Origin of the sequence: Fundidesulfovibrio magnetotacticus (assembly GCF_013019105.1) — a bacterium.
Taxonomy (GTDB): Bacteria; Desulfobacterota; Desulfovibrionia; order Desulfovibrionales; family Desulfovibrionaceae; genus Fundidesulfovibrio; species Fundidesulfovibrio magnetotacticus.
Genome location: NZ_BLTE01000020.1, coordinates 1 through 52,051 on the forward strand (window position 1 = coordinate 1; position 52,051 = coordinate 52,051).

67 protein-coding genes and 1 pseudogene (1 of these 68 cut by a window edge) are annotated in these 52,051 nt (G+C 66.9%); 57 read left to right on the plus strand and 11 right to left on the minus strand.

All coding sequences use genetic code 11. The features are described 5' to 3' along the window. From NNJEOMEG_RS17560 to NNJEOMEG_RS17725, 34 genes are all read left to right on the plus strand, one after another. A partial coding sequence (locus NNJEOMEG_RS17560) for an EF-Tu C-terminal domain-related protein (protein WP_173086772.1) occupies positions 1-99 on the plus strand: 99 nt, incomplete at its 5' end. A gap of 7 nt (positions 100-106) precedes the next feature. Beyond that, positions 107-415 carry a 30S ribosomal protein S10 gene (rpsJ, locus tag NNJEOMEG_RS17565; RefSeq protein WP_173086773.1) on the plus strand — a complete coding sequence of 103 codons (309 nt, stop codon included), beginning with the start codon at positions 107-109 and terminating at the stop codon, positions 413-415. 18 nt (positions 416-433) lie between these two features. Then, positions 434-1,069, plus strand: coding sequence for a 50S ribosomal protein L3 (rplC, locus tag NNJEOMEG_RS17570; protein ID WP_173086774.1), 636 nt, complete (start codon positions 434-436; stop codon positions 1,067-1,069). Positions 1,070-1,072: 3 nt separating this feature from the next. Beyond that, the gene (gene rplD, locus NNJEOMEG_RS17575) at positions 1,073-1,693 is read left to right on the plus strand and encodes a 50S ribosomal protein L4 (RefSeq protein ID WP_173086775.1); all 621 of its coding nucleotides are present in this window, start codon (positions 1,073-1,075) and stop codon (positions 1,691-1,693) included. Between the two features lie 4 nt (positions 1,694-1,697). Beyond that, on the plus strand, positions 1,698-1,988 hold the full coding sequence (gene rplW, locus NNJEOMEG_RS17580) for a 50S ribosomal protein L23 (protein WP_173086776.1): 291 nt from the start codon (positions 1,698-1,700) through the stop codon (positions 1,986-1,988). Between the two features lie 3 nt (positions 1,989-1,991). After that, on the plus strand, positions 1,992-2,822 hold the full coding sequence (rplB, locus tag NNJEOMEG_RS17585; RefSeq protein WP_173086777.1) for a 50S ribosomal protein L2: 831 nt from the start codon (positions 1,992-1,994) through the stop codon (positions 2,820-2,822). A 10-nt stretch (positions 2,823-2,832) separates the two neighbouring features. Further along, positions 2,833-3,117: a 30S ribosomal protein S19 gene (rpsS, locus tag NNJEOMEG_RS17590; RefSeq protein WP_173086778.1), complete on the plus strand. Its 285-nt coding sequence runs from the start codon at positions 2,833-2,835 to the stop codon at positions 3,115-3,117. Positions 3,118-3,128: 11 nt separating this feature from the next. Beyond that, positions 3,129-3,464 carry a 50S ribosomal protein L22 gene (gene rplV / locus NNJEOMEG_RS17595; protein ID WP_173086779.1) on the plus strand — a complete coding sequence of 112 codons (336 nt, stop codon included), beginning with the start codon at positions 3,129-3,131 and terminating at the stop codon, positions 3,462-3,464. 5 nt (positions 3,465-3,469) lie between these two features. After that, positions 3,470-4,111 carry a 30S ribosomal protein S3 gene (gene rpsC / locus NNJEOMEG_RS17600; protein WP_173086780.1) on the plus strand — a complete coding sequence of 214 codons (642 nt, stop codon included), beginning with the start codon at positions 3,470-3,472 and terminating at the stop codon, positions 4,109-4,111. After that, complete coding sequence (gene rplP, locus NNJEOMEG_RS17605; RefSeq protein ID WP_173086781.1) at positions 4,111-4,524, plus strand: 50S ribosomal protein L16; 414 nt, start codon at positions 4,111-4,113, stop codon at positions 4,522-4,524. Before rpsC ends, rplP begins: the two co-directional genes overlap by 1 nt. Before the next feature lie 2 nt (positions 4,525-4,526). Next, positions 4,527-4,724: a 50S ribosomal protein L29 gene (gene rpmC, locus NNJEOMEG_RS17610; protein WP_173086782.1), complete on the plus strand. Its 198-nt coding sequence runs from the start codon at positions 4,527-4,529 to the stop codon at positions 4,722-4,724. A gap of 6 nt (positions 4,725-4,730) precedes the next feature. Further along, on the plus strand, positions 4,731-4,991 hold the full coding sequence (gene rpsQ / locus NNJEOMEG_RS17615) for a 30S ribosomal protein S17 (RefSeq protein WP_173086783.1): 261 nt from the start codon (positions 4,731-4,733) through the stop codon (positions 4,989-4,991). Then, positions 4,988-5,356 carry a 50S ribosomal protein L14 gene (rplN, locus tag NNJEOMEG_RS17620; RefSeq protein ID WP_173086784.1) on the plus strand — a complete coding sequence of 123 codons (369 nt, stop codon included), beginning with the start codon at positions 4,988-4,990 and terminating at the stop codon, positions 5,354-5,356. The genes rpsQ and rplN overlap by 4 nt, the downstream gene beginning before the upstream one ends. Before the next feature lie 20 nt (positions 5,357-5,376). Continuing rightward, positions 5,377-5,700 carry a 50S ribosomal protein L24 gene (rplX, locus tag NNJEOMEG_RS17625; protein ID WP_173086785.1) on the plus strand — a complete coding sequence of 108 codons (324 nt, stop codon included), beginning with the start codon at positions 5,377-5,379 and terminating at the stop codon, positions 5,698-5,700. A 13-nt stretch (positions 5,701-5,713) separates the two neighbouring features. Then, complete coding sequence (gene rplE / locus NNJEOMEG_RS17630) at positions 5,714-6,253, plus strand: 50S ribosomal protein L5 (protein WP_173086786.1); 540 nt, start codon at positions 5,714-5,716, stop codon at positions 6,251-6,253. A gap of 12 nt (positions 6,254-6,265) precedes the next feature. Beyond that, complete coding sequence (locus NNJEOMEG_RS17635; RefSeq protein ID WP_173086787.1) at positions 6,266-6,451, plus strand: type Z 30S ribosomal protein S14; 186 nt, start codon at positions 6,266-6,268, stop codon at positions 6,449-6,451. A gap of 11 nt (positions 6,452-6,462) precedes the next feature. Continuing rightward, complete coding sequence (rpsH, locus tag NNJEOMEG_RS17640) at positions 6,463-6,846, plus strand: 30S ribosomal protein S8 (RefSeq protein WP_173086788.1); 384 nt, start codon at positions 6,463-6,465, stop codon at positions 6,844-6,846. Positions 6,847-6,859: 13 nt separating this feature from the next. Then, a complete protein-coding gene (gene rplF / locus NNJEOMEG_RS17645; protein ID WP_173086789.1) occupies positions 6,860-7,399 on the plus strand; it encodes a 50S ribosomal protein L6 in 540 nt (179 codons plus the stop codon). 11 nt (positions 7,400-7,410) lie between these two features. Beyond that, positions 7,411-7,770, plus strand: a complete 360-nt coding sequence (gene rplR / locus NNJEOMEG_RS17650; protein ID WP_173086790.1) for a 50S ribosomal protein L18 — start codon at positions 7,411-7,413, stop codon at positions 7,768-7,770. An 11-nt stretch (positions 7,771-7,781) separates the two neighbouring features. Beyond that, complete coding sequence (gene rpsE, locus NNJEOMEG_RS17655) at positions 7,782-8,273, plus strand: 30S ribosomal protein S5 (RefSeq protein WP_173086791.1); 492 nt, start codon at positions 7,782-7,784, stop codon at positions 8,271-8,273. Between the two features lie 4 nt (positions 8,274-8,277). Continuing rightward, positions 8,278-8,466, plus strand: coding sequence for a 50S ribosomal protein L30 (gene rpmD, locus NNJEOMEG_RS17660; protein ID WP_173086792.1), 189 nt, complete (start codon positions 8,278-8,280; stop codon positions 8,464-8,466). Next, on the plus strand, positions 8,456-8,914 hold the full coding sequence (gene rplO, locus NNJEOMEG_RS17665) for a 50S ribosomal protein L15 (RefSeq protein WP_173086793.1): 459 nt from the start codon (positions 8,456-8,458) through the stop codon (positions 8,912-8,914). The genes rpmD and rplO overlap by 11 nt, the downstream gene beginning before the upstream one ends. A 1-nt stretch (position 8,915) precedes the next feature. Next, positions 8,916-10,229: a preprotein translocase subunit SecY gene (gene secY / locus NNJEOMEG_RS17670; protein WP_173086794.1), complete on the plus strand. Its 1,314-nt coding sequence runs from the start codon at positions 8,916-8,918 to the stop codon at positions 10,227-10,229. Position 10,230: 1 nt separating this feature from the next. Further along, positions 10,231-11,004, plus strand: coding sequence for a type I methionyl aminopeptidase (map, locus tag NNJEOMEG_RS17675; protein ID WP_173086795.1), 774 nt, complete (start codon positions 10,231-10,233; stop codon positions 11,002-11,004). Positions 11,005-11,032: 28 nt separating this feature from the next. Then, positions 11,033-11,146, plus strand: coding sequence for a 50S ribosomal protein L36 (rpmJ, locus tag NNJEOMEG_RS17680; RefSeq protein ID WP_084502162.1), 114 nt, complete (start codon positions 11,033-11,035; stop codon positions 11,144-11,146). 27 nt (positions 11,147-11,173) lie between these two features. Continuing rightward, a complete protein-coding gene (rpsM, locus tag NNJEOMEG_RS17685) occupies positions 11,174-11,545 on the plus strand; it encodes a 30S ribosomal protein S13 (protein WP_173086796.1) in 372 nt (123 codons plus the stop codon). Between the two features lie 33 nt (positions 11,546-11,578). Continuing rightward, a complete protein-coding gene (gene rpsK, locus NNJEOMEG_RS17690; RefSeq protein WP_173086797.1) occupies positions 11,579-11,968 on the plus strand; it encodes a 30S ribosomal protein S11 in 390 nt (129 codons plus the stop codon). 18 nt (positions 11,969-11,986) lie between these two features. Further along, positions 11,987-12,613 (plus strand): 30S ribosomal protein S4, encoded by a 627-nt coding sequence (gene rpsD / locus NNJEOMEG_RS17695; RefSeq protein WP_173086798.1) that lies wholly within the window; start codon positions 11,987-11,989, stop codon positions 12,611-12,613. 9 nt (positions 12,614-12,622) lie between these two features. Continuing rightward, the gene (locus tag NNJEOMEG_RS17700; protein WP_173086799.1) at positions 12,623-13,666 is read left to right on the plus strand and encodes a DNA-directed RNA polymerase subunit alpha; all 1,044 of its coding nucleotides are present in this window, start codon (positions 12,623-12,625) and stop codon (positions 13,664-13,666) included. Continuing rightward, a complete protein-coding gene (gene rplQ / locus NNJEOMEG_RS17705; protein ID WP_173086800.1) occupies positions 13,656-14,057 on the plus strand; it encodes a 50S ribosomal protein L17 in 402 nt (133 codons plus the stop codon). The genes NNJEOMEG_RS17700 and rplQ overlap by 11 nt, the downstream gene beginning before the upstream one ends. A gap of 427 nt (positions 14,058-14,484) precedes the next feature. Further along, complete coding sequence (locus NNJEOMEG_RS17710) at positions 14,485-15,399, plus strand: selenium metabolism-associated LysR family transcriptional regulator (protein ID WP_173086801.1); 915 nt, start codon at positions 14,485-14,487, stop codon at positions 15,397-15,399. 3 nt (positions 15,400-15,402) lie between these two features. Next, a complete protein-coding gene (gene selD, locus NNJEOMEG_RS17715; RefSeq protein WP_173086802.1) occupies positions 15,403-16,452 on the plus strand; it encodes a selenide, water dikinase SelD in 1,050 nt (349 codons plus the stop codon). 192 nt (positions 16,453-16,644) lie between these two features. Further along, positions 16,645-17,058, plus strand: a complete 414-nt coding sequence (locus NNJEOMEG_RS17720) for a hypothetical protein (RefSeq protein ID WP_173086803.1) — start codon at positions 16,645-16,647, stop codon at positions 17,056-17,058. Between the two features lie 214 nt (positions 17,059-17,272). Next, positions 17,273-19,300, plus strand: coding sequence for a methyl-accepting chemotaxis protein (locus NNJEOMEG_RS17725; protein ID WP_173086804.1), 2,028 nt, complete (start codon positions 17,273-17,275; stop codon positions 19,298-19,300). Between the two features lie 317 nt (positions 19,301-19,617). On the opposite strand, the gene mobA is transcribed toward NNJEOMEG_RS17725, so the two are convergent. Beyond that, positions 19,618-20,232, minus strand: a complete 615-nt coding sequence (gene mobA, locus NNJEOMEG_RS17730) for a molybdenum cofactor guanylyltransferase (RefSeq protein ID WP_235957022.1) — start codon at positions 20,230-20,232, stop codon at positions 19,618-19,620. An 82-nt stretch (positions 20,233-20,314) separates the two neighbouring features. Further along, the gene (locus tag NNJEOMEG_RS17735) at positions 20,315-21,028 is read right to left on the minus strand and encodes a formate dehydrogenase accessory sulfurtransferase FdhD (RefSeq protein ID WP_173086806.1); all 714 of its coding nucleotides are present in this window, start codon (positions 21,026-21,028) and stop codon (positions 20,315-20,317) included. Between the two features lie 123 nt (positions 21,029-21,151). On the opposite strand from NNJEOMEG_RS17735, the gene NNJEOMEG_RS17740 reads away from it, so the two are divergent. The 6 genes from NNJEOMEG_RS17740 to NNJEOMEG_RS17765 all read left to right on the plus strand — a co-directional run bounded on the left by NNJEOMEG_RS17740 (position 21,152) and on the right by NNJEOMEG_RS17765 (position 26,045). Further along, positions 21,152-21,916 (plus strand): ABC transporter substrate-binding protein, encoded by a 765-nt coding sequence (locus tag NNJEOMEG_RS17740; RefSeq protein WP_173086846.1) that lies wholly within the window; start codon positions 21,152-21,154, stop codon positions 21,914-21,916. Positions 21,917-21,964: 48 nt separating this feature from the next. Continuing rightward, on the plus strand, positions 21,965-22,663 hold the full coding sequence (locus NNJEOMEG_RS17745; protein ID WP_173086807.1) for an ABC transporter permease: 699 nt from the start codon (positions 21,965-21,967) through the stop codon (positions 22,661-22,663). Beyond that, positions 22,660-23,337 (plus strand): ABC transporter ATP-binding protein, encoded by a 678-nt coding sequence (locus NNJEOMEG_RS17750; protein ID WP_173086808.1) that lies wholly within the window; start codon positions 22,660-22,662, stop codon positions 23,335-23,337. The genes NNJEOMEG_RS17745 and NNJEOMEG_RS17750 overlap by 4 nt, the downstream gene beginning before the upstream one ends. Beyond that, complete coding sequence (locus tag NNJEOMEG_RS17755; protein WP_173086809.1) at positions 23,325-24,038, plus strand: molybdopterin-guanine dinucleotide biosynthesis protein MobB; 714 nt, start codon at positions 23,325-23,327, stop codon at positions 24,036-24,038. Before NNJEOMEG_RS17750 ends, NNJEOMEG_RS17755 begins: the two co-directional genes overlap by 13 nt. 111 nt (positions 24,039-24,149) lie before the next feature. After that, complete coding sequence (locus tag NNJEOMEG_RS17760) at positions 24,150-25,577, plus strand: sensor histidine kinase (RefSeq protein ID WP_173086810.1); 1,428 nt, start codon at positions 24,150-24,152, stop codon at positions 25,575-25,577. Between the two features lie 45 nt (positions 25,578-25,622). Next, complete coding sequence (locus NNJEOMEG_RS17765) at positions 25,623-26,045, plus strand: PaaI family thioesterase (RefSeq protein WP_173086811.1); 423 nt, start codon at positions 25,623-25,625, stop codon at positions 26,043-26,045. Positions 26,046-26,118: 73 nt separating this feature from the next. Here NNJEOMEG_RS17765 and NNJEOMEG_RS17770 read toward each other — a convergent pair whose 3' ends face one another. Next, positions 26,119-26,589 carry a universal stress protein gene (locus NNJEOMEG_RS17770; protein ID WP_173086812.1) on the minus strand — a complete coding sequence of 157 codons (471 nt, stop codon included), beginning with the start codon at positions 26,587-26,589 and terminating at the stop codon, positions 26,119-26,121. An 83-nt stretch (positions 26,590-26,672) separates the two neighbouring features. Then, entirely contained in the window at positions 26,673-27,203 is a 531-nt protein-coding gene (aroL, locus tag NNJEOMEG_RS17775) for a shikimate kinase AroL (RefSeq protein ID WP_173086813.1), read from the minus strand. 84 nt (positions 27,204-27,287) lie between these two features. Between aroL and NNJEOMEG_RS17780 the strand changes: the two genes are divergently transcribed. Then, positions 27,288-28,064, plus strand: a complete 777-nt coding sequence (locus NNJEOMEG_RS17780; RefSeq protein WP_173086814.1) for an RNA methyltransferase — start codon at positions 27,288-27,290, stop codon at positions 28,062-28,064. Here NNJEOMEG_RS17780 and NNJEOMEG_RS17785 read toward each other — a convergent pair. From NNJEOMEG_RS17785 to NNJEOMEG_RS17795, 3 genes are all read right to left on the minus strand, one after another. Beyond that, entirely contained in the window at positions 28,061-29,227 is a 1,167-nt protein-coding gene (locus tag NNJEOMEG_RS17785) for a class II aldolase/adducin family protein (RefSeq protein ID WP_173086815.1), read from the minus strand. The genes NNJEOMEG_RS17780 and NNJEOMEG_RS17785 overlap by 4 nt on opposite strands. Before the next feature lie 39 nt (positions 29,228-29,266). Beyond that, complete coding sequence (locus NNJEOMEG_RS17790; protein WP_173086816.1) at positions 29,267-30,658, minus strand: GGDEF domain-containing protein; 1,392 nt, start codon at positions 30,656-30,658, stop codon at positions 29,267-29,269. Positions 30,659-30,741: 83 nt separating this feature from the next. Beyond that, positions 30,742-32,514 carry an aldehyde ferredoxin oxidoreductase family protein gene (locus NNJEOMEG_RS17795; RefSeq protein ID WP_235957023.1) on the minus strand — a complete coding sequence of 591 codons (1,773 nt, stop codon included), beginning with the start codon at positions 32,512-32,514 and terminating at the stop codon, positions 30,742-30,744. Positions 32,515-32,645: 131 nt separating this feature from the next. Between NNJEOMEG_RS17795 and NNJEOMEG_RS17800 the strand changes: the two genes are divergently transcribed. Then, a complete protein-coding gene (locus NNJEOMEG_RS17800) occupies positions 32,646-33,425 on the plus strand; it encodes a hypothetical protein (RefSeq protein ID WP_173086818.1) in 780 nt (259 codons plus the stop codon). Positions 33,426-33,568: 143 nt separating this feature from the next. Then, on the plus strand, positions 33,569-34,750 hold the full coding sequence (locus tag NNJEOMEG_RS17805; RefSeq protein ID WP_173086819.1) for a tetratricopeptide repeat protein: 1,182 nt from the start codon (positions 33,569-33,571) through the stop codon (positions 34,748-34,750). Between the two features lie 190 nt (positions 34,751-34,940). Here the strand turns inward: NNJEOMEG_RS17805 and NNJEOMEG_RS17810 are convergent, their stop codons facing one another. The 3 genes from NNJEOMEG_RS17810 to NNJEOMEG_RS17820 all read right to left on the minus strand — a co-directional run bounded on the left by NNJEOMEG_RS17810 (position 34,941) and on the right by NNJEOMEG_RS17820 (position 38,547). Then, positions 34,941-35,696 carry a substrate-binding periplasmic protein gene (locus NNJEOMEG_RS17810; RefSeq protein WP_217270598.1) on the minus strand — a complete coding sequence of 252 codons (756 nt, stop codon included), beginning with the start codon at positions 35,694-35,696 and terminating at the stop codon, positions 34,941-34,943. Between the two features lie 144 nt (positions 35,697-35,840). Continuing rightward, complete coding sequence (locus tag NNJEOMEG_RS17815; RefSeq protein ID WP_173086821.1) at positions 35,841-37,175, minus strand: efflux RND transporter periplasmic adaptor subunit; 1,335 nt, start codon at positions 37,173-37,175, stop codon at positions 35,841-35,843. A 4-nt stretch (positions 37,176-37,179) separates the two neighbouring features. Next, on the minus strand, positions 37,180-38,547 hold the full coding sequence (locus NNJEOMEG_RS17820) for a phosphomannomutase/phosphoglucomutase (RefSeq protein ID WP_173086822.1): 1,368 nt from the start codon (positions 38,545-38,547) through the stop codon (positions 37,180-37,182). 38 nt (positions 38,548-38,585) lie between these two features. Between NNJEOMEG_RS17820 and hflK the strand changes: the two genes are divergently transcribed. From hflK to NNJEOMEG_RS17870, 10 genes and pseudogenes are all read left to right on the plus strand, one after another. Next, on the plus strand, positions 38,586-39,656 hold the full coding sequence (hflK, locus tag NNJEOMEG_RS17825) for an FtsH protease activity modulator HflK (RefSeq protein WP_173086823.1): 1,071 nt from the start codon (positions 38,586-38,588) through the stop codon (positions 39,654-39,656). Positions 39,657-39,658: 2 nt separating this feature from the next. Further along, a complete protein-coding gene (gene hflC / locus NNJEOMEG_RS17830; protein WP_173086824.1) occupies positions 39,659-40,504 on the plus strand; it encodes a protease modulator HflC in 846 nt (281 codons plus the stop codon). 282 nt (positions 40,505-40,786) lie between these two features. Beyond that, a complete protein-coding gene (locus tag NNJEOMEG_RS17835) occupies positions 40,787-41,134 on the plus strand; it encodes a hypothetical protein (RefSeq protein WP_173086825.1) in 348 nt (115 codons plus the stop codon). Between the two features lie 157 nt (positions 41,135-41,291). Continuing rightward, entirely contained in the window at positions 41,292-42,383 is a 1,092-nt protein-coding gene (gene secF, locus NNJEOMEG_RS17840; RefSeq protein WP_173086826.1) for a protein translocase subunit SecF, read from the plus strand. Positions 42,384-42,418: 35 nt separating this feature from the next. Next, positions 42,419-43,168: pseudogene (gene tatC / locus NNJEOMEG_RS17845) on the plus strand (twin-arginine translocase subunit TatC); the annotation flags it as partial. 397 nt (positions 43,169-43,565) lie between these two features. Further along, a complete protein-coding gene (locus tag NNJEOMEG_RS17850) occupies positions 43,566-44,240 on the plus strand; it encodes an ABC transporter ATP-binding protein (protein ID WP_173086827.1) in 675 nt (224 codons plus the stop codon). After that, complete coding sequence (locus tag NNJEOMEG_RS17855; protein ID WP_173086828.1) at positions 44,197-45,483, plus strand: ABC transporter permease; 1,287 nt, start codon at positions 44,197-44,199, stop codon at positions 45,481-45,483. The genes NNJEOMEG_RS17850 and NNJEOMEG_RS17855 overlap by 44 nt, the downstream gene beginning before the upstream one ends. Before the next feature lie 218 nt (positions 45,484-45,701). Next, positions 45,702-46,829, plus strand: a complete 1,128-nt coding sequence (locus NNJEOMEG_RS17860; RefSeq protein WP_173086829.1) for a metallophosphoesterase — start codon at positions 45,702-45,704, stop codon at positions 46,827-46,829. After that, a complete protein-coding gene (locus NNJEOMEG_RS17865; RefSeq protein ID WP_173086830.1) occupies positions 46,826-47,710 on the plus strand; it encodes a hypothetical protein in 885 nt (294 codons plus the stop codon). Before NNJEOMEG_RS17860 ends, NNJEOMEG_RS17865 begins: the two co-directional genes overlap by 4 nt. Next, positions 47,691-48,086 carry a PqqD family protein gene (locus NNJEOMEG_RS17870; RefSeq protein WP_173086831.1) on the plus strand — a complete coding sequence of 132 codons (396 nt, stop codon included), beginning with the start codon at positions 47,691-47,693 and terminating at the stop codon, positions 48,084-48,086. The genes NNJEOMEG_RS17865 and NNJEOMEG_RS17870 overlap by 20 nt, the downstream gene beginning before the upstream one ends. A 151-nt stretch (positions 48,087-48,237) precedes the next feature. Here NNJEOMEG_RS17870 and NNJEOMEG_RS17875 read toward each other — a convergent pair whose 3' ends face one another. Next, positions 48,238-49,080, minus strand: a complete 843-nt coding sequence (locus tag NNJEOMEG_RS17875; protein ID WP_173086832.1) for a purine-nucleoside phosphorylase — start codon at positions 49,078-49,080, stop codon at positions 48,238-48,240. A 47-nt stretch (positions 49,081-49,127) separates the two neighbouring features. On the opposite strand from NNJEOMEG_RS17875, the gene NNJEOMEG_RS17880 reads away from it, so the two are divergent. The 4 genes in view from NNJEOMEG_RS17880 to NNJEOMEG_RS17895 are tightly spaced (each overlapping or abutting the next) and all read left to right on the plus strand, a layout consistent with a single transcriptional unit that may run on beyond the window. After that, a complete protein-coding gene (locus NNJEOMEG_RS17880; protein WP_173086833.1) occupies positions 49,128-49,883 on the plus strand; it encodes a motility protein A in 756 nt (251 codons plus the stop codon). Continuing rightward, the gene (locus NNJEOMEG_RS17885; protein ID WP_173086834.1) at positions 49,873-50,610 is read left to right on the plus strand and encodes an OmpA/MotB family protein; all 738 of its coding nucleotides are present in this window, start codon (positions 49,873-49,875) and stop codon (positions 50,608-50,610) included. The genes NNJEOMEG_RS17880 and NNJEOMEG_RS17885 overlap by 11 nt, the downstream gene beginning before the upstream one ends. Continuing rightward, complete coding sequence (locus NNJEOMEG_RS17890) at positions 50,607-51,008, plus strand: PilZ domain-containing protein (protein ID WP_173086835.1); 402 nt, start codon at positions 50,607-50,609, stop codon at positions 51,006-51,008. The genes NNJEOMEG_RS17885 and NNJEOMEG_RS17890 overlap by 4 nt, the downstream gene beginning before the upstream one ends. Next, positions 50,986-52,051, plus strand: partial view of an ATP-binding protein gene (locus tag NNJEOMEG_RS17895; RefSeq protein WP_173086836.1) — the 5' portion only. Its footprint extends 347 nt past the window's final position; 1,066 of the gene's 1,413 nt are visible here — the first part of the coding sequence; the start codon lies at positions 50,986-50,988; the stop codon falls past the right edge of the window. Before NNJEOMEG_RS17890 ends, NNJEOMEG_RS17895 begins: the two co-directional genes overlap by 23 nt.

Sequence of the window (52,051 nt, forward strand, 5' to 3'; positions counted from 1 at the left end):
CTGATCGCCCCCATCGCCATGGAGACCGGCCTGCGCTTCGCCATCCGCGAAGGCGGCCGTACCGTCGGCGCCGGTGTCGTGACCGAGATCATGGAGTAGAAAGACAATGAACAGCGACCGCATCAGGATCAAGCTCAAGGCCTACGACTACCGTATCCTGGACAAGGCCGTGGCCGAGATCGTCGATACCGCGCGCAACACCGGCGCGGGCATTGCCGGGCCCATCCCGCTGCCCACCAACATCCACAAGACCACCGTGAACCGTTCCGTGCACGTGGACAAGAAGTCCCGCGAGCAGTTCGAGATGCGCGTTCACAAGCGTCTGCTGGACATTCTGGAACCCACCCAGCAGACCGTCGATGCCCTGGGCAAGCTCTCGCTGCCCGCTGGCGTTGACGTCGAAATCAAGCTTTAAGGAAAGGGGAAACGTATCATGGCCAAGAAAACCCTTGGCATCATCGGCCGCAAGCTGGGCATGACCCGCGTCTTCAGCGATGACGGCACGGTGGTCCCGGTAACGGTCATCGCCGCGGGCCCCTGTCCGGTGATGCAGATCAGGACCCAGGAGACGGACGGCTACACCGCCCTTCAGCTGGCCTTTGACGAGCGCGAGGAGAAGGAGCTCAACAAGCCCGAGCGCGGCCATCAGGCCAAGGTCGGAAAGGGCTTCTTCCGTCAGCTTCGCGAAATCCGCCTCGACAACGTGGAAGGCTACGAACTGGGCCAGGAGATCACGGTCTCCATCTTTGCCCAGGGCGACAAGGTGAAAGTCACCGGTACTTCCATCGGCAAAGGCTTCCAGGGTCCCATGAAGCGTTACGGCTTCGGCGGCCTCAAGGCCACCCACGGCACCGAAAAGGCCCACCGCTCCGGTGGCTCCATCGGCCATAACACCGAGCCCGGAAAAGTCATGAAGGGCAAGAAAATGGCCGGACATATGGGCGCGCGCACCGTGACCTCCATCAATCTGGAGATCTACGACGTCAGGCCCGAGAACAACATCATCCTGGTCAAAGGCCAGGTCCCCGGCCACCGCAACGGCCTGGTGATGATCCGCAAGCAGGGGTAGGGCATGGCCACCGTCAAAGTATTCGATCAGACGAACAAGGAAGTCGGGCAGCTGGAACTGGCGCCCGAGGTGTTCGAAGTCGCCGTGCGGCCCGAACTGCTGCATCTGGTGGTCCGCTCCCAGCTGGCCGCCAAGCGCGCAGGCACCCACTCGGTTAAGACGCGCTCCTTCGTTTCCGGCTCGGGCTCCAAGCCCTGGCGGCAGAAGGGCACCGGACGCGCCCGCTCCGGCGCCAAGCGCTCCCCCATCTGGAAGGGCGGCGCCGTTGTGCACGGCCCGCAGCCGCGCAGCTACGAATTCAAGGTGAACAAGAAGATCAAAGCTCTCGCGCTCAAGATGGCGCTCTCCACCAAGGTGGCCGAAGAGAGCCTGATCCTCGTGGACAAGCTCGACCTGCCCGAAGTGAAGACCAAGCTCTTCGCCGGGGTGGCCGGAGCGTTCGGGCTGAAAAAGGCCTTGATCGTTCTGCCCGAGTCGAATAACACTATCGAGCTTTCCGCCCGGAATCTTCCCGGCATCAAGGTCGTTCGGCAGGACATGCTGAACGTTTACGATTTGCTCAAGCACCCTCAGCTGGTGATGGTGCAAGGCGCGGCGCAGGCCGTCCAGGAAAGGTTGAGGTAGAGCCATGAGCTTCGCGAACATTCTCATCAAGCCGCTGATCTCCGAAAAGGCGACCAAGGCCAAGGAAGATTCCAACCAGGTGATCTTCTACGTTGCCCCCGACGCCAACAAGATCGAGATCAAGGCGGCCGTCGAGGAAGCCTTCAAGGTGAAGGTCGACGAGGTCAACGTGGTGCGTCGCCGGCCGCTTAAGCGCCTTCGCGGCGGCCGCAAGGTCAGCCACGTGCCGGGCTACAAGAAGGCCTACGTGACCCTGGCCTCCGGCGAAAAGATCGAATTCTTCGAGGGAGTCTAAGCCATGGCCGTGCGCACGCTCAAACCCACCTCGGCCGGACGCCGCTTCCAGACCGTGTCCGACTTCGCCGAGGTCACCGCTTCCAAGCCGGAGCGGTCCCTCACCGAGGGCCTGAACAAGAAGTCCGGCCGCAACAACCAGGGCCGCATCACCTCGCGTCGCCGCGGTGCGGGCAACAAGACCCGTTACCGCATCATCGACTTCCGCCGCGACAAGGTGGGCATCCCGGCCAAGGTCGCCACCATCGAGTACGATCCCAACCGTTCCGCCCGTATCGCCCTTTTGCACTATGCAGACGGTGAAAAGCGTTACATTCTCGCGCCGGTTGGCATCAATGTCGGTGACACCCTGCTGGCTGGCGAAGGCGCGGACATCAAGCCCGGCAACGCCATGGCCATGCAGAAGATGCCCGTGGGCACCCTGCTGCACAACATCGAGATGACCCCCGGCCGCGGCGGCCAGCTCTGCCGCGCCGCCGGCACCTACGCCCAGCTCATTGCCAAGGAAGGCAAGTACGCGCTGCTGCGCCTGCCCTCCGGCGAAGTGCGCAACGTGCTGGCCGCCTGCATCGCCACCGTGGGCCAGGTGGGCAACGTGACCCATGAGAACGTGTCCATCGGCAAGGCCGGCCGCAACCGCTGGCTGGGCAAGCGTCCCAAGGTGCGCGGCGTGGCCATGAACCCCGTCGACCACCCGCTGGGCGGCGGCGAGGGCAAGAGCTCCGGCGGTCGTCACCCCGTTTCGCCCTGGGGCAAGCCTGCCAAGGGCCAGAAGACCAGAAATCGCAAGAAGGCCTCGTCGCGGCTCATCGTGAAACGCCGCAACGAGAAGTAGGAGCGCGCACATGCCTCGTTCGCTCAAGAAAGGCCCCTTTGTCGACGGTCACCTGACCGGCAAAGTCGAAAAGGCCAACGAAACTCAGGATCGCCGGGTCATCAAGACCTGGTCGCGCCGCTCCACCATCCTTCCCGAGATGGTCGGGCTGACCTTCGCCGTGCACAACGGACGCAAGTTCATCCCGGTGTTCGTTTCCGAGAACATGGTCGGCCACAAGCTGGGCGAGTTCGCCCCCACCCGCACCTTCCACGGCCACGCCGCGGACAAGAAAGCCGCCAAGGGCAAGAAGTAGGGGAGCCGGACATGGAAGCCAGAGCCATCGCCAAATTCGTCCGGGTGAGCCCTCAGAAAGCCCGCCTGGTCGCAGCCACCGTCAAGGGCAGGGGCGTCGAGGAAGCCATGAACATCCTCAAGTTCACGCCCAAGAAGGCCGCCTTCCTCATCGGCAAGGTGCTGCACTCGGCCCTGTCCAACGCCGAACAGATGTCCGCCGACGTGGACACCCTGAAGGTGAAGGACGTCATCGTGAACCAGGGCCCCACCTGGAAGCGCATCATGCCGCGCTCCATGGGCCGGGCCAACCGCATCCTCAAGCGCACCAGCCACATCACCGTGGTTGTTGAAGAAGAGAAGGAGTAGGGGCCATGGGTCAGAAAGTCCACCCGTACGGCTTCCGCCTGGGCTACAACAAGAACTGGAATTCCCGCTGGTTCGCCAAGAAGGAATACCCCGGCTTCGTCTACGAGGACAACCGCATCCGCAAGTTTGTGAAGTCCTCGCTGTTCCATGCCGGCATTTCCAGGATCGAGATCGAGCGCGCCGGCGGAAAGATCAAGCTGATCATCCACACTGCCCGCCCGGGTATCGTCATCGGCCGCAAGGGCACCGAGATCGAGAAGGTTCGCGCCGATCTCAAGAAGCGCTTCGGCCGTGAGTTCGCCGTCGAGGTCAACGAGATCCGCCGTCCCGAAACCGACGCCCAGCTGGTGGCCGAAAACATCGCCCTCCAGCTTGAGCGCCGCGTGGCCTTCCGCCGCGCCATGAAGCGCACGGTGGGCCTGGCCCGCAAGTTCGGCGCCGAGGGCATCAAGGTGTTCTGCGCTGGCCGCCTGGCCGGCGCCGAGATCGCCCGCTCCGAATGGTACCGCGACGGCCGCGTGCCCCTGCACACCCTGCGCGCCGACATCGACTACGGCTTGGCCACCGCCAAGACCACCTACGGCGTCATCGGCGTCAAGGTGTGGATCTTCAAGGGCGAGATTCTCGTCAACGAGGTCGAACAGTAATGCTCTCCCCCAACAGAACCAAATTCCGCAAGCGTCAGAAAGGCCGTCTGGACGGCCCCGCTACCGGCGGGACCGAGGTCTCTTTCGGCGACGTGGCCATCAAGGCCGTGGAGCACGGAAAGCTGACCAGCCAGCAGATCGAGGCTGCCCGCGTGGCCATCATGCGCCACATCAAGCGCGGCGGCAAAGTTTGGATCCGCATCTTCCCCGACTTCCCGGTGACCTCCAAGCCCGCTGAAGTGCGGATGGGTTCCGGTAAGGGCTCCCCGGTGGGTTGGTGCGCTCCCGTTAAGCCCGGCCGCGTGCTCTACGAGGTGAAGGGCGTCGAGATGGAAGTGATGGTCGAGGCCCTCAAGCGCGCCCAGCACAAGCTGCCCATCAAGACCAAGATCGTGACCAAGGAACTGGTGTAGCCATGGTTACCGCCAAGGAACTGCGCGAATTCGACGAGGCCAAGCTTGCCGAGCAGCTTACGCAGACCCAGGAAGAGCTCTTCAAGCTGCGCTTCCAGCACGCCACCGCTCAGCTGGAAAAAACGCACCGCCTGAACGAACTGAAGACCGACATCGCGCGCATCAAAACCGTGATGTCCCAAAAGAAAAGCGGCAGGTAGGAAACCATGGAAGAGCACAAGAGCAACCGCCGGGTGCTGACCGGCATCGTGGTCTCGGACAAGTGCGACAAGACCATCGTCGTGCGCGTTGAGACGCTGGTGAAGCACCCCCTGGTGAAGAAGTACATCCGCCGCCGCAAGAAGTTCATGGCCCACGACCCGATGAACGAGTGCGGCATGGGCGACAAGGTGCAGATCATCGAGCACCGCCCGCTGTCGGCCCGCAAGCGCTGGCATCTGGTGAAGATCATGGAGAAGGCGAAATGATCCAGGTTGAATCCGTACTCGACGTCGCCGACAACTCCGGCGCCAAGAAAGTGGCCTGCATCAAGGTGCTGGGCGGTTCCCGCCGGCGCTACGCCTCCGTGGGCGACATCATCGTGGTCTCCGTCAAGGAAGCCATGCCCCATTCCAAGGTGAAGAAGGGGCAGGTGATGAAGGCCGTCATTGTTCGCACGAAGAAGGAAGTGGGTCGCCCGGATGGCACCTACATCAAGTTCGACAACAACTCTGCCGTGCTGCTCTCCGCGCAGCTCGAGCCAGTGGGAACCCGTATCTTCGGACCCGTGGCCCGCGAACTTCGCCTGAAGAATTTCATGAAGATCGTGTCGCTGGCCCCTGAAGTCCTGTAGATAGGAAGCCCGAGGACGCCATGAAAACGTATCGTATCCGCAAAGACGACAAGGTGATGGTCATTGCGGGGAAGGACAAGGGCAAGATCGGAAAGGTCTTGAAGATCCTCCCCAAGAGCGACCGGATCCTGGTGGAGAAGGTGAACCTGGTGAAGCGTCACCGCAAAGGCAACCCCTACGCCGGCCAGGCCGGCGGCATCGAGGAGAAGGAGGCCGCCCTGGCCATCTCCAACGTTGCCCTCATGTGCGACGCGTGCGCCAAGCCCACCCGCGTGGGCTACAAGTACACCGAGGACGGCAAGAAACTCCGCTTCTGCAAGAAGTGCAATGAAGTCATCAGCTAAAGGGAATCACACCATGACTCGCCTCGAACAAATCTACTCCGAAAAGGTCGTGCCGGCCTTGCAGAAGGAGTTCGGGTACAAGTCTTCCATGCAGATTCCCAAGTTCAAGTTCATCTCCCTGAACATCGGACTTGGCGAAGCCTCCCAGAACTCCAAACTGATCGACGAGGCCGTCAACGAGTTGACCGCCATCGCCGGGCAGAAGGCCGTGGTCACCCGGGCCAAGAAGTCCATCGCGGCCTTCAAGCTGCGCGAGAATCAGCCTGTGGGCTGCCGGGTGACGCTTCGCCACGACCGCATGTGGGACTTCTACGACAAGCTGGTGAACTTCGCGCTGCCTCGCGTGCGCGACTTCCGGGGTGTCCCCGACCGCGGGTTCGATGGTCGCGGCAACTTCACCCTGGGCATCAAGGAACACACCATTTTCCCCGAGATCAATATCGACCGGGTCGAACGTGTGAAGGGCATGAACATCACCATCGTGACCAGCGCCGTCAGCGACAAGGAAGGCAAAGTCCTCCTCGACCTGCTCGGCATGCCCTTCAAGAAGTAGGAGGATACGACCGTGGCACGCACTGCCCTCATGGTTAAGGCCCGGCGCAAGCCCAAATTTTCGGCCCGGGCGTACAATCGTTGCCCCATCTGCGGCCGTTCCCGGGCGTTCCTTCGCAGATATGGCATTTGCCGCATCTGCTTCCGCAACATGGCCCTGGCCGGAGAACTTCCCGGCGTCAGGAAATCGAGCTGGTAGGAGGCCCGAACATGTCCGTGACCGATCCAATCGCCGACATGCTGGCCCGCATCCGCAACGCGTACCACGCGCTGCACAAGAAGGTCGCCATGCCGCACTCCAAGATGAAGGAGTCCATGGCTGGGATTCTGAAGGATCAGGGCTACATTGAGGAATTCGCCGTGGATGGACGTGATCTTGTGATCACGCTCAAGTATGCAAAGGGCCGCCCGCTTATCGCAGGCCTCAAACGCGTGAGCAAGCCCGGCCGTCGCATCTATGTCGGGGCGCACGACATCCCGCGCGTCCAGAACGGACTTGGCATCTGCATTCTCTCCACCTCCCGTGGCATCATGGACGGCCTGGCCGCCCGGAGCGCCAACGTGGGCGGCGAGCTGCTTTGCGAAGTCTGGTAAGAGGATTCAAGCCATGTCCCGCATAGGCAAGAAAGAAATTGAGATCCCCAAGGGGGTCGAGGTAAAGGTCGCCGGGGAGGCCTTGAACGTGAAGGGGCCCAAAGGGGCCCTGGAAACGCCCGCTCATCCCAAGCTCACCTACGAAATCGACGGTTCCGTGGTCCGCGTGGGCCGCACAGACGACTCGCGTCTGGCCCGTGCCCAGCACGGCCTGCGCCGCACGCTCCTGGCCAACTGCATCGAAGGCGTCACCAAGGGTTTCTCCAAGACCCTGGAAGTCATCGGCGTGGGTTACAAGGTCCAGGTTGCAGGCAAAGCCGTTGTCCTGAACGTGGGCTTCTCCCATCCCGTCGAGTTCCCGCTGCCTGCCGGCATCGAAGCCAAGGCCGAGGGCAACAAGCTCACGATCTCGGGCATCGACAAGCAGCTCGTGGGCGAAACCGCCGCGCAGATCCGGCGCGTGCGCCCGCCTGAACCCTTCAAGGGCAAGGGCATCAAGTACGACAACGAGCAGATTCGCCGCAAGGCCGGCAAATCCGGCGGCAAGAAGTAGGGGGCCTGGACATGAAGCTCAGCAAGCAAGCCGCGCGTATGCGCCGCAAGGTGCGCATCCGCAAGAAGATCTCCGGCAGCCCGGAGAGGCCCAGGCTGGTGGTCTACCGCTCCAACCTGCACGTCTACTGCCAGATCGTGGACGACGAGACCGGCCAGACCCTGGTCTCCTCCTCGTCGCTCGCGCTCTCCAAGGGCGGCGAGTCGCTCAAGCCCAACAAGGACACCGCCGTCAAGGTGGGCCGCGACGTTGCGGCCAAGGCCAAGGAAAAGGACATCGCCAGCGTGGTCTTCGACCGCAACGGCTACCTCTACCACGGCTGCATCAAGGCCTTGGCTGACGGCGCCCGTGAGGGCGGGCTGCAATTCTAACGGGGACCACCATGGAACAGTCTGAACTGACCCAAATCGAGAAGATCGTTTCGCTCAACCGCGTGGCCAAGGTCGTGAAAGGCGGCCGCCGGTTCAGCTTCAGCGCGCTGGTCGTCGTGGGCGACGGAAAGGGCTCCGTGGGCTTCGGCCTGGGCAAGGCCAACGAAGTCCCCGAAGCCATCCGCAAGGCCACGGACCAGGCCAAGAAGTCCATGATCAAGGTCCCCCTCCTGGACGGCACGCTGCCTTACCAGGTGATGGGACGCTTCGGCGCCGGCCGCGTGGTGCTTATCCCCGCCTCCAAGGGCACCGGGATCATCGCGGGCGGCCCGGTGCGCGCCGTCATGGAGGCCGCCGGGGTGCACGACATCCTTACCAAGGCCATCGGCACCAACAATCCGCACAACGTGCTCAGGGCCGCCGTGGCGGGCCTGGCATCGCTGCGCAGCGCCGAGCAGGTTTCCGAACTGCGCGGTAAAACCGTGGAAACTCCGAGGAAGTAGCACCATGAGCGGGCAAGTGACCATCACGCTCCTCAAGAGCAAGATCGGGTGCACCCCCAACCAGAAGGCCACTTTGGAGGCTTTGGGGTTGCGCAAGATCCGTCAGGCCAAAACCCTGCCGGACACTCCGGCCGTGCGGGGTATGATCTACAAAGTCAATCACCTGGTTGAGGTGAAAGAACATGCTGCTTAACGAACTCACTCCCTTCCCCGAGGAGCGCAAGGACCGCAAGCGCATTGGGCGCGGACGCGGCACCGGCCAGGGCTGCACAGCCGGCAAGGGCAACAAGGGCCAGAATGCTCGTGCTGGAGTCAGCTCCAGGCCCTGGTTCGAAGGCGGCCAGATGCCTCTGGCCCGCCGTCTGCCCAAGCGCGGCTTCAAGAATCCTTTCAAGGTTTCCTACAGCCCCATCAATCTCGATCGCCTCGTGGAATCCTTCCCCGAGACCGCCGAGATTACACTCGACCTCATCTACGAGCGCGGCCTTGCCCCCAAGGGCGCCCCGGTGAAGATCCTCGGCAACGGGGACCTCACCAAGGCCATCACCGTGGAAGCCCACAAGTTCAGCGCCTCTGCCCTGGAGAAGCTCGCCAAGGCCGGCGGCGCCGCCAAGCCCCTGGAAAACGTGACGGAAGGCTAACGTGGCACTGCAAGGCGTGGAGAATCTGGCTCGTCTGCCGGAGCTGAAAAAGAAGATCCTTTGGACCTTCCTGCTTCTGGCCGTCTACCGTGTGGGCATCCATGTGCCCGTTCCCGGCGTGGACACCCTGGCGCTGGCGGATTTCTTCCACAGCGCCAAGAACACGCTGTTCGGGCTTTTCGACATGTTCTCCGGCGGCGGCCTGAACAAGCTCTCCATCTTCACCCTGGGCATCATGCCCTACATCTCCGCCTCCATCGTCATGCAGCTGCTCACCGTGGTGAGCCCGGAACTCAACCGGCTGCAGAAAGAGGAAGGAGCGCAGGGACGCAAGAAGATCACCCAATACACCCGCTACGGCACGGTGCTCATCACCCTGGTTCAGGGTCTGGGCATCGCCGTTGGCCTTGAGAGCATGACCAGCCCCACCGGGGCGCCCATCGTGCTCCATGCTGGCCTGGGGTTCAAGTTCATGACCGTGATGACCCTCACGGCCGGAACCGTGTTCCTCATGTGGCTGGGTGAGCAGATCACCGAAAAGGGGATCGGCAACGGCATCTCGCTGATCATCTTCGCGGGCATCGTGGCCGGTCTTCCGCGCGCGCTCATCAACACCTTCCAGCTGGTGGGCCAGGGCGAAATGAGCCTCATGGTGCTCATCCTGCTGGTCGGTGTGATGGCGGGCGTGTTGGTGGCCATCGTCTTCATGGAACGCGGCCAGCGCCGCATTCCCATACAGTACGCAAAGCGTATGGTGGGCCGTAAGATGTACGGCGGCCAGACCACGCATCTGCCGTTGCGCATCAACACGGCAGGCGTGATTCCGCCCATCTTCGCCTCGTCCATCCTGCTCTTCCCGGCGACCATCGCCAACTTCTATCAGGCAGACTGGGTGCAGATGGTGGCTTCGTGGTTCAACCCGAGCTCCATTGTGTACAACTTCCTGTTTATTGGCATGATCGTCTTCTTCTGCTACTTCTACACGGCGATCATCTTCGATCCGAAGCAGATCGCCGAGAACATCCGCAAGCAGGGCGGCTTCGTGCCGGGCATCCGTCCCGGCCAGAAGACGAAGGAGTACCTGGACCGCGTCCTGGCGCGCCTCACCCTGTGGGGGTCCATGTACATCTCTGCCGTGTGCGTGCTGCCCATGTTCCTGATCGCCCAGTTCAACGTCCCGTTCTACTTCGGCGGCACGAGCGTGCTCATCGTCGTCGGCGTGGCCATGGACTTCATGGGGCAGATCGAGTCTTACATGATCAGCCGCCAGTACGAGGGACTCCTGGCCAAGGGCCGCATCAAGGGCAGGGCCTAGGTTGAAGAAGTTTCGCGGCATTTACGTCAAGAACGACGCTGAAATCTCCGTCATGCGCCAGGCGGGGGGCATAGTGGCCTCCATCCTGGATGAACTGGAGAAGGCAGTCCGGCCCGGCGTCAAAACGATGCTCTTTGAAGAGATGGCCCTGGGGCTTTGCGACCAGTACGGCGTGAAGCCGGCTTTCAAGGGCTACCTGGGCTACCCGTTCGCCTTGTGTTGTTCGGTGAACGAGGAGGTTGTTCACGGATTTCCGTCCCAGCGCGAGCTGTGCGAGGGAGACATCGTGAGCTTCGACATGGGCGTGATCCTCAGCGGGTTTTACGGCGACTCCGCGCGCACGGTACCCGTCGGGGAGATCAGTGAGGAGGCTAAGAAACTCCTCGCGGTCACGGAAGAGTCGCTGCGCCTGGGCATTGACCAGGTGCAGGCGGAGGGAAACCTCTACGACGTGTCCCTGGCCATACAAAAACATGTTGAAAGCCAGGGGTACTCTGTTGTAAGACGGTTCGTTGGGCACGGCATCGGCAGGAATCTCCATGAGAAACCGGAGGTTCCTAATTTTGTCCCCAAGGGGGCAAACCCTGTCGTGCTCAAGCCGGGCATGACCCTGGCCATCGAGCCGATGGTCACCATGGGGGGTCCCGAGGTGGAAATCCTCGCGGACAAGTGGACGGCGGTCACCAAGGACCGCAGCCTCGCCGCTCATTGCGAGCACACCGTGGTGGTTACGGCCGACGGACCGAAAATACTGAGCCAGCGCCTCGAGGCGTAGGCCATACCCGTTTCTGGGGAGAAAGATTATGAAAGTGCGGCCTTCGGTGAAGAAGCTCTGTCCGAAATGTAAGATCATCCGCCGTCACGGCGTGCTCAGGGTGGTCTGCGAAAATCCCCGGCACAAGCAGCGCCAGGGATAAAGTTAAGAATCTAGCGAGGTATCGAACGTGGCCCGTATTGCTGGAGTCGACCTGCCCAGGAACAAGCGCATGGACATCGCCCTGACCTATATCTATGGGATCGGGCACACCACCGCTTTGAACATCCTGGATGCCACCGGCGTGGAGTGGACCAAGAAGACCGACGACCTGACTTCCGAAGAAGTCAACACCATCCGTAAAGAGATCGAAGCTAACCACAAGGTTGAGGGCGATCTCCGGCGCGAGGTCACGGCCAACATCAAGCGGCTGATGGACATCGGCTGCTACCGGGGGCTTCGTCACCGCAAGGGCCTTCCCGTCCACGGACAGCGCACGCACACCAACGCCCGCACCCGTAAGGGACCGCGCCGCGCCGTGATGGCCAAAAAGAAGAAATAACCGCTCGGCGCGTCATTCAATAGAGGAATCATCATGGCAGCCAGACCCCGCCGTCAAGGCAAGAAAGAGAAGAAGAACATCCCTGTGGGCGTTGCCCACATCCAGGCGACCTTCAACAACACCATCATCACGTTCACCGACCAGCGCGGCAACGTGGTGAGCTGGGCCACCTCCGGCGGCGCCGGTTTCAAGGGATCGCGCAAGTCCACCCCCTTTGCCGCGCAGGTCGCCGCCGAAACGGCCGCTCGCAAGGCTCAGGATAACGGCATGCGCACCGTGGGCATCCTGGTTAAGGGTCCCGGCTCCGGTCGCGAGGCCGCCATGCGCGCCATCAACGCCGCGGGCTTCAAGGTGAGCTACATCCGCGACGTGACCCCCATCCCCCACAACGGTTGCCGCCCCCCTAAGCGGCGCCGGGTCTAGCTTTCCAAGGAGAACATCGTGGCCCGCTACACTGGACCCAAATGCCGCCTGTGCCGCCGCGAGGGAGCCAAGCTCTTCCTCAAGGGCGACCGCTGCTTTACTGACAAGTGCGCCTATGAGCGCCGCCCCTACGCCCCCGGCCAGCACGGCCGCATCCGCAAGAAGATGAGCGATTACGCCGTGCAGCTGCGTGAAAAGCAGAAGGCGCGCCGCGTCTACGGCATCCTGGAAGAGCAGTTCCGTTCCTACTTCGCCGAGGCCGACCGCCAGAAGGGCGTCACCGGCGCCAACCTCCTCATCAACCTGGAACGCCGCATGGACAACGTGATCTATCGCATGGGCTTCGCCAATTCGCGCGACCAGGCCCGTCAGATGGTCCGCCATGGCCTCTTCCTGCTCAACGGACGCCGCGTTTCCATCCCCTCCATCCAGGTTCGCGTGGGCGACGTGGTGGAAGTGCGCGAAAAGAACCGCCAGGTTCCCGTGATTCAGGAAGCCCAGCAGGTCATCGCCCGTCGCGGCTGCCCCTCCTGGGTGGAAGTCGACGGTGCGGCCTTCAAGGGCAAGGTCAACGCCATGCCCACACGCGAAGACATCCAGCTGGCAGTAAACGAGCAGCTCATCGTCGAACTGTACTCCAAGTAAGAGGACACAATGCTCATCCGTACAGGCGACAGGCTCATCAACACGCGCAACTGGTCCGAGTTGGTGCGCCCCGAGAAACTCGCGCGCGACCCCAAGTCCACGTCCACCTACGGCCGCTTCACCTGCGAGCCGCTGGAGCGCGGCTTCGGCACGACGCTCGGCAACGCGCTGCGCCGCGTGCTCCTCTCGTCGCTGCAGGGCGCGGCCATCGTGAGCGTGAACATCGAGGGCATTCAGCACGAATTCACCACCATCCCCGGAGTCATCGAGGATGTCACGGACGTCGTGCTCAACCTCAAGCTGATCCGCCTGGCCATGACCACGGACGAGCCCCAGCGCCTCACCCTCTCGGTGAACAAGCAGGGCGCGGTCACCGCCGGCGACATCACCGCCAACCAGAACGTCACCGTTCTCGACCCCGAACAGCACATCTGCACGCTTTCGGAAGCGCGCGATCTGCGCATGGAGTTCGAGATCCGTATGGGCAAGGGGTACGTCCCCGCCGACATGCACGAGGGCCTGAACCAGGAGATCGGTCTTATCACGCTCGACTCCAGCTTCACCCCCGTCAAAAAGGTCGCCTATACCGTTGACCAGGCCCGCGTCGGGCAGATGACCAACTACGACAAACTCATCCTCGATGTCTGGACCGACGGCTCCGTGACCCCCGAGGACGCCATCGCCTACTCCGCCAAGATCCTCAAGGATCAGCTCTCCGTCTTCATCAACTTCGATGAGAAGGAGTCCGAGACTGAAGGCTCGCGCGGCGGCGACGACCACGACTTGAACCCCAACCTGTTCAAGTCCATCGACGAGCTGGAACTCTCGGTGCGCGCCACCAACTGCCTGAAGAGCGCCAACATCTCCCTGGTCGGCGAACTGATGCAGAAGTCCGAAAACGAGATGCTCAAGACCAAGAACTTCGGCAAGAAATCCCTCGAGGAAATCCGTCGCGTTCTTGAAGAAATGGGCCTCGATTTCGGCATGCGCATCGACAACTTCGAACTGAAATACCAGGAATGGCTCAAGAGGAAGCAGACCAATGAGGCATAGCAAGAGCGGTAAAAAACTGGGAAGAACCTCCTCCCATCGCAAAGCCATGTTCCGCAACATGGCCCGGTCGCTTCTCACCTACGGGCAGATCAAGACCACCGAGACCAAGGCCATGGCCCTGCGCAAGGTCGCCGACAACCTGGTCACCCTCGGACTGCGCGACGACGTGCACTCCCGCCGCCTCGCCTACAAGGTGCTTGAGAACCACCAGCTGGTGAAGAAGCTCTTCGACGAAATCGCCCCTCGCTTCTCGGGCGTCAACGGCGGCTACACCCGCGTCTACAAGCTCGGCCTGCCCCGCGTAGGTGACTGCGCCCCCATGGCCGTCATCGAACTCACTCGCCGCGAGGAGGCCGCTCAGGCTCCCGCCGCCGAGGCCGAAGCGAAGTAACGACCAGACCCCTATGGTCCTCAAAGCGGGATGGCTCTGCCATCCCGCTTTTTTTCGCACGGTGTCCTTGCCTCTGTCTGCACAGGGAACGAACCTTTACCCATGCTTCGGCGTAAGGCACGGCTTCATGCAGTGAACCAAGTGCGTTCGTTCCTCTTCGCGCTTCCATAGCGAGAAACGCGGTTCACGGTGAGCTATCTCTATCATGAGCCGTCAGCGACGGTTCATCCATGGTCCGATCGCTTCACCAGGGCGGGCTCGACGGTCAGGGGACTTCAGCCCGGCGCCTCGCTCCATGGAACCAGCCTTACTGAGTGATGGCGTACCGGGAAATTGGCCATGACCGGCACAGCCGGAACCTGTGTCATTACCTGAGTGAGCAGGCCGAGCTTTACTATCGGGCATTATGATAGTACCAATCCCTTCCATGGATATACGACGTCTCGAAGCGTTCCGCAAAGTGTACGAGTTGGGCAGTTTTTCCAAGGCCGGACAGGGGCTTTTCCTCTCCCAGCCCACCATCAGCGCCCATGTGCTCTCTTTGGAGCAGGAACTTGGCACTCAGCTGTTCGACAGGCTGGGAAGGACTATCCTTCCCACCCAGGCCGGCGAGATCCTCTACCGCCACGTCTTGCAGGTGTTTTCCGCCCTGGAGACGGCGCGGGCAGAGGTTGAGCTTTTGCAGCAAAAAGTGGCCGGAGAGTTGCTCATCGGAGGTAGCACCATTCCCGCCACTTATCTTCTGCCTGAGAGGTTGGCCGAATTCTCCCGGCGTTATCCCGACGTGCGCGTGCGGCTCACGGTTGGCGATTCCCAGGACATCATCGGGGCCGTGGCTCGGGGAGAACTCGCTCTGGGTGTTGTCGGGCTGGCGGTGAGCGATCCCGAACTCGTGTTCACACCGTTCATAGAGGACGAGCTTTCGGTTCTTGGCTCTCGCAAACTTCCTGGCTTGCAGGCGTTGTGCGACGGGGGCACGCCGTCCATCGCGGTGGAGGACTTGCGCAATTGGCCGTGGGTTATGCGCGAGCACGGCTCCGGAACCCGCAAGGCCTTCGAGCTGGCTCTGGGCGCGGCGGGGCAGGACATCCGAACACTCAACACGGTCATCGAGGCGCGCAGCCATGAAGCGGTGGTGCAATGCGCTCTGCACGGACTGGGACTGTGCGTCTCATCCAAGTTGGCCGTTGCGCCATGCATGGCCAAGGGCAACCTGATCCAGGTGTCCGTGTCCGGGCTCACCATGCAGCGTTCCTTCCATATGGTGCGCCACGCCAAGAGACACGTGTTTCCCGCCATGCGTTATTTCATGGACTACCTCAACACCGTCGCGGGCGCCTGATCCATGCAGCCGCTTCTCAGACTCGTCGATACCGTCAAAGCTGCCGGTTGAGCCGCCAAGCTCGCCCCAGGGGACCTGGCGGCAGTCTTGCGGGAACTGGAAATCCCAGACGATCCGAGGTTGCTGACGGGCTCGGGAGACAATGAGGACGCCGCGGTTCTGACGTTTCCTCCCGGAAAGGCCCTGATCCAGACCGTCGATTTCTTCACCCCCGTGGTGAACGACCCCTACCGATTCGGCCAGATCGCCGCTTCCAACGCCCTTTCGGACGTGTATGCCATGGGCGGCGAGCCGTATGCTGCCATGAACATCGTCTGTTTTCCGGCGAAGTGCATGGACATGGCCATTCTGCGCGAGGTGCTGCGCGGCGGTCTTTCCAAGGTGCGCGAGGCCGGGGCGGCTCTGGCCGGAGGGCACAGCATCGAGGATGCGGAGATCAAGTACGGCCTGGCGGTGTCGGGGGTTGTGGAGCCCGGGCGCATCGCCACCAACCGGGGCCTTCGCCCCATGGACGAACTGGTGCTCACCAAGCCGGTGGGGACCGGGGTGCTGGCAACAGCCGTCAAGGCTGGACTTCCTGGGTGCGAAGCGCTGGAAGAGAGCATCTGGCGCGTGGCCTCGCGCCTCAACGCCGTGCCCGGGGCCGTGGTGCGCGAGCTGGGGCTGCGGGCGGCCACGGACGTGACCGGTTTCGGCCTGGGAGGACACACCCTGGAAATGTCCCGCGCTTCGGGCTGGGCCGTGGAGATCAACGCCACCTCCGTGCCGCTGCTGCCCGACGCCCTGGACCTGGCTCGTCAGGGGTTCGTGCCCGCAGGCAGCCACGCCAACAAGCAGCACTTCCAGGCCTGGACACGGATCGCTGCCGGAGTGGACCCGCTACTGGTGGACATGGTCTTCGACGCCCAGACCTCCGGCGGCCTGCTTCTGGCGGTGCCCGGGGAACTGGTCGGGCGGGCCGTGAGGCTCCTCGAACAGGGAGGCGACGTGGCCGCACGCGTGGGTCGGGTGCTGGACGAACCTGCCCCGGACGGGCTCCTGCGCGTTGTCTAGACGGTGCTCACGGGCAATCTTGCCCTGAAAGCCCTTGCGTTCGCGGACTTCTCCAGCGCCTGCGCAAGCGTCGGTCTTCCCTTGATGATCCGAGCCGCCCTGGACAGGGCAGGGGAAACCTGTCATACTGTCAAAACGGAATCGTTGAAGGATTCCGCCCGCATCGTGTCCAGCATTCCAAGGAGGAGATACATGAAGCCTGAGGAAAAGGTTGTTTCCATGGACGAATTCCGCAAGCCCAAGGAGAACGAGGTGCCTTCCCTAGCCGAGCTCAATGCCAAGACTTCCCAGGACATCAGCCGCATGTCCCTCATCCTGGCGCTTGTCGCCGTGCTGCTCGCCGGCGTGCTGTTCTTCAAGTCCAACCAGAGCGTGAACGTCCTCACGAAGGACGTCGCTGGAATTTCCGCCAAGGTCGGCGTCATGGACGCCCGCATGGCCGAACTTGAGAACCTGCCCGCCAAGTCCAAGCGCATGGTCATGGGCACCCTGATCATGGAAATGGCCCAGAAGGCTTCCTACCTCTCCACCCAGGTAGACAATCCCGAGCAGGCCGCCAAGCTCCTCCAGGCCATGGAACTGCTCCAGCAGGCCAAGCCCGAGTAGTTGCTTCCCCGCAATGGAAAGGCCCGTCCGCGCAGTGCGCGGGCGGGCTTTTTTTTGGGGCGTTCGAGGTTCGGGCGGGGCGGCCATATCCTACCATAAAGGGTTATTTATTTAATGATCACAAGCTGGTGACAGGGGGGCGTGGTAGTTTACATCTTTGTGGCGATATCATAAGCAACCTCTTCGTGGGGATAATCAACCGGAAGGGGTGGCTATGCGCGTTTCGCTGTCGGTCAAGATCGCGTTTCTGGTGGTGGCCTGCATTTTGGTGGTGAGTCTAGGAATCTTTTTGACGACCAACCATTTCATTACCGAAGGTTTCGACTCCCAGGCCACGGCTGAATTGGAAGCAAGGCAACGCGCCGTGCAGTCCAAGCTCGACACCATGAAAGAGGCCACCCTGGCCGAGGCGTTCCTCATCGCGTCGGACCTGGCCCTGGCGCAGGCCATTGAAGCGCGCGACATCCCGTTCCTCCAGAAGCACGCCAAGACCATTCTGCAGCGCACCAAGATCGACTTCCTCACCATCACCGACGCAAAGGGCGTGGTGGTGGCGCGCGGCCATTCCGACAAGACAGGCGACTCCGCCATGGATCAGCTGGCCATCCAGCGCGCCCTCCAGGGGCAGGAGACCGTGGGCATCGAGGAGGGCACTGTTGTGAAGCTCTCCGTGCGCGGCGGCGCTCCCGTGCGTCTGGGCGGCAAGCTGGTGGGCGCGGTGGCCCTGGGCGAAAACCTGGGCACCCATCAGTTCGTGGACGAGGTCAAGCGCGACATGGGCGTGGAATGCACGCTCTTCAACAACGAAACCCGTGAGACCACGTCCATCCTGCGCGAGGGCAAGCGCGTCGTTGGCACCAGGATGGACAACCCCAAGGTGATCGAAACGGTGCTCCAGAAGTCCGGGGTGTTCAAATCGCGCAACATGATCCTCGGCCAACTCTACGACACGGTCTACTGGCCCCTCGTCACCTCCAGCGGCAAGGTGGGGGGGATGCTCTTCATCGGCAAGGACCGGGCCAGCATCGAGGCCGTGCAGCGCGGCATCGTCTGGAGCGTGCTTGGCTCCGCCGGTGTGGTGGGCCTGTTCATGCTGGGCGTGGGCCTCTACGCCGCCCGACGACTGACCAAACCCATCCTGACCACCATCGGCTTCGCCAAGATTGTGGCCAAGGGCAACCTCAACGAACGCCTCGACGTGGCGCGCAACGACGAGGTGGGCGAACTGGCCGACGCCCTGCGCGACATGGTGAAATCCATCAAGGAAAAGATCGCCGAAGCCGAGGAGAAGAGCGCCGAGGCCGGGCGTCAGGCCCAGATGGCCGAAGTGTCGCGGTGCAAGGCCGAAGAGGCCCACGCCCAGGCCGAGGCCGCGCGCTGCGACGGCATGCTCTCCGCCGCCGAACAGCTGGAAGGCGTGGTGCAGGGCATCAGCGTGGTGAGCACTCAGCTCTCCAGGCAGATCGACCTGACCAGCGAGGACATGTCCGTGCAGGAGCGGCGGACCGCCGAGGCCGCCACGGCCATGGAACAGATGAACGCCACCGTGCTGGAAGTGGCCCGCAGCGCCTCCAATGCGGCCCAGCAGGCCTCCCTGGCCAAGAACAAGGCCCAGGAAGGCCAGGACGTGGTCTCCAAGGCAGTGACGGCCATCGGCCAGGTTGACCGCATGGCCGCCGAGCTGGAGCAGGACATGGCCACCCTCGGCGAACAGGCCCGCGCCATCAGCGGCATTTTGGGCGTGATCTCCGACATCGCGGACCAGACCAACCTTCTGGCCCTCAACGCCGCCATCGAGGCCGCCCGCGCCGGCGACGCCGGGCGCGGCTTCGCCGTGGTGGCCGACGAGGTTCGCAAACTCGCCGAAAAGACTATGACCGCCACCAAGGAAGTGGGCGACTCCATCCGCGCCATCCAGGACGGCACCACGCGCAACGTGGGGCGCGTGAAGTCCGCCGCCGAGGCGGCCAAGAACGCCTCCGGGCTGGCCGAACGCTCCGGCCAGGCCCTTGAGGAGATCGTGGTGCTGGTGGACGAGACCACCGGGCAGGTGCAATCCATCGCCGCCGCCTCCGAGGAACAGTCCGCCTCCAGCGAGGAGATCAATCGCATCGTGGAGGAGGTCAGCCGCATCACCTCGTCCACGGCCAGCGGCATGCGCGGCTCCGCCGACGGGGTGTCGGAGCTCTCCGAGCGCTCCAGGCAGCTGGAGGCTCTGATCACCTCCTTCCGCACCGGCTGAGGCCATCCCTCCCCCGAACGGTGGAACGCCCCGGAGCGCCTAGGCGCCCCGGGGCGTTCTTCATTGGGCCGGGAGGGGCGGCGCGTCTGCTACTGTCACGCGCGACGTATGGCGCGCATCCCGGGTGTGGTTCTGGGCGCACGGCATGGGCGCAAAATGGGGCAGGGCGGCTTTGCCCCACGGCGGACGGCTTTCGCCGCATCCGTCCCGGAGCATCAGGAGGTGGAGATCTTGGGGTGTTTCCCACCGTGCTTTCGGTGGGAGCGTCTGTCTGCGTGTCCGGGCAATCCGCAGGGACGGATCGCGAGGACGCTGCGCTAGAGCGAGCCGGTTCCCGGCACCTGGCGCAGTTCCTCGGGAGTGTTCACGTTGAAAAACGGGCGGGCGTTGGCCACGGTGTAGGGCACATCGTGGCGCAGGGCGGGCGGAAATGCCCGGGAGAGCTTGCGCTGTCCCTGGTCCAGGGCGCGGCGCATCACATCGGCGGCTCCGGGTTCATAGACGCTCACGAGGGCCTCGATGTAGTCGGTCTCGATCTGGGCGAAGGTGGTCATTAAGGCATGGGGCGGGCGGGTGCGCCACGCCGCCAGGAGTGTCCCCAGGGTGGACCGGTCCAGGAAGGGCAGGTCGCAGGAGAGCACGAGGCAGGGCGCGCGGAAGCGCTCCAGGGCCGTGAGGATGCCCCCCATGGGGCCGTTGCCGGGGCGCTCGTCCAGGAACCAGCAGGAGACGCCGGGCAGGGGGCCGGGATCGCGCCCCGAGACGGCCACTTCGGCGCAGAAGTTTCCGGCCAGGGCCACGGCGCGCTCCAGGAGCGTGCGGCCCTCCATCAGCACGGCCGCCTTGTCACGGCCCAGGCGGCGGCTCTGGCCGCCGGCCAGGATCACGGCCGCGGGCGGGGCCGCGTCCGGGCCGGATGTCGGGACGGACACGGGCCCGGGCTCCGGCGCGGCACCCGATGGGGCCGAAGCGGCGGCCCCGGGCGCGAGCCCAGGTGCGGCCGTGGAGTCGCGCTCAGTCCCGAGCCAGGATGCGCCCATGCGGATCCGAAAAAATGCTGAAACGGTTCTCGCGGGAGAAGCCCGCCAGCGTCATGCCCGCCTCCCGGGCCTGGGCCACCCCGGCCGTGGTCACGGCCGAACGGCTCACCATGGCCGCATAGCCCGATGTGACGGCCTTGCGCACCAGCGACGCCGTGGCCCGGGCCGTGACGAAGAGCACCTGTCCCGCCAGGGGCGTGCCGGACTCCAGGGACCAGCCCGCCAGGCGGTCCAGGCAGTTGTGGCGGCCGATGTCCTCCACGTGGCGCACGAAGGCCTTCTCCAGGGGATCGTAGAGTGCGGCCCTGTGGAAGCAGCCCGTGGCGTCCCAGCGTCCGGCCATCTCCATGAAGCGGCCCGCGCCCTCCAGGATGTCCCGGGCCGTGAGCGCCCCGGGCCAGGGACGCGCCGGGGGCGGCGCGCCGGGCTCGAAGCGCACGGCGAAGGCGCGCTCGCCCAACGCCTCGACGCGGGGGACGGTTCCGTCCGGGGCGAGGTCCAGGAGGGCCTGCCCCAGCGCCAGGGCGCGCAGGTCCGTTGGGAAGGCCCAGAGGCGTTTGATCCCCTGGCCCTGCACGTCGAGGGTCACGGAGACCTCGAAGGCCGCGTCGTCGTCGAAGTCCCGCCAGGCTCCGTCCTTGAACTGCCGACAGGGCAGCCGCGCCAGATCGGTTTCGTTTTTGTCCATGTGTCCTGATTGACATAGTGTCGGCCCATCTGGCAAGTGTGTCAAAACAGACACAAGGGGGTTTTCGTGAAGACGAAACACATCGTTGCGCTCGCTCTCGCCGCGCTCCTGAACCTGGCGGGCATGGCCTGGGCCCAGGAGAAGGTGCTCATGATGGCCACCACCACCAGCACCGAGGACACGGGACTCCTGCCCGTGCTGGCGGAGGCCTTCAAGAAGAAGTCCGGCGTGGAGCTGCGCTGGGTGGCCGTGGGCACGGGCAAGGCCCTGGAGATCGGCAAGAACTGCGACGCCGATGTGCTCATGGTGCACGCCCCCGCCGCCGAGAAGAAGTTCCTGGAAGAGGGTGCGGGCAAAGCGCGCACCGAGATCATGTACAACGATTTCGTGCTCATCGGCCCCAAGGCCGACCCGGCCAAGATCAAGGGCAAGAGCGTGGCCGACGGCCTCAAGACCCTCGCCGGGCAGAAGGCCGTGTTCGTGAGCCGGGGCGACAAGTCCGGCACCCACATGGCCGAACTGGCCCTGTGGAAGTCCGCGGGCATGGACGCCCCGGACAAGGAGGCCTGGTACGTCTCCTCGGGCCAGGGCATGCTCCAGTGCATGCGCATGGCGGCGGAGAAGGGCGGCTACGTGCTGGCCGACCGGGGCACCTGGATCAAGTTCGAGGCCATGCCCGAGGCCAAGGACATGGCCATCGTCATCGAGGGCGACGCCCCTCTGCGCAACCAGTACAGCGTGATCACGCTGAACGCCGAAAAGTGCCCCAAGGCCAAGCACGAATGGGCCGAGGCCTTCGCCAAGTGGATGGCCACCGAGGGCCAGAAGGTGGTGGCCGATTTCAAGGTGATGGGCAAGCAGCTCTTCTTCCCCAACGCCCAGAAATAACATGACGTTGCGGCGCGGCGGAGACACGCCGCGCCGTACCCCGCATCCATGAGCTATCTTCTCGACGGAATCGCCAGGGCGGGCGAACTGCTCGCCTCGGGCGATCCCGAGACCTTCTCCGCCGTGGCCGCCACCCTGGAGGCCACGGCCCTGGCCATGGCGGCGGCCCTGGCCCTGGGGCTGCCCGCCGGATTCTGCCTGGGCTATTTCCGGTTTCCCGGCAAGCGCGCCCTGCGCACCCTCTCTGACGCCTTCATGGCCTTCCCCACGGTGGTCATCGGGCTTCTGGTGTACGCGCTGCTCTCGCGGCGCGGCCCCTTCGGCGAGATGGGCCTGCTCTTCACTGTGCCGGGCATGGCCCTGGGCCTGGCCCTGCTGGCCCTGCCCATGCTCGTGAGCCTCACGGCCTCGGCCGTGGAGCAGATGGACGCTCGCCTGCGCCTGACCCTGCGTACCCTGGGCGCGGACAACCGCCAGCTGCTCCTGGGCATCCTCTGGGAGGCCCGCCACGGCGTGATGGCCGGAGTGGTGGCCGCCTTCGGGCGCGTGGTCTCCGAGGTGGGCATCGCCATGATGGTGGGCGGCAACATCAAATGGCATACGCGCACCATCACCACGGCCATCGCCCTGGAGACGGGCAAGGGCGAGTTCGCCCAGGGCATCGCTCTGGGCATGGTGCTCCTGGCCATCTCCATGGCGGTCAACGGGCTGCTGGCGCTGCTCAAGCGGCGGGGCGGGGCGCGGTGAGCCTGGTCTACAAGGTTTCGGGCCTGCGCCACGCTTTCTCTGGGCGGCCCGCCCTGCGCTGCGACGCCTTGAGCGTGGAGGCAGGGAGCATCGTGGGCATCCGGGGGCCGAACGGGGCGGGCAAGAGCACGCTGCTCTCCATCCTGGCCTTCCTCCTGACCCCCGACGAGGGTCAGGTGCTCTTTCTGGGACGCCCCGGGCGCGTGGGCGACGTGGCCCTGCGCCGCGCCGCCGTGCTCATGCCCCAGGACCCGGCCCTCCTGCGCCGCCGCGTGGAGGACAACGTGGTCTACGGGCTCAAGGCCCGGGGCGTGCCCGAGGGAGACGCGGCCTCCCAGGCCCTGGACCTGGTGGGGCTCGACCCCGCGCGCTACCTGCGCCGCTGGTGGTGGGAGCTCTCCGGGGGCGAGGCGCGCCGGGTGGCTCTGGCCTCGCGCCTGTCGCTGTCGCCCAGCGTGCTTCTGCTGGACGAGCCCACCGCCAGCCTGGACCCCGAAAGCTCCGGCCTGGTGGCCCAGGCTCTGGGCGCCGCACGCGAGCGCCGGGGGCTCACCGCCGTGATCGTCAGCCACGACGGCGAGTGGCTGGACGCCTGCTGCGACCAGGTGTACCGTCTGTCCCCCCCCGAGGGGCTCCAACCTGCAATCACGGAGAACAGGCCATGCGCGCTGTGAACGTCGTCGGCTTCAAGGACACGGGCAAGACCACCCTGGCGGCCGGGCTGCTGGAAGGGCTCACGGCCCTGGGGCTGGCCCCGGCGGCGCTCAAGTTCACCCATCAGGCGGGCCTGGACAAGCAGGGCACCGACACGGCCAAGCTGCTCTCCCGGGCCGTGGCCTCGGCCGCCATCGGCGAGGCCGAGTCCGCGGTGTTCTGGCGGGAGAAGAAGCACCTGCGCGACATGCTGGCGCTGCTGGGCAGCCGGACCGTGGTGGTGGAGGGCGGCAAGGACCTGGGCGTGATGCCGCGCATCGTCATCGCGGCCGATCAGGCCCAGGCGCGGCAACTGGGCGCGGGGGAGGGCGGTCTGGCCCTTGCCGTGTACGGCCCCGAGGGCGTGGACGGCGTGCCTGCCGAACGCGACGTCGCCAAGCTCGCCCGTCTCGCGGCCGAGCGCGGCTTCCTGCTGCCCGGGCTGGACTGCGGAGGCTGCGGGCGGGCCTCCTGCCGCGAGCTGGCCGTGGAGATCGTGGCCGGCCGAGCCGCGCCCGAGGACTGTACGGCCCAGGGAGGAGAGATTTCGGTGACCATGAACGGCGTGCCCCTGGGGCTAAACCCCTTCGTGGCGCGCATGCTGAAGGCTGGCCTCGCGGGCATGTTGCGCGAACTCAAGGGCTTCACCCCGGGCGAGACGGTGATCACCCTCAAGCTCTGAAGCCTCCCGGGCGGCGCGACGCCCGATTGCACCGGCTTCTTCTTGTGTTCGCGGCTTCAGGAGTGTAATGCTGTGCACAACGGTTGAACCAGCACACGCCAGGAGCCGGCCATGGACCCTTCCGACTGCCCGCCCGTACCGGTTGGACCGGGCCACGCCCAGGAACAGCACCTGGCGCGGCTGGACATCGTGTCCCGGCGCATCGTCGACAAGCTCGACAACTACAAGGCCTACAATTTCACGCAGCTCCAGAGCGTGGCCCTGAACATCTTCTTCGACCTGGCCCAGGAGTTCACCAAGGTCGAGGACGTGTACGCCCTCTGTGTCATGATCCCCAAGACGCTCTTCAACCTGGAATGCACCCTCTACGTCATCGACGGCCAGAACGACGTGCTGAGCTGTTGCGCCTCCCACTGCCCCGCCCACGACGGCGAGATCCGTTTCGCCCAGGAACCCGTGGTGAAGGAAGGGCACCTGCGCATCCCCATCAAGGGCAACCGGGAACTGCTCTCCCAGCTTCCTTTCAAGCCCCAGGGCGACTCCATCGGCATGTTGGAGATCTTCCCCGCAGACACCCTCACCGAGCACGACCGGCTCTTCTGGGGGCGCTACGCCAACCGCATCGGCTTCCAGCTGCACAACCGCTTCATAAGCTTGAAGAACAAGGAACACGTCCAGTTCATCCGCAACCTCGTGAAGGACATCGGGCACAACGTCATCGTGCCCAACATGTTCTTCAAACTCTTCTACAAGCGGCTGGAGGCGCGCATCGGTCTCATCCGCTCCTACCAGGAGAAGTTCCACGGGCTCATGGAGCATTGCCTCAAGCTGGACAAGAGCCTTGCACTCGATTTTTCCCGTCTTGAGCAGGATGTCGAATATTTCTACAACGCCATTCTCAATCAGTACAAAGAGATATTCAGCCACTACCAGAACACGAGCCTCTTCCTGGAGACGCTGCTGCGCTCCAGCCACTTCGAGGCCGGGCGCTACGTGCTGGAAAAGCGCAAGTGCAATTTCAAGAGCCAGGTGATCGACCCCCAGGTGGAGCGCTACCGCGCCCGCCTGGAGGAGCGCGGCATCGAGATCGACACCTCCATGGGCGGCGTGCCCGACCAGGAGATCGAGGTGGTGGCCGACATGGGGCTCATCTCCCAGGTGTACGCCAACCTCTTCTCCAACGTGGTCAAGTACACCCGCGAGGTGGACGACGGTACCGGGCGCAAGCGCAAGTTCATGTCCTACGGCTGGCAGGTGCTCAAGAACCATTTCGCCCCGGGGCGCGACGGCATCAAGTTCAACGTGTTCAGCTCGGGCCAGCCCATCGCGCCCGTGCAGGCCGGACAGCTCTTCTCCGAGGGCTTCCGGGGCGAGAACTCGCAGGGCGAGCACGGAACGGGCCACGGCCTCTACTTCATCCGCGAGGTGGTGGCCCTGCACGGCGGCGAGTCCGGCTACGAGCCCACGCCCCAGGGCAACAATTTCTACTTCGTCCTGCCCGTGCGGCCCCACTCCGGCGACGATTTCCGCAACGACTGACCCCGCGCCGGGCGTTTCGCCCGGCCGCCCGACGGACCCATCCCCATGCCCCGAAGCTACCTCGACGACGTGCGCAGGCCCGGCCAGACGGTCAATCCCCTCTTCGCCTTCCTGGGCGTGAAACCCGTGGCCCTGGAGCGCGAGCGCGCCGTGCTGGAGCTGCCCTTCCGGCCCGAGTTCGTGCAGGGCGGCGGCGTGATGGCCGGCGGGCTCCTGGCCGCGCTGGCCGACGAGGCCATGGCCCACGTGGTGCTGGCGAACCTGGAGCCGGGACGGCGCACCGCCACGGTGGAGATGAGCGTTCGCTACTTTCGCCCCGTGCTAGAGGGCGCGCTCACGGCCACGGCGGAGCTTGTCCACGCGGGGCGGCGCATCGTGAGCGTGGAGGCCCAGGTGCGCGACGCGGCCGGACGCCTTGCGGCCAAGGCTTCGGGATCGTTCTTCATCTTGGAACCCAAGGCCCCTTGACGTGAAGAAGCCCCCGTCCTTGCAGGGCGGGGGCCGGTTTCACGGGAGGGTCAGGCGGGAGGTCTCCGACGGGTCAGGCCGGGAAGCCGTCCTCGGCGGGGGCGGGGCGGTTGCGCTTGGGAGGCTCGCCCCAGCGCAGCACCAGCACCGAGCAGAAGGCGTGGGTCACCACCTTGCTGGCCACGCTGCCGATCAGGAAACGGTCCAGGCCGGACTTGGCCCGGCTGCCCATGACGATCACGTCCGGGTGCTCCTCCTCGGCCAACGCGAGGATGGCGTCGGCCGCCGAGGGTCCTTCTTCCAGCACGGCGCGCGCCGCCACCCCGGTGTCCCTGGCCCTGGCCAGGGCCAGGTCCAGGACCTTGCGGCCCTCGGAGCGCAACATGTCCTGGAAGTCGGTGGAGACGCCCTCCCCGAAGTCGATGAAGTCCTCCACCACGGTGACGAAGACCAGTTCGGCCTTCTGCCACGTGGCCAGCTCCAGGGCGTTTTCGAGCACCCTGGGGGCCTGGTCGGAACGATCGAGGCAAGCGAGCACTTTCATGGCGGGCCTCCTCCCGGCCTGGGCCGGGGGTTTATGGGCTCCGGCCCACACCGGGCCGGTTCGCTTGCGGGGGCGCGGCGCGTCTATTCGGACCAGTCGGCCAGTTCCCGGGCGAGCCTTTCGGCAAGCTCTTCCAGCGGGCGGTCCGGGGCCACCAGGTGGGCGCAGGCCAGGTAGTAGGGTTCGCGCTCGCGCACGGTCTTGCGCACTTCGTCCTCGAGGTTGAGGTCGGTCAGGGCGGGGCGCTGGGCGGGCTTGAGTTCCGCCATGAGGCGTTCCACGACTTTTTCGGGGTCGGCCTGGAGGTAGACCACCACGCCCTCGGCCAGGATTTCCCGGTTGCGCGCCTTGAGCGTGGCCCCGCCGCCAGTGGCAACCACGTGGCCCGGGGTCGCGGCCACGGCGGCCAGCACGGTGGTCTCCAGCTCCCGGAAACTGTCCCAGCCCTCGGATTCCACCACGTCGGCGATGGTGCGTCCGGTGGTCTCCACGAATTCGTCGTCCAGGTCCACGAAGGGTCGGCCCAGGGACTGGGCCAGCATCCGGCCCACGGTGGTCTTGCCGCAGGCTCGCGGACCCACGAGATAGATGTTCTTTTCTTCGGAAACGGCCATGCGCTCCTCCCTCTCCATGCTATAACACCGCCGCCCTTGCATGCCAAGCCGCGCGGGGCTAATGGTCCGGCGCCGGGAGGATTTATGCTGAACAACCTTGGAGTGGTGCTGTTTCGCCCGAAATTTTCCGAGAACGTGGGGAGCGCCGCGCGGGCCATGGCCAACATGGGCTGCCGGGACCTTGTGCTGGTGGACCCCCAGGACTTCGATCCGGGCCGCGCGCGCGCCCTGGCCACGGCCAAGGGGCAGGAGATCCTGGAGACCATGCGCGTGGTCCCGGACCTGGCCCAGGCCCTGGCCCCCTACGAGGCCGTCTACGGCACCACGGCCCGCACGGGCGGATGGCGCAAGGGCCTGCTCACGGCCGAGACGGCCGCGCGCCGGGGCGTGGAGACCCTGCGCCAGGGCGGACGCGTGGCCCTGCTCTTCGGCCCCGAGGACAAGGGCCTGACCAACGACGAAACCAAGGTCTGCTCACGCCTGGTGACCATCCCCACCGACGCCGAGGCCACCTCGCTCAACCTGGCCCAGGCGGCGCTCCTGGTGCTCTACGAGTTCCTGAAGGCCTCCCGGGCCACGCCCGCACCGGCGGCCTTCGAGCCTGGATCGCGCCAGGCGACCTTCGACGAGCGCGAGTCCCTTTTCGCGGCCCTGCGCGAGACGCTCCTGGCCGTGGACTTCCTCAAGGCCGACAACCCCGACTACTGGATGCTCCCCGTGCGCTCCTTCGTGGAACGCATCCGCCTGAAGCGCGCGGAGTTCAACCTGCTCATGGGCGTGTGCCGACAGGTGCGCTGGGCCGTGGGCCAGCGGGACAAGGCCCAGCCCGGGCAGGGCCGGGACGGGCAGGGCGCGGCCTAGCCCCCCAGGGCCTCCACGCGCCGGAAGTATTCCTCCCGGCAGAAGTTCTCCACCTCCAGGAGCGTGGCGAAGGGCGTGCGGAAGTCCTCTTCCCCCACGGCGAAGAGGCCGTGCCCGTGCACGATCACGCCCGGGCGGCCCTTCATGGCCGGGGGCAGGGTGTTCACCAGCCCCTTCGGCCCCGTGCCCACCTCGCCCGGCACCACGGGCACGTCCGCCACGAAGCGCTCCTCGGAGCATTCCACGTGGCAGCGGCCGCGCGCGGGGCAGTCCGGCTTGGGGCAGTCCATGGAGAGGATCACCGCGAAGCGCGGGTGTCCGTGCAGGATGGCCCGGCCCCCGGCCCCCAGGATCACCCCCTGGTGGGCCATGAGCTCCGAGGAGGCCGTGAGCCCCGCGCAGGAAGAGCCGTCCAGGGGGCAAGGGTCCACGCAGTCGGCCAGTTCGTCCAGGGAGGAGCCGGTCTGGCTGATGTGCAGCACGTCGTCCAGGCAGTAGGAGATGTTGCCGAAGAAGGAGTCCACCAACCCGTAGTCCACGGTGGCCTTGCCCGCCTGGACGATGGCGCGCAGCGCGGCCTCGGGCGTGGCGAAGGGGCCTTTGTCCAGGTCGGGCAGGTCGCGGCGCAGGGCGGGCAGGTGCTCCCGGACCTTGCGGAAGGCCTGGCGGTAGCCCTCGTCAAGCGCACCGGCGCGGGCGAGGTCCAGGTAGTCGGCGAAGAACTTCACGAAGCAGGCGAAGCAGACCGAACAGGCGCTCACGAAGGCCTGCTCCGGGCTCACCACGCCGTGGGCCGCCACGCCCCGGCCGGGCACGATCACGGACTTGCGCCGCCGCAGGGCCAGGGCCAGGGCCTCGGCCGTGAACTCCCGGGCCACGGGCAGGTCGTGGAAGAAGGTGCGGGTCTCGCAGTCGCTGGGCCGGATGGAGCCCCCGGACCGCCCGGCCAGGAAGTCCACCAGGGTGGCGTAGGGCTCGGCCAGGGGCAGGAAGAGCAGGGAGTTGATGCTCATCAGCTCGAACACTCTGGCCAGCACCGGGGCCTCGGGGGCCTCGCGGCTGAAGACCAATTGGTCGTCCAGGGCGGCCAGCAGGGGCTGCCCGGGCAGGGTGAGGCGCGCGGCCGCAAGCTTGGCGGCGTACTTGTCCAGCAGGCGTTTCATGAAGACTCCGGCGCGGCGTGGGGCCGCGAGGGGTTGCGGCTAGGCGGCCACCCGGTTGCGGCCTTCCCGTTTGGCCCGGTAGAGGCGTTCGTCGGCGGCCTTGCAGACCTCTTCGGCGTCCTGGCCGTCGGGGCCGAACTGGGCCGCGCCGATGCTCACGGTGAGGCGCGGCGACCCGCCGCCGGAGCGCACGTCCAGGCGTTCCACGGCCAGGCGCAGGCGCTCGGCCGTGTGGGCCGCCTCGGGGAGCGCCGCGCCCGGCAGCACCGCCAGGAACTCCTCTCCGCCCAGGCGGCCGAAGAGGTCGTGGGCGCGCAGACCGGCATGCACGCATCCGGCGAAGGCCACCAGGGCCGCGTCCCCGGCCTGATGGCCGAAGGTGTCGTTGATGCGCTTGAAGTGGTCCAGGTCCATGGAGAGCACGGAAAGGGGCGCCCCGGTGCGGCGCGCCCGCGAGACCTCGACATCCAGGCGGGCCAGGAGGTCCCGGCGGTTGCTCACGCCGGTGAGGGGGTCGGTGGCGGCCAGGTTCTCCAACTGTTCGTTGGCGGTCTTCAGGCGCTCCAGGGCGCACAGGGCGGTCTGGTTGGCCGCCTCGAGGCGGCGCATGATCTCCTCTTGCCCGTAGATGCCAGAAAGGGTGCGCGTGGTCAGGAAGGCCCGCGCAACGCCGTGGCTGAGCACCACGAAGCCCGTGCCGAACACGGCGTGGGCCATCCACCACTGGTGGTTCCAGGGCCGGGCCAGCAGGAAGCCCAGGGAGGCCTGGGCGAAGAAGGCCAGGGAGAGGCAGTAGAGCTGCATCATGGGCGAGCGCAGGCCCCGGCGCACGATGAGGACGATGCTCGAAAGGTAGCACGCCATGGCGCAGACCTCCACGGCCTGCAACAGGAGCCTGCCCCCGGGGAGGGAGCGGCCCAGCGCGTCGAGCAGCAGATCGAGCAGGGCGAAACCCGCCAGCCAGCCGCCCCAGAAGAGCAGGCCGCCGCGTCGCTCCGGGGGATCGGCCGGTTCGCCGTAGACCAGCAGGCCCTTGAGCAACAGACCCGCCATCACCAGTCGGGCCACCGGCCCGTAGATCAGGAAGAGGGCCATGTGGTGCGAGGAGGCCCGGGTGTAGACGCCGTGCAGGGCGTACACCGCCGTGAAGCCCAGGAAGGCCAGGGCCAGCCAGCGCAGCACCGGCTCGCCGGAGGCGCGGTGGCACAGCCACGTTACAAGGCTGACGAAGGCGCTGGTGGCGATGGCCAGGGCGATGGCCAGCTCGTGGACGGCGTGGCTGTCGAAGAGCAGGTCCGGGTCCTGGAACCATTGGAGATAGAGCACGGCCGCCAGGGGCGCGAGGGCCAGGCTGACGGCCAGCATGCGAAGATAGAGCCGGGTGAGCCGTTCCATGAGGACACCGGCGCCGGGGAAACCGCTTGCGGGCATGGGCACTCCTTGCGGTGGTATTCCGACCGGCATGATCGTGTATTTCGAGGCGGAAGGAAACAGGAAATATTCCTTGCGCTGGATTATTTCCGCAATAAGGAGCGAGCGGAGTCCAAAAAGCGTTCGTAGCTCTCCTCCAGACCCAGCTGCCGGGCCTTCTCGGGGGTGGGCAGGCCCTCGGGGGTGAGGCCGCGCACGGCGTAGTATTTGGCCCGGGCTTCCAGGAACTCCTCGCGGGGCACGGGGCGGATGTCCGGGCCCAGCCCCCCCTGGCCGGGGGGGGCGAAGAAGCGGCCGGGGATGTCGTCGTGGACGCTGTTGAAGCCCAGCCGGGCGTTGAGGATGCGCTCCCGGTAGTAGATGCGCTCGCCCCTGGCCAGCAGGGAGTGGGCCGTGTAGGGCTCGCCCGTGGCGGCCTGGAGGGCGGCGGCGTACTCCTCCAGGGAGGCCGCGAAGAAGATGAACTTGCAGGCCGTGAGGGAATCCACCATGGCCCCGGCGTCTTCGGAAATCTTGATGATGCGCGCCTTGCCCTGGAAGCTGAAGCGGTCCGTGGCCACGGGTTTGCGCAGGATCTCGTGGCTCACGGGGTAGGCGCGCAGGTGGCAGCCGCCGCGCGTGGAGAGGGCGTAGGCCAGGCCCATGCCGTAGGCCCCCCGCGGGTCGTAGGCGGGCAGCTCCATGCCCTTGACGGCCATGGCCGCCTCCGGCCGCCCCGCCCCGGCGGCGTAGCGGGCAGCGCCCAGGGCCAGCAGGGGTTCGCGCCCTCGTCCGATGGCCTCGATGGTCTCCAGCACGTCCCGGGGCGTGGGGCGCTTCCCTTCGATCTCCGCACGGCAGGCCAGGGTGACGGCCGTGGAGATGGTGTCCATGCCCAGGTCGTTGCACAGGGCGTTGGCGGCCACCACGAGCTCCATGTCCGTGAGGCCCAGAAGGGCGGTGAAGTGGGACATGGTCTCGAATTCGGGCATGGAGCGGCCGTCGGCCGCCACCTTCTTGCACTGGATGTGGCAGCCCTTGCAGCCGTGCTTCGTGGTGCGGAAGGCCTCCTTGAAACGCACGGCGTTGAGCTGCGGGGCATGCTCGAAGCGGGAGGCCCGGAAGTTGTCGGTGGGCATCATGCGCCGCGAGTCCATGAGGTCGTAGAGCGCGCCCGTGCCGAAGCAGGAGAAGCCGTGCCCGCCCGAGAGCACCGGCGAGGCCGCCACCAGCCGGAAGATGTCCTCCCTGGCCTTCTTGAGCGCCGCCGGGTCGGCCACGGACACCCGGCCGACGCCCGACACGGCCAGGTACTTGAGGTTCTTGGCCGCCAGGCAAAGCCCCAGGCCGCCGCGCCCAAAGGCGTGGTGTTCGTCCACCATCACCGAGGAGAAGAGCACCCCGTTCTCGGCCGCCGGACCGGTCACGGCCAGCGATCCCTTGGGGTCCACGGCCGAGCGGACCTCGCCGCGCGTTGCCCCGGCCAGGGCCGAGGCGTCCGCCACGCGGGCCTGGCCTTCCTCCACCACCAAGCCCACGGGGCGCTCGGAGCGGCCCGTGAACACGATGCCGTCCAGCCCGGCCTTCTTGAGCTGCGTTCCCAGGCTGCCGCCCACGGAGGCGTCGCAGAAGGCCCCCGTGAGGGGCGAGCGCGAGGCCATGCAGGCCCGCCCGGACGTGGGGGCCACCGTGGCCGTGAGCGGCCCGGCGAAGAGGCACACGGGCATGTCCGGGTGGTCCCAGGGCAGGTGGACGTAAGGGTCGAGAAAACGTCCGGCCAGGCCCCTGCCGCCGATGTCCTGCCGGGCGGCCTCGGGGTCCAGGGGTTCGCGGACGGCGCTCCCCGTGGAGAGGTCCACCCGCAAGACGTTTCCCATCCATCCGTTCATGGGGCCGGTTGATACGCGCCAGCCGGGAAGCGGGCAACCCCAAAATTGTCGCGCCCCGGCAAGTGGGCACGCCTAAAGTTCCGGGTCCGCTCGGCCGATAACGCGGCTGGAGACACCCCATGAACATCGGCCCGCTGAGCGGTTCGCTCTTCGGGGCGGCGACGCCCGTCCGCCCGTACATCCCCCTCAAGACCGGGGCCGTGGAGGCCTTTGCCGACGAGATCGCCCGGCGCGCCTCCCAGACGCCCGCGGCCGAGGGGGCCGAACGGAGCGTGGGCGGCGAGGGGCTCTCCAGCGCCGTGGAGGACGCCGTGGACTACGTTCGCGAGCGCCACGGCGACCAGGCCGCCCGGGCCGTGATGGGCATCGTGCTCTCGCGCGCGGGCGACGGCCCCGTCAGCGAGGACGCCCTGGGCCAGGGCTTCGTGGACGCCCTTGAGTTCATCGACCGCCAGTTCGGCGTCGCATCCGGCGACCAGGCCATCGCCCGCTTCAACGGCGCGCTCAACAAGGCCATCAACGGCTTCTACCAGAACGGCCACGAAGAATCCTTCATGGTCCAGGGCGCGGAACAGGCCTCCCAGGGCGTGGCCGTGGCCACCAACATCGCCGTCTCGGGGCTGGCCGGGAACTTCGCGGACCAGCAGGACGACCAGGATTCCTCGCTCCTGGAACAGGCCCTGGAGAACACCGAGGCCTTCCTGGCCGCCGGGAAGGAAGAGGAATACCCCCTCACGCCCGGCGGGACCGATCCCCTCGATGCGGCCCTGGATGCCTCCCCGGCCTCCGCCGCCGGGACCACGGGGCTGGGCCTCGCCCGGCTTGCCTCGCGCAGCCTGTCCGCCTACGCCGGACGCTCCGGCCTCGCCCCGGGGCTGGTGCTCGACGCCTCGGCCTGATTCCCCCCTAAAGCATTTCCAGAAACCGACGATAGGCCTTGCAAGGGAGAGGAGATTGCGGTGCGGACCCGCGCCTACGGGCAGTCCGCGCCGCAATCGGCGGACGAGTGCGTCCGCCGCATCCAGACCAAACGAGGTTCGCCATGCAAGCCGCCAGGACAGACGCTCTCCCCGCCCCGCTGCGCACCGCTCTCGTGGTTTCGGCCAGCGAGGGACACGCCAGGGTCGACAGGATCAGTTTGAAGAACGCCCGCATCCCCATCTCGCGCGCCGTGAAGAGCGGCAAGGCGGCCGTCGCCCACCTGCTCAAGCACGGGGCCGACGTGGTGCTGGTTGACGACGTGCTCGAGGACGGCTCCGGCTGGGACTTCGTGCGCTTCCTGCGCTCCGACGCGCGCCTGCGCCAGTTCCCGGTGATCCTCGTGAGTTCCACGGGCGAGCGCGAGAACGTGGTGCGCGCCATCCGCATGGGCTGCTCGGGCTATCTGGTGCGCCCCTACACCCTGGACACCTTTTTCCGCCATCTGGCCCTGGCCGGACAGAACCGGAGCTACCTGGGCCAGGCCATGGGCGAAGCGGCCGAGGGCCTGGACCTGGCCGAGGAAGGGCGCGCCGCCGAGGCCCTGCCCCTGCTGGAAGAGGCCGTGGAGAACCCCCGCCAGGCCCGAGCCCTCTACGAGCAGGGAATGCGCCAACTGGCCAAAGGCGACTACACCCGGGCGGTGGAATCCTTCACGCAGGCCGCGCGCGTGAACAAGCGCATGGCCGAGGCCTACCTGGGCCTGGCCCGCTGCTGGCTGGCCCTGGGCGACGGCGTGCGCTACCGCAAGGCCCTCACCCAGGCGGCGGGCGTGTGCGCCGAGGCCGAACGCTTCGAGCGCTACAAGGAGGAGTTCCTGGCCATCATCGCCTCCGATTCCAGCCGCTTCAATCCCTTCACCAGCCTGGGCATGCGCCTGGGCCGGGCCATGGACTGGGACGGCGCGCTCATGGCCCTGCGCAACGCCGTGTGGCTGAACCCCGACGACGCCAAGGCCCACCTAGAGCTGGCCAAGGCCTACCACTTCAAGCGCGAGCCCGAACTGGCCAAGCAGAGCGTGAGCCAGGCCCTGACACTCTCGGCCCACGACCCCGAGGCCTTCGAGCTCTACGAACGCTGGACCGGCAGGCCCTGGGGCGTGCGCGGCGACGATTCCCACGAAACGCAGACCATCGGCAGGGTCCGGCGCGGGCCGGACGCCCTCCCGGCGGTGCTGAACGGAGTTCTCTATCTGGCCGGTGTGGTCACGGAAGGCATTCACCGGTTCAGGCGCGACTACGCCTAGGCCCGGCCCCGTCGGAAACGACGGGAACGGGGACGGGCGCGGCGGCGCGAGCCCGGAGGCAGGCAGGGACGCCGGTCCCTCGGGGCACACCACAAACCGGCGGCATGGTCATCAAAGAGGCCTGCCGCCGGTTTCGCGCGTTGCGCATCAGGGCGTTTCGGGAGGAAGTGGCGCGGTGCGGCCGCGCTCCTCAAGGGTAGTAGACGCTTTCGATGCGTGCGAGGGTCCCGTCGGCGCGCATGTCCGCCAGGGCCTGGTCGAGGCGGCGGGCCAGCGCGATCCGGCCGGAATTGCGGGAGATCTGGAGGACGATTTCGTAGGTGTCCAGCACGAGCGGCTCGCCCAGCTGGCGCAGCATGCCCAGGCTGCGGGCCACGGCCCGGATGGTGGGCACGGAGCCCGCCACGCCGTCCACGCGGCCCAGGGCCAGCTTGTTCAGGGAGGTCTTGTAGTCGGGGTCCTCGTCCTTGCGGACGGAGGCGTCGCTCTGGAAGGGCTCCGCGAAGCGCAGGCCGCGCAGCACCGCCACGGTGAGCCCCTTGAGGTCGGCATAGCTCCCGAGGGTGACGCTCCTGGCCGGGAGCACGCCCACGGGGTGGACAGCCACCGTCTGGCCGCGCAAGGCGAAGGCCCCGGCGGCCTTGTTCCAGGCGAACACGGCGCAGTCCTGGCGGCCGGATTCCAGCTCCGGGGTCAGGCGGGCGAAGGGCATGAGGTGCACCTGGACGGCGACGCCGGTGCGCCGCTCCAGTTCGCGGACCACGTCGGGCAGGAATCCCTCGGGAGGGGTGGCGTTGCCCTCCTGCCAGGCCCAGGGGTAGGTCTCCAGGGTGGCCAGGGAGAGTTGTCCCGAGACGCCCGCCGGGTGCTGGGCCTGGAGCCGGGTTGGGCCGAGGAGCGTCGCCAGCGCGAGGGCCAGGGCCGCCAGAAGGCCCCGCGCGAGCATGCGGACCGGGAAACGCCCCGCGCCCTGGCCCCATTGCGGAACCTGCCCGGGCGAGCCATCGCGCGGGGGGGCTCCTGACCCGCCTTCCGGGCTGGGGCGGCTGGCGTTGCGGACCGCGCCGATCACACGAAGGGCGCGGGGCATCTAGCGCCCGCCGCCGCCGGGCCTGCCGCCTCCGCCCGGGGCTCCTCCGCCCGGTCCGCCTCCGCCCGGGGGCCCGCCGCCCGGGCGCGCCCCGGCCTGCTGGCCCGGTTCGGGCTTCTTGCCCTGGCTCGGCAGCACGATCTGGGTGGCCACCTTCTGGCCCGCGGCGATCCCGGAGAGAACCTCGGTCTCGTTCAGGCCCGCAAGGCCCAGTTCGGGCTTCACGCGCACGGCCTTGCCGTTCTCCACCAGGAACACGGCCTGCTGGTTGTCCACCCACTTGAGGGCCGAGTTGGGGATCACCAGCACGTTCTTGAGCTCGCGCACCACGATCTGGCACTGGGTGGTCATCTCCGGGCGCAGGCGCACGGCGTTTTCTGGCGTCAGGCGCACGAGGGCCTGGTAGTAGACGATGTTGTCGCGGATTTCCGGCTGGGGGTAGATGGTCTCCACCTCGCCCTTGAACACCTGGTCGGGGTAGGCGTCCACGCGGAATTCCACGGGCATGTCTGGCTTCACCTGGCCCACGTCGGTCTCGTCCACGTAGATCCACATTTCCAGGCGCGAGGGGTCCAGCACGGTGATCAGGTTGGCCACCTGGAGGCCTGCCACCACGGTCTCGCCCTGCTGGGTGCTCACCTGGCTGACAACCCCGCTGATGGGCGAGACGATGCGCGTGTAGGAGATGCGGGTGTTCACGGTCTCCAGGGCGGCCTGGGCCTCCTCCACGGCCTTCTGGGCCTTCACCGTTTCGCGGGTGAACTCGGTGCGGGTGAGGTCCAGGGTGGCCTTGCGGGCGCGCACGGTGTTGGAGGTGACAAGTTCCTCGCGCTGGGCGGCCTCCTGGGTGTCGTGGGAAACAAGGTTCTGGCGCAGCAGCTGGGCCTGGCGGGCGCTGTTGGCCTTGGCGTATTCGTGCTGGGCCTCGGCCAGCTTGAGCTGGGCCTCGGCCTCCTGGATGCGGCGGGGGTAGACCTCCTCCACGCGCAGCTGTTCGGCCTGGGCCTTTTCCAGCACGGCCTCGGCCTGGTCGCGCTGAGCCTTGAGCTCGCGGTCGTCGATGACGGCGATCACCTGTCCGGCCTGCACGGCGTCGCCCACGCGCACGCGCATTTCCTGGATGGCCCCGGTGGCGCGCGCGCCGATGCGCACGATGGCCCCCACCTGGGCCTTCACGATGCCCGTGGCCTGGAGCACCTTGCGCACGTCGCCCATGCGGGCCTCGGCCGAGGCCAACACTTTGATCTCGCGGTCTCCGCCGCCCCGGCGCAGCCAGAGCACGGCCCCGAGGACCACGAGGACGACCGCGACGGCCCAGACGATCACCTTGCGCATGGCGTCAGCTCATCTCCGCGATCCAGGCGGAGAGCGGCGTTTCCACGAGGGCGCGGATTTCGGCCAGGCGCTCCTCGCTCTCGGCCTCGAAGCGCAACACGAGCACGGGCTGCGTGTTGGAGGCGCGCACCAGGCCCCAGCCGTCGGGGAAGACGATGCGCGCTCCGTCCACGTCGATCATGTCGTAGAGGGCCCTGAAGTGGGCCTGGGCGCGCTCCACCACCTTGAACTTGATGGCGTCCGGGCAGTCGAAGCGGATCTCCGGGGTGTTGCAGGTGCGCGGCCAGTCGGCCAGGAGGCCGGAGGCCTTGGCGTCGGGGTTGCGGTCCAGCACCTCCAGGAAGCGCAGGGCGGCGTAGGTGGCGTCGTCGTAGCCGTAATAGCGGTCGGCGAAGAACATGTGGCCGCTCATCTCTCCGGCGAGCTTGGCTCCGGTTTCCAGCATGCGGGCCTTGATGAGCGAATGCCCCGTGGCCCCCATGACGGCGTCGCCCCCGTGGGCGGCGATGTCGCGGTAGGCCAGGTGGGAGCACTTCACCTCTCCGATCACGGTGGCCCCGGGGAGGTCCTTGAGCACTTCGCGGGCGTAGATGGCCAGGAGCTGGTCGCCGTAGAGCAGGCGTCCGGTCTCGTCCACCACGCCCAGGCGGTCGCCGTCGCCGTCGAGGCCGATGCCGCAGTCCGCGCCTTCGGCGAGCACCCGGGCCTTGAGGGTTTCCATGTTGGCCTCCACCACTGGGTCGGGGTGGTGGTTGGGAAAGTTACCGTCGGGCTCGCAGAAAAGGGGGATCACCCGGGCGCCCGCCGCGCGCAGCACGTCCACGGTGACGGGGCCGCCCGCGCCGTTGCCGCCGTCCACCACCACCTTGAGGGGGCGGGTGAACCGTGTTCCTTTGGAGAGGGCCTCCACGTAGGCCGGGGCGATGTCGTGGCGGGTGGCCACGCCTTTGCCCTCGGGGAACTTGCCGGCGGCCATGGTGCGGTAGAGGGCCTGGATCTCCACGCCGTGGATGGTGGCCGGCCCGGCGATGACCTTGAAACCGTTGAACTGGGGCGGGTTGTGGCTGGCGGTGATCATCACCCCAGCGTCCGTGCCCAGGTGCTTGCAGGCGAAGTAGCACACGGGGGTGGAGACCATGCCCAGGAGCGTGACGTCCAGGCCGGAGTCGGTCATTCCCTTGGCCAGGCGCTCCTGGTAGACGGGGGAGGAGAGGCGGGCGTCGTGGCCCACCACGGCGCGGCGGTAGCCCTTTTCAAGGAAATACGCGGCGCAGGCGCGGCCGAAGACCTCCACCCAGGCCGGGTCAAAGTCCTTGTCCACGATGCCTCGGATGTCGTATGCACGGAAAATGTCGGGGACGATGGGTTTCATGCTGTCGTTCTTCCAGTTTTCTTGAGGAGTGTGTCTACATGAATTGGGACTGGGAAAAGCTCCAGGACAAACGGCAGCGGCAGTTCGGCAACGGGCCGGATTTCAAGAACATCGGGGACGAGTTCAAGCGAATCACGGATTTCAACTTCAACATCCCCGGCGGTCCCAAGCTGGTGGCGATCGCCGTCGTCCTGTTGTGGATCGCCTCGGGCATCTACATCGTGGAGCCCGACGAGGTGGGCGTGGTCCAGCGTTTCGGCGCCTATGACCGCTCCACGGGCCCGGGACCTCACTACCACATCCCCTTCCCGGTGGAAAGCGTGCAGACCCCCAAGGTCTCGCAAATCCAGAAGGTGGAGGTGGGCTTCCGCAGCGTGGGCGTCAAGGAGGGCGGCGGCTCCCAGTACAAGGCCGTGCCCGAGGAAGCCCTGATGCTCACGGGCGACGACAACATCGTGGACGTGCAGTTCATCGTGCAGTTCCAGATCGGCGACCCGGTGGAATGGCTCTTCCGCATCCAGCGCCCCTACGAGACCGTGAAGGCCTCCGCGGAGGCCGCCATGCGCGAGGTGGTGGGCAACAAGACCATCGACACCGCCCTGACCACCGGCAAGCTTGAAATACAGAACACCGCCAAGGAACTGCTCCAGTCCATCCTGGACCGCTACAACTCCGGCGTCACCGTGGTGGCCGTGCAGCTCCAGGACGTGCACGCCCCCAAGGACGTCATGGACGCCTTCAAGGACGTGGCCAGCGCCATGGAGGACAAGAACCGCGTGATCAACGAGGCCGAATCCTACTCCAACGACATCCTGCCCAAGGCCAGGGGCCAGGCGGCGGCCGTGCTCAACGACGCCCAGGCCTACAGGGAGTCAGTGGTGCGCAAGGCCAAGGGCGAGGCCGCGCGCTTCGCCTCCATCCTGGCGGAATACGACAAGGCCAAGGACATCACCAAGGAGCGCATGCTCATCGAGGCCATGGAGGAGATCTTCTCCAATCCCGAGCTGGAAAAGGTGATCCTCTCCGACGAGGCCCTGCGCCAGTCGGTACCCTACCTGCCCCTGGACCGCCAGGGCAAGCCGGCCGCCGGCCGCAAGGGAGGCAACTAGCCATGCGCCGCCTTCTCTTCCTGGGCATCGGCGCGGCCCTGGCCGCCATCGTCGCCCTCCAGAGCGTGTTCACCGTGGACGAGGGCCAGCAGGCCATCGTGCTCCAGCTGGGCAAGCCCGTGCGCGACACCCTCGGCCCCGGGCTGCACTTCAAGATCCCCTTCATCCAGAACGTGGCCGTCATCGACTCGCGCGTGCTCAACTACGAGGCCAACCCCGCCGACGTGCTCACCAAGGACAAGAAAACCCTCCTGGTGGACAACTTCGCCAAATGGCGCATCGTCAACCCGCTCCAGTTCTACCGCACCCTGCGCACCACCGAGCGCGCCAAGTCCCGCCTGGACGACCTGATCTACGCCGAGGTGCGCGTGGCCATCGGCAGCTACACCATGGAAGAAGTGGTTTCCTCCCGGCGCGCCGAGATCATGGCCATCGTCACCAGCAACGTGAACGACACCGTGAAGAACTTCGGGCTCCAGATCATGGACGTGCGCGTCAAACGCACCGACCTGCCCCCCCAGAACGAGAAGGCCATCTTCGGGCGCATGCGCGCGGAGCGCGAACGCCAGGCCAAACTCTACCGCTCCGAGGGCCAGGAAGAGGCCGCCAAGATCAAGTCCGGGGCCGACAGGGAGCGCACCGTGCTCCTGGCGGAAGCCGCCCGCGAGGCAGAAGTGCTGCGCGGCCAGGGCGACGCCGAGGCCACGGCCACCTACGCGGCCTCCCTGGGGCGCTCGCCGGAGTTCTACTCCTTCATGCGCAGCCTCGAAGCCTACCGCAAATCCTTCAAGGACAACGCCCGCGTGATCATGACCCCGGGCTCGGGCTACATGAAATATCTCAAATAGCCCAAGGCGCCTCGCTCCGGCTCGCGGCCCCTTCCCGGACTCGCTCCGGGAGGGGGCTTTCGTCTCCCCGCGCCGGGACGTCCGGGGGCGGGCGCGTCCTTCCCGGCAAGGCCGCCCGTCATGGTGCGGGCGGAACCTTCAAGGAATATTTCCATAATATTTCCAGGTGTTTTGAGTGCGACGTGGCGAGCCGGGCGCTGGCGCATCTTGCAAATCGGTTCCCCCGGGTGTACCCCGAAACCACCTTCACGCGGCCCTTCAGACCGCCCTCCGAGGAGTTCCATGCGTTCGTTCGGTTTCAAGCTGCTGCTCCTGCTGGCGCTGTTCGCGGCCCTGGTGATCAAGGGCGGCCAGCTCATTTCCGGGCAGAACACCCTGGCCATGGCCAAGCTGGTGGAAAGGTCCTTTCCCGAGCCCCCGGCCGCGGCCCAGCCCCGGCCCATCGAGGAGGAGTTCCGGGGCGTGAGCCCGCTGCCCTCCCTGCTGGAGGGCGCTCCGGCGCGCAAGGAAGGCAAGGACCGGCCCGTGGTCAAACGCAAGGCCGTGAAGACCCAGGCCGCGCAGGCCAAGGAGTCGCCCAAGCCCTCCCAGGCCAGGGACGCCGCCAAAAAGCCCGCCCGCAAAGGCTGATCATCCCGCCTCCGGACGGGGCTTCCTCGTCGGCGCGTCCGCATGTCGGCTGCCCGCCGCCCCCGGAAACGTCCCGAAGGCTTGACAAGCCTCGCGAAAAAATCGAATTCACTTCGCTTGCGCCGGACGGCGCACCACTTCCGCCCAGGGGGACCACATGGGTCTTGAGCTGATCAAGCTGAACACGAACATCAATTTCCTCGGCTACCGCAAGTACGCCTACATCTTTTCGGCGCTCCTGGTCCTGGCGGGCCTGGTGTCGCTGGTGACCAAGGGCGGCCCCCGCTACGGCGTGGACTTCGCGGGCGGCATGACCATACAGCTCAAGTTCGCCAAGGCCGTCACACCCGACGAGATCAAGAAGCCCCTGGACGGCGCGGGCCTGCACGGCCTTTCGGTGCAACGCCTGGGCCAGGACAAGGACAACACCTTCCTCATCAGCGCCTCGGAGCGCGGCGAGCCCCTGGAGCAGGTGCGCTCCATGGTGAACCAGACCCTCAAGGCCAGCCTGGGCGAAGGGGCCTACGAGGTGCAGCGCATGGAGGTGGTTGGCCCCAAGGTGGGCGCGGACCTGCGCCAGGGCGCGCTCAACGCCATCTTCTGGGCGGTGCTGCTCATCGCGGTGTACATCTCCGGGCGCTTCGAGCAGCGCTGGCTGGCCGCCGCCGCCATGGCGGGGGGGCTGGGCCTGGCCATGTGGGGCTTCAACAGGATGGGCTTCTCCACAGGGGCGCTCATCGGCGTGGCCATCCTGGTCACCCTGGCCCTGTGCTGGGCGCTCAAGCTCAAGTTCGCCCTGGGCGCGCTCATGGCCGACCTTCACGACATCTTCGTGACCATAGGCATCTTCTCCATCTTCGACCTGGAGTTCGACCTGACCATCGTGGCGGCGCTGCTCACCATCCTGGGCTACTCGCTCAACGACACCATCATCGTCTACGACCGCATCCGCGAACGCCTGCACGCCGACAAGGACCTCCCTCTGGAGAAGCTCATCAACAGCGCCGTGAACCAGACGCTCTCGCGCACCATGCTCACCTCCCTCATCACGCTCTTCACGGTCACGGCGCTCTACCTCTTCGGCGGCAGCGTGCTCAGGGACTTCGCCCTGGCCATGATCATCGGCATCGCCACGGGCACCTTCTCCTCCATCTTCGTGGCCAGCGCCGTCCTGCTCGATCTGGGCGGCGGGCTTGACGCCTTCCAGAGCGACGAGCCCCAGGCGGACGTCCAGGGCGGCAAGGCGTGAGCCCGATCCCCTCGGGGCACGGCGAAGGCCACGAGATGAGCCTGCTCGACCACCTGGAGGAGCTCCGGGCGCGTCTGGTGCGCTGCATCCTCGCGGCCGCATTGGGTTTCGCCGTCTGCTTCGCCTTCGCCGAGCGCATCCTGGAGATTCTGCTGCACCCGCTCAAGCAGGTGCTGCCGCCCAAGAGCGAGTTGATCACCACGAGCCTCACCGAAGGCTTCTTCGTCTCCATGAAGGCCGCCTTCGTGGCAGGCCTGTTCCTGGTGAGCCCCATCATCTTCTACCAGATCTGGAAGTTCATCGCGCCCGGGCTCTACGAGTCCGAACGCAAGCTGGCCGTGCCCGTGGCCTTCTTCACGGCCTTGTGCTTCGTCTCCGGAGCCTGCTTCGGCTACTTCATCGTCTTCCCCTTCGGCTTCACCTTCCTGGCCAACTACGCGGCCGACGTGGTCACGCTCATGCCCCGGCTCGCGGAGTACTACTCTTTCAGCCTGGGTCTGCTCTTCGCCTTCGGCATCATCTTCGAGATGCCGGTGTTCATCTTCTTCCTGGCGGCCTTCGGCATCGTGGACCACACGTGGCTGCGCCAGAAGCGGCGCTGGGCCATCGTGATCTTCTTCGTGGTGGCGGCCGTGCTTACGCCCACCCCGGACGCCGTGAACCAGATCCTCATGGCCGCGCCCATGGTGGTGCTCTACGAGGTGTCCATCTGGGTGGCCTACTTCTTCGGCAAGAAGCGCCCCGCGCCCGCCGAGGAGGCCCCGGCCGCCGTGGAGGGGCAGCCCTCCGCCGAGGCCCTGGCCGCCACCGACTCGGCCCTGGAGGACGCCCGCGCCTCCGAGGAGCCCGAGACCCCGGCCCACGAAGCCCCGGACACGGACACGGCGGAACACGAAGATGCGGCGTCTGCGCCCGCCGCCCCGGAGACGTCTGATCCCGGGACGCCTCCCGGACAGGCTCCGGCTCCGGACGCAGCCGAAACCGCATCGGCCTCCGACGCCCTGGACCACGGCGAGACCCCGGCGAAAACGTCCCAGGACCGGCAGGACAAAAAGCCCTCCTGATCCTTGGCCTTCCATACGATCACGCGGCGTCCCGGACCATGGGTCCGGGACGCCGTACGCTTTTGCGCGGCCGCGAACCTCTCGACCTCGCCGCCCCGATCTGGCAGAGTGCCCGCCCATGGAAGACGCCCCTCTCATCCGCCTGGAGCAGGCCACCAAGACCTACCACCTGGGCGACGTGGAGACCCACGTCCTGCGCGGCGTGGACCTGGACATCGGCTCGGGCGAGTTTGTGGCCCTGCAGGGTCCATCGGGGTCGGGCAAGTCCACGCTTTTGCACATCATCGGCCTGCTGGACCGGCCCAGCTCCGGGCGCTATCTCCTGCGCGGGCAGGACGTCTCCCAGCTGGACGACGACGCCCTCTCGGGCCTGCGCAACCGGCTCATCGGCTTCGTGTTCCAGAGCTTCTACCTGATCCCCTACGCCTCGGCCCTGGACAACGTGCTCCTGCCCGGGCTCTACGGCGACAGGCCCGGCCACGAACTCCGGGAGCGCGCCGCGCACCTCCTGGAGCAGGTGGGCCTGGGCGACCGCATGCGCCACAAGCCCTCCCAGCTCTCCGGCGGCCAGCAGCAGCGCGTGGCCCTGGCCCGCAGCCTGCTCAACGACCCGGACCTCATCCTTGCCGACGAACCCACCGGCCAGCTCGACTCCGCCACCTCGGCAGAGATCATGGCCCTTCTGGCCCAGGTGAACGCCCAGGGCAAGACCATCGTCGTGGTCACCCACGACGAGGAGACCGCCAGCCATGCCAAGCGCCGCGTCCTGGTTCTCGACGGCCGCATCGAGTGAGGCCCTGGCCCGGGCCGCGCGCCTCCGGCGCGTGCTGGGCATGGCCTGGGGCGCTTTGTGGGCCTTCAAGCTGCGCTCCGTCTTCGTGATCCTGGCCGTGGCCCTGGGCATCGCGGCGCTCACCATCATCATCGCCTCGGTGGACGGCGCGCGCCGCAAGACCCTGGAAATCGTGGAATGGTTCGGCCCCGACGCAGTGCTCATCTTCGGCGGAAACATTGAGACGCGCGCCGTGGGGCAGCGCACCCTCACCCTCACCTGGGCAGACGCCCTCTCCATCGAACGCTCCCTGCCCGGGGCCTACCTGGTGGTGCCCATGCGCTCCAAGGCCCAGTTGACCCTGCGCAACGGCAACCGCAACATGGTCACCCCCGTGGTTGTCGGGGCCACGGGCGACTACGCCCAGGCCTGGAACTGGCCCCTGGCCGAAGGGCGCGATCTCTCCGAGGAGGACGTGAAGCACTCGGCCAAGGTCTGCCTCATCGGCGACAACCCCGCGCGCGAACTCTTCGGGGACGAATCGCCCATAGGCAAGGTGATCCTCGTGCAGGACCTGCCCGTGCAGGTGGTGGGCAGGCTCTCCTACAGGGGCTTCGCGCCCGGCGGCGGCGGAAGCTCCGTGGACGACCGCCTCATCATGCCCATCTCCACGCTGACCCAGCGCTTCCACCTGGAGCGCAACTACTTCCGCGCCCTGCGCGTGAAGTTCCTCGAACCCGAGTTCATGGACTCCCACATCGACGGCCTGCGCTCGCTCCTGCGCCACAACCACGGCCTGCGCCCCGAGGACCCGGACGACTTCTCCATCATCTCCGCCAGCGAGGTGCTCAAGTTCCTGAGCATGATCACCGGGGGCATCATGGTCTTCCTGGGCATCACGGCCGGGGCGGCCATGCTGGTGGGCGGCTTCGTGTTGGCCAACCTGCTCTTCCTCTCGGTAAGCGAGCGGCGCGAGGAGATCGGGCTCAAGAAGGCCCTGGGGGCCACCTCCACGGCCATCACGGTGCAGTTCCTGGCCGAGGCGGTGCTGCTCACGCTGATCGGGGCCATCGTGGGCATCGCCCTGGGCGTGGCCATGGGACAGCTCCTGGCGGGCCTGGGGGTGCTGGAGATCCGCCTCTCGGGCAAGCTCTTCGCCCTGGGCCTGGCCTCGGCCCTGGCCATCGCCCTGATCTTCGGGCTCAAGCCCGCGCGCGGCGCGGCCGCCCTGGACCCCATCGAGGCCCTGCGCGGCGGCGGATAGCAGCCTGCTGAAAAATCCTCGCTGGCCGCGTTGCTGGAAAAAACCAAACCCTCACGTAGGGGGACTACGCTTCGGGCTTGGCTTTTCCCAGCGCCTTGCCAGCGAGTTTTTTGAACAGGCTGCCCGAATCGGTTCTTTCCATGGGCGGGTGGGGCGGCTGTTTACAGCCGTGGCCAAGTCTGTCAGAGAGGCCGCGTGACCCCCTTCGAGGTTGCTCCATGACCCTGCTCGGCTTTCGCGGCGTCCACCCCCTCGCTCTCCTCTTCCTCCCGGCGGCCCTGGCGGCCGTGTTCGGGGGCTTCTGGCTTTTGCGCCGCCATCGCGCGGCCCTGGGCGCCCCGGCGCTCCGCATCTGGCTGGCGGCCTGGATCGCCTCGGCCCTGGGCGCGGCGTGCTTTTTCCCGCTGGTGCGCGCGGCCCACGCCAAATACCTGCTCATCTACTATCTGTGCGTGCTGGCGTGCTTCGCGGCCCTCACCCTGGGCCTGGCCCTGAAGATCTCCCTGGGCCGCGCCGCCGCTTCGCATCTGCCCGCGCGCCGCCGCCTGCTGGCCGGGGGGCTTCTGGCCTGCGCGGGGGCCGCCTGCACCAAGGCCCTGGCCGAAACCTCCGCCGGGGAAGCCGTGGTGGAAGAACGCAGGATCCGGCTGGAGCGCCATCCCGAGGCCCACCGGGGCCGCGAGCTGCGCCTGAGCATGGTCACGGACCTCCACGCCGGGTTCTTCCTGCCCCAGGCGCACTTGGCGCAGGCCCTGCGCCACGTGGAGGCCTTCGCTCCCGACGCCGTGCTCTTCGGCGGCGACCTGGTGGAGTACGAGCTGGAGCACCTGGCCGAAACCGAGCATTTCCTGCGCGAACTGGCGCGCGTCGCCCCCGTCTTCGCGGTGCTGGGCAACCACGACATCTACGTGGACGGCGGGCGCGTGGCGCGCTTCCTGTCCGTGTGCGGGGCGCGAGTGCTGCGCGGCGAGTCCGTGCCCCTGGCCGGTCCCTGGGGACGCTTCACCCTGGCGGGCCTGCGCGACGCCTACGAGCCCGAACGCTCCTGGCGCTGCCTGGAGGGCCAGGACCCCGCCACCACACTCATGCTGGCCCACAATCCCCAGATGGCCCTGGCCGCCCCCGAGGGCCTGGCCCCGTGGCTCACCCTCTCGGGCCACACCCACGGCGGCCAGCTGCGCCTTCCCGTGATCGGCGCGGCCATCAACCAGGCCGACCGTCGCATCGGACCGGGCCTGGGCACCGTGGACGGCAGGCGCATGGTCGTCTCGGCGGGCCTGGGCTATGCCGGGCTGCCGGTGCGCCTGGCCTGTCCGCCGGACGTGACCCACGTCGTGATCGCATGAACGCTCTCCGGGAGATCGCCTGGGACGGGCTGGGCCTTACGGTCCCCGCCGCGTGGGAGCCCGCCCGCGTTGGCCTGGGCTATCTGCGCCTGGAGGACGGCTCGGGGCCCCGGCTCACCCTGCGCTGGCAGCCCCTGAGGCCCGGGGCCGTCCCTGAAAAGGCCCTGAAGCGCCTGGCCCGGCGCGGAGTGCTCGCGCGCGAGGAGCGCCCCGCCGGGGTGCTGGAGGCTTCGCTGCGCGCGATGGGGGAGGGGGCCTGGGCCTGGGCCTGCCGCACGGGTTCGGGCAGGGGGCCGGACGCCGTGTTCTTCGCCCCGCCCGGAGCGGGCCTCGCGGTGCTGGCCGCCCCCCACGCCCGGGAGGGGGAGCCCGCCCTGCCGTGGACGCAGGCTCTCGCCTCCGTGAAGGGCCTTCCTCCGGGGACCTTCCGCCTCTACGACGTGGCCGGGGAGGCCCCGGCGGGCCTGCGTCTGAAGGCCTTCGACCTCAAGCTTGGGCACTACCGCCTCGCGTTCGCCGGGCGCGGCGAGACCGTGGAGTTCCACCGCTTCGCCCCGGCCGAGGCAATCCTGCGGGGCCAGTCCCTGGACGGTTGGGCCGGGAAGGTTCTGTCCCAGACCTTCGGCGGTCGCGGGGGCTTCAGGCCGGGATATCTGGAGGGCAGCCCGGCGGCGTTCTGGAGCGAGGCCGCGCCGGGTGTCTTCACCCGTCTGGCGGGGCCGTTGCTGGCGCGATGTTTCGAGGCGGCCCGTCCGGTGTCGGGCGTGGTCTGGCGGGCGGACCGCTCGCGCATCCTGGCGCTGGCCGCGCGCACGCGCCGCGGGATGACCCGCGAGGAGTTGGAGGAGGTGTGCGGCAGGTATGTGGCCCTGGAAACGTAAGCCCCCGCCGCCCGCCCCCGAGGAGCCGGGGCGCGAGGAGCGCCTGGCCATGCGACCGGCGCGCAACCGCATGGTGCGCGAGGAACGCCTGGAAGGCGGCCTGGCGCGCCTGACGTACCTTTCGGCCTACAGGCCGTGGTTCGCGGGCCTTGCCCGGCGCATGGGGGCCTGGGACGGCAGGCCCCTGCAAAAAAAGCTGGAGCTGGACGAGCTGGGCACGTTCTGCTGGGATTTGATCGACGGCGAGCGCACGGTGAAGGATATGGCCCTGGCCCTGGGCGAGCGCTACGGCGTGCCCGCCCGCGAGGCCGAACTCTCCGTGGCGGCCTTCCTGCGGGAACTGGGCCGGCGGGGGCTCATCGGGGTGCGGGAGTAGGGCGGGCGCGGGATACAAGGCCGTTACGCCCGGCCCGCGTGCGCCGGTATCACCGTCGTTCGGGCCTGCCCCCTGGCTGGGAGCGCGGACCGATCGTCTTCCGATCGGTCGGTCCGCGCTCCCAGCCAGGGGGCAGGGCCGCAAGGCGGCTCTACAACTCCGGGGCCACGGCCTCCAGGAGCCGCCAGAGCTTGACGCAGGCCTCGGAGGCGGCGTCCAGCACGCACTCCAGGGTCACCTCCGCCATGCAGTCGGGCAGGTTCTGGTTCACCAGGCAGGAGAGGCCCAGCACCTCCAGGCCCATGTGGCGCGCCGCGATGACCTCCTGCACCGTGGACATGCCCACGGCGTCGGCCCCGAGCAGGCGCAGCATGCGCGTCTCGGCCGGGGTCTCCAGCTGGGGGCCGACCACGCCCGCGTAGACGCCGCGCTCCAGGCGGAGGCCCAGGCGCAGGGCGGCCCGCCCGGCCGCCTCGGCCAGGCGCGCGCTGTAGGCCCGGCTCATGTCCGGGAAACGCGGCCCCCAGGCGTCCACGTTGGGGCCGGTGAGGGGGCTTAGGCCCGTCAGATTGACATGGTCGGAGATGACCAGTAACTCCTTTATTTTATGGAGCGGGTTGAGAGAGCCCGCCGCGTTGGCCGCCACCAGGACGCCGGCCCCCAAAAGGGCCGAAACGCGCACCCCCAGGCACACCTGGGCCGGGGTGTAGCCCTCGTAAAGGTGGAAACGACCGCTCCAGACGAGCACGCGGGTCCCGGCCAGGCGCGCGGCCAGGAGCTGCCCCGCATGCCCCGGCACGGTGGAGCGGGGGAAGCCCGGGATGTCCCGATAGTCCAGCCGGTCGAGAATTTCCAGGGACGGGGCCGCTCGGCCCAGCCCCGTGCCCAGCACCAGGGCCGCCCTGGGCCGGAAGCCTTCCGGGAGTCTGGCGCGAAGGAAGGCCGCTGCGTTCTCAGCCGTGGTGCGTTCCTGCGCCGTGTCGCGTTCCTGCATGTGAGTCTGGCCTTGCGGGTTGGGGTCGGGGAAGTAGAGGTGACCTGATGGATTTCGCGACGCTTCTGGGGCTGACCACGGGCCTGGGCCTGGTGGTGGGCGCCATCATCATGGGGGGCTCGTTCCTCCAGTTTCTCGACGGCCCCAGCGCCATGATCGTGCTCGGAGGAACCACGGCCGCGCTCTGCGTGAGCCACCCCATCGAGGAAGTGCTACAGGCCTTCAACGCCTTCTTCAAGATATTCTCCTCGCGCAAGGTGACGGCCCAGGAAGTGGTGAACGTCATGGTGCGCATCGCGGAAATCTCGCGGCGCGAGGGCCTGCTCGCCCTGGAGAACATCCGCACGGACAACGTGGTGCTCAAGAAGGCCTGCAAGCTCATCGCCGACAGCGCCGGGCCGCAGCTGATCCACGACACCCTGCGCATCGAGATCCACTCCCTCAAGCGCCGCCACCAGATCGGCGAGACGGTGTTCAAGTCCCTGGGCACGTTCTCCCCGGCCTTCGGGCTCATCGGCACGCTCATAGGTCTGGTGCAGATGCTGGGACGCCTGAACGACCCCAAGAGCCTGGGACCGGCCATGGCCGTGGCCCTGCTCACCACGTTCTACGGTGCGCTTTTGTCCAACCTGTTCTTCCTGCCCGTGGCCGCCAAGCTGCGCGCGCGCACCTACCAGGAAGTGCTCAACCTGGAGATCATCTTCGAGGGCGCGCGCTGCATCCTGCAGAACAACAACCCCCTGCTCGTGCGCGACAAGCTCTCCTCGTTCGTGCCGCCCAAGGAGCGCACCGTTGGCAGATGACCAGGGCCGCCTTGAGGAAGAAGACGAACACGAGGACATCCCCCAGGTGTGGCAGATAACCATGGCGGACATGTCCATGCTGCTGCTGTGCTTCTTCATCTTTCTCTTCTCCCTGGCCACCCTCAAACCCGAGAACGTCTCGGAGACCCTGGAGAGCGTGCGCCAGCGGCTCAAGTCCGAGAAGGCCCCCAACAAGAAGACCCCCGGCGCGCAGTCCATGGAGGAGAAGGTGCTCGAACAGCTGAGCCTGCGCGAGCAGCTCATCATGCGCCAGCGCCAAGTCTACCAGGACCTCACCGCCTACTTCCAGGGGCGCGGCGAAACCACCTTCAAGACCACGCTCCAGGGCTCGCGCATGACCGTTTCCGTGCCCTCCGACGGCATGTTCGAGGCCAACGACGTGACGCAGCTCACCAACGCGGGGAAGCAGCGCCTGCTCCTGGTCAAGGATTTCCTGGCCCGCCATCCGGACCAGCGCGTGCACATCAAGGGCTTCACCGACGACACCCCGCCGCCCCCCCAGGCGCGCCTGCGCAACAACTGGGAGGTTTCCTCCCTCCAGGCCGTGTCGGCCCTGCGTTTCCTCCTGTCCCAGGGCGTGCCCGCGAACAGGTTGACATCCACCGGGTTAGCTGATTTAGAACCGCTGCTCCCCAACACGAGCGAGGCGAACCGGGCCAGAAACCGCCGCCTGGATTTCGTAATGGAAGTGCAGGTTGAGGGATGAAGAACGACCTGATGTTCACCTACGAGGCCGAAAAGGAAGCCAATCGCCAGACCTTTCGCGCTCGTTTCCCGGACATGGCGGCCTGGACGCTCCCACTGGAGCAATCCTTCCCCGTGCACGACATAAGCGCCGGGGGCGTCTCCCTGGACGACCCTGGCGGCGCGCTCGCGGAGCAGGCGGAACTGGTCCTGGACATCCTGCTCAGGGGGCGTCCCCTCATCAGGAGCCTCAAGGCCCAGGTCGCCCGGCGCAAGGACACCGTGGCGGGACTCAAGTTCCTGGACCTGACCCGGCGACAGGAAGAGCACCTGGACAAGCTGGTGCTCGAGGTCCAAAAGTATCTCATCGCGAAGCAGAAAACCGGCGGGAGCCACATTGACGACGACAACCAAACATAAGGTGCTGGTGGCGAACCGGGGCGAGATCGCCCAGCGAATCATCCAGGCCTGCCGCAAACTGGGCCTGGATTTTGTTTGCGTCTTCACCCGGGAAGACCACGCCTCCGGGCACGTGTCCATGGCCCGCGAACTGGGCGGCGAGGCCGTGCGCATCAGTTCCTACCACGACGCCAACGAGCTCATGGCCGTGGCCGACCACGCCATGGCCACCGCCGTGCACCCCGGCTACGGCTATTTCGCCGAAGACTACCGGTTCGCCCGGCGCGTGAGCGAACGCACGCGCCCCATGATCTGGATCGGCCCCAGCTGGAACGTGATCCGCACCCTGGGCGACAAGATCAACACCAAACGCCTGGCGCGCTCCCTGGGCGTGCCCACCGTGCCCGGCTCCGACCGCCCCGTCTACGACGAGCTGGAAGCCGAGGAGATCGCGGACTCCCTCTTCCGCTTCCAGGCCGAGCAGGGCATCGACAACGCCCGCGTGCTGGTGAAGGCCTCGGCGGGCGGCGGCGGCATGGGCATCGAGGAGGTCCAGAACCTGGACCACTTCAAGACCGTCTACCGGCGCATCCGCAACTACTCCAAGCGCCAGTTCCACGACGAGGGCGTGCTCATCGAGCAGCGCATCCTCACCTTCAACCACCTGGAAGTGCAGATCGCCGCCGACCGCCACGGCAACGTGGCCCACTTCGGCACCCGCAACTGCACCATCCAGTCCACCGGACGCCAGAAGCGCGTGGAGATCGCCCCCGGCTTCGCGCCGGACCAGGTGAAGTACTCCTTCGACGCCGCCAAGGTGCTCGCGGACATCACCGCTCACTCGCTCTCCATCGCCCGCGAGGTGGGCTACGACAACGTGGGCACCTGGGAATGGATCGTCACCCCGGCGGGCCAGCCCTTCCTGATGGAAGTGAACACCCGCATCCAGGTGGAAAACGGCGTCTCCGCCGCCATCGCCCGCATCAAGGGCAAGCCCGGCGTGGACATCATCCGCGAGCAGATCCGCATGGGCCTGGGCGACCCCATGGGCTTCACCCAGGACG

Excerpts from the sequence above, each read along its gene's own strand:
- rpsJ (WP_173086773.1), top strand. The coding sequence starts at position 107 with ATGAACAGCGACCGCATCAGGATCAAGCTCAAGGCCTACGACTACCGT.
- rplC (WP_173086774.1), top strand. The coding sequence starts at position 434 with ATGGCCAAGAAAACCCTTGGCATCATCGGCCGCAAGCTGGGCATGACC.
- rplD (WP_173086775.1), top strand. The coding sequence starts at position 1,073 with ATGGCCACCGTCAAAGTATTCGATCAGACGAACAAGGAAGTCGGGCAG.
- rplW (WP_173086776.1), top strand. The coding sequence starts at position 1,698 with ATGAGCTTCGCGAACATTCTCATCAAGCCGCTGATCTCCGAAAAGGCG.
- rplB (WP_173086777.1), top strand. The coding sequence starts at position 1,992 with ATGGCCGTGCGCACGCTCAAACCCACCTCGGCCGGACGCCGCTTCCAG.
- rpsS (WP_173086778.1), top strand. The coding sequence starts at position 2,833 with ATGCCTCGTTCGCTCAAGAAAGGCCCCTTTGTCGACGGTCACCTGACC.
- rplV (WP_173086779.1), top strand. The coding sequence starts at position 3,129 with ATGGAAGCCAGAGCCATCGCCAAATTCGTCCGGGTGAGCCCTCAGAAA.
- rpsC (WP_173086780.1), top strand. The coding sequence starts at position 3,470 with ATGGGTCAGAAAGTCCACCCGTACGGCTTCCGCCTGGGCTACAACAAG.
- rplP (WP_173086781.1), top strand. The coding sequence starts at position 4,111 with ATGCTCTCCCCCAACAGAACCAAATTCCGCAAGCGTCAGAAAGGCCGT.
- rpmC (WP_173086782.1), top strand. The coding sequence starts at position 4,527 with ATGGTTACCGCCAAGGAACTGCGCGAATTCGACGAGGCCAAGCTTGCC.
- rpsQ (WP_173086783.1), top strand. The coding sequence starts at position 4,731 with ATGGAAGAGCACAAGAGCAACCGCCGGGTGCTGACCGGCATCGTGGTC.
- rplN (WP_173086784.1), top strand. The coding sequence starts at position 4,988 with ATGATCCAGGTTGAATCCGTACTCGACGTCGCCGACAACTCCGGCGCC.
- rplX (WP_173086785.1), top strand. The coding sequence starts at position 5,377 with ATGAAAACGTATCGTATCCGCAAAGACGACAAGGTGATGGTCATTGCG.
- rplE (WP_173086786.1), top strand. The coding sequence starts at position 5,714 with ATGACTCGCCTCGAACAAATCTACTCCGAAAAGGTCGTGCCGGCCTTG.
- rpsH (WP_173086788.1), top strand. The coding sequence starts at position 6,463 with ATGTCCGTGACCGATCCAATCGCCGACATGCTGGCCCGCATCCGCAAC.
- rplF (WP_173086789.1), top strand. The coding sequence starts at position 6,860 with ATGTCCCGCATAGGCAAGAAAGAAATTGAGATCCCCAAGGGGGTCGAG.
- rplR (WP_173086790.1), top strand. The coding sequence starts at position 7,411 with ATGAAGCTCAGCAAGCAAGCCGCGCGTATGCGCCGCAAGGTGCGCATC.
- rpsE (WP_173086791.1), top strand. The coding sequence starts at position 7,782 with ATGGAACAGTCTGAACTGACCCAAATCGAGAAGATCGTTTCGCTCAAC.
- rpmD (WP_173086792.1), top strand. The coding sequence starts at position 8,278 with ATGAGCGGGCAAGTGACCATCACGCTCCTCAAGAGCAAGATCGGGTGC.
- rplO (WP_173086793.1), top strand. The coding sequence starts at position 8,456 with ATGCTGCTTAACGAACTCACTCCCTTCCCCGAGGAGCGCAAGGACCGC.
- rpmJ (WP_084502162.1), top strand. The coding sequence starts at position 11,033 with ATGAAAGTGCGGCCTTCGGTGAAGAAGCTCTGTCCGAAATGTAAGATC.
- rpsK (WP_173086797.1), top strand. The coding sequence starts at position 11,579 with ATGGCAGCCAGACCCCGCCGTCAAGGCAAGAAAGAGAAGAAGAACATC.
- NNJEOMEG_RS17700 (WP_173086799.1), top strand. The coding sequence starts at position 12,623 with ATGCTCATCCGTACAGGCGACAGGCTCATCAACACGCGCAACTGGTCC.
- rplQ (WP_173086800.1), top strand. The coding sequence starts at position 13,656 with ATGAGGCATAGCAAGAGCGGTAAAAAACTGGGAAGAACCTCCTCCCAT.
- NNJEOMEG_RS17710 (WP_173086801.1), top strand. The coding sequence starts at position 14,485 with ATGGATATACGACGTCTCGAAGCGTTCCGCAAAGTGTACGAGTTGGGC.
- NNJEOMEG_RS17720 (WP_173086803.1), top strand. The coding sequence starts at position 16,645 with ATGAAGCCTGAGGAAAAGGTTGTTTCCATGGACGAATTCCGCAAGCCC.
- NNJEOMEG_RS17725 (WP_173086804.1), top strand. The coding sequence starts at position 17,273 with ATGCGCGTTTCGCTGTCGGTCAAGATCGCGTTTCTGGTGGTGGCCTGC.
- NNJEOMEG_RS17735 (WP_173086806.1), bottom strand. The coding sequence starts at position 21,028 with ATGGACAAAAACGAAACCGATCTGGCGCGGCTGCCCTGTCGGCAGTTC.
- NNJEOMEG_RS17740 (WP_173086846.1), top strand. The coding sequence starts at position 21,152 with ATGGCCTGGGCCCAGGAGAAGGTGCTCATGATGGCCACCACCACCAGC.
- NNJEOMEG_RS17745 (WP_173086807.1), top strand. The coding sequence starts at position 21,965 with ATGAGCTATCTTCTCGACGGAATCGCCAGGGCGGGCGAACTGCTCGCC.
- NNJEOMEG_RS17755 (WP_173086809.1), top strand. The coding sequence starts at position 23,325 with ATGCGCGCTGTGAACGTCGTCGGCTTCAAGGACACGGGCAAGACCACC.
- NNJEOMEG_RS17760 (WP_173086810.1), top strand. The coding sequence starts at position 24,150 with ATGGACCCTTCCGACTGCCCGCCCGTACCGGTTGGACCGGGCCACGCC.
- NNJEOMEG_RS17765 (WP_173086811.1), top strand. The coding sequence starts at position 25,623 with ATGCCCCGAAGCTACCTCGACGACGTGCGCAGGCCCGGCCAGACGGTC.
- NNJEOMEG_RS17770 (WP_173086812.1), bottom strand. The coding sequence starts at position 26,589 with ATGAAAGTGCTCGCTTGCCTCGATCGTTCCGACCAGGCCCCCAGGGTG.
- aroL (WP_173086813.1), bottom strand. The coding sequence starts at position 27,203 with ATGGCCGTTTCCGAAGAAAAGAACATCTATCTCGTGGGTCCGCGAGCC.
- NNJEOMEG_RS17780 (WP_173086814.1), top strand. The coding sequence starts at position 27,288 with ATGCTGAACAACCTTGGAGTGGTGCTGTTTCGCCCGAAATTTTCCGAG.
- NNJEOMEG_RS17785 (WP_173086815.1), bottom strand. The coding sequence starts at position 29,227 with ATGAAACGCCTGCTGGACAAGTACGCCGCCAAGCTTGCGGCCGCGCGC.
- NNJEOMEG_RS17790 (WP_173086816.1), bottom strand. The coding sequence starts at position 30,658 with ATGCCCGCAAGCGGTTTCCCCGGCGCCGGTGTCCTCATGGAACGGCTC.
- NNJEOMEG_RS17795 (WP_235957023.1), bottom strand. The coding sequence starts at position 32,514 with ATGGGAAACGTCTTGCGGGTGGACCTCTCCACGGGGAGCGCCGTCCGC.
- NNJEOMEG_RS17800 (WP_173086818.1), top strand. The coding sequence starts at position 32,646 with ATGAACATCGGCCCGCTGAGCGGTTCGCTCTTCGGGGCGGCGACGCCC.
- NNJEOMEG_RS17805 (WP_173086819.1), top strand. The coding sequence starts at position 33,569 with ATGCAAGCCGCCAGGACAGACGCTCTCCCCGCCCCGCTGCGCACCGCT.
- NNJEOMEG_RS17810 (WP_217270598.1), bottom strand. The coding sequence starts at position 35,696 with ATGCTCGCGCGGGGCCTTCTGGCGGCCCTGGCCCTCGCGCTGGCGACG.
- NNJEOMEG_RS17815 (WP_173086821.1), bottom strand. The coding sequence starts at position 37,175 with ATGCGCAAGGTGATCGTCTGGGCCGTCGCGGTCGTCCTCGTGGTCCTC.
- NNJEOMEG_RS17820 (WP_173086822.1), bottom strand. The coding sequence starts at position 38,547 with ATGAAACCCATCGTCCCCGACATTTTCCGTGCATACGACATCCGAGGC.
- hflK (WP_173086823.1), top strand. The coding sequence starts at position 38,586 with ATGAATTGGGACTGGGAAAAGCTCCAGGACAAACGGCAGCGGCAGTTC.
- hflC (WP_173086824.1), top strand. The coding sequence starts at position 39,659 with ATGCGCCGCCTTCTCTTCCTGGGCATCGGCGCGGCCCTGGCCGCCATC.
- NNJEOMEG_RS17835 (WP_173086825.1), top strand. The coding sequence starts at position 40,787 with ATGCGTTCGTTCGGTTTCAAGCTGCTGCTCCTGCTGGCGCTGTTCGCG.
- secF (WP_173086826.1), top strand. The coding sequence starts at position 41,292 with ATGGGTCTTGAGCTGATCAAGCTGAACACGAACATCAATTTCCTCGGC.
- NNJEOMEG_RS17850 (WP_173086827.1), top strand. The coding sequence starts at position 43,566 with ATGGAAGACGCCCCTCTCATCCGCCTGGAGCAGGCCACCAAGACCTAC.
- NNJEOMEG_RS17855 (WP_173086828.1), top strand. The coding sequence starts at position 44,197 with ATGCCAAGCGCCGCGTCCTGGTTCTCGACGGCCGCATCGAGTGAGGCC.
- NNJEOMEG_RS17860 (WP_173086829.1), top strand. The coding sequence starts at position 45,702 with ATGACCCTGCTCGGCTTTCGCGGCGTCCACCCCCTCGCTCTCCTCTTC.
- NNJEOMEG_RS17865 (WP_173086830.1), top strand. The coding sequence starts at position 46,826 with ATGAACGCTCTCCGGGAGATCGCCTGGGACGGGCTGGGCCTTACGGTC.
- NNJEOMEG_RS17870 (WP_173086831.1), top strand. The coding sequence starts at position 47,691 with ATGTGGCCCTGGAAACGTAAGCCCCCGCCGCCCGCCCCCGAGGAGCCG.
- NNJEOMEG_RS17875 (WP_173086832.1), bottom strand. The coding sequence starts at position 49,080 with ATGCAGGAACGCGACACGGCGCAGGAACGCACCACGGCTGAGAACGCA.
- NNJEOMEG_RS17880 (WP_173086833.1), top strand. The coding sequence starts at position 49,128 with ATGGATTTCGCGACGCTTCTGGGGCTGACCACGGGCCTGGGCCTGGTG.
- NNJEOMEG_RS17890 (WP_173086835.1), top strand. The coding sequence starts at position 50,607 with ATGAAGAACGACCTGATGTTCACCTACGAGGCCGAAAAGGAAGCCAAT.